The organism is Arthrobacter antibioticus (genome assembly GCF_030063205.1).
Lineage (GTDB): Bacteria > Actinomycetota > Actinomycetes > Actinomycetales > Micrococcaceae > Specibacter.
This window is the reverse complement of sequence record NZ_JASISQ010000005.1, coordinates 114916-172050: the sequence shown is the minus strand read 5'-3', so window position 1 is coordinate 172050 and position 57135 is coordinate 114916. Positions and strand designations below refer to the sequence as shown.

55 protein-coding genes, 1 tRNA gene and 2 pseudogenes (2 of these 58 cut by a window edge) are annotated in these 57135 nt (G+C 59.7%); 30 read left to right on the top strand and 28 right to left on the bottom strand.

What is annotated here, in order from left to right; all coding sequences use genetic code 11:
* Positions 1 to 215, bottom strand: a pseudogene (locus QMG40_RS12370) (DNA glycosylase AlkZ-like family protein); it reaches 764 nt to the left of the window's first position.
* Positions 216 to 296: 81 nt separating this feature from the next.
* Here QMG40_RS12370 and QMG40_RS12365 point away from each other — a divergent pair.
* From QMG40_RS12365 to QMG40_RS12340, 6 genes are all read left to right on the top strand, one after another.
* Positions 297 to 386, top strand: a tRNA-Ser gene (locus tag QMG40_RS12365).
* Positions 387 to 597: 211 nt separating this feature from the next.
* Complete coding sequence (locus tag QMG40_RS12360; RefSeq protein WP_283531359.1) at positions 598 to 1323, top strand: response regulator transcription factor; 726 nt, start codon at positions 598 to 600, stop codon at positions 1321 to 1323.
* Positions 1314 to 2855: a sensor histidine kinase gene (locus tag QMG40_RS12355; protein WP_283531358.1), complete on the top strand. Its 1542-nt coding sequence runs from the start codon at positions 1314 to 1316 to the stop codon at positions 2853 to 2855. Before QMG40_RS12360 ends, QMG40_RS12355 begins: the two co-directional genes overlap by 10 nt.
* Positions 2856 to 2882: 27 nt before the next feature.
* Entirely contained in the window at positions 2883 to 3584 is a 702-nt protein-coding gene (locus QMG40_RS12350) for a hypothetical protein (protein ID WP_283531357.1), read from the top strand.
* A 33-nt stretch (positions 3585 to 3617) separates the two neighbouring features.
* Positions 3618 to 4313: a YcnI family copper-binding membrane protein gene (locus QMG40_RS12345; protein WP_283531356.1), complete on the top strand. Its 696-nt coding sequence runs from the start codon at positions 3618 to 3620 to the stop codon at positions 4311 to 4313.
* Between the two features lie 211 nt (positions 4314 to 4524).
* On the top strand, positions 4525 to 5205 hold the full coding sequence (locus QMG40_RS12340) for a DUF4232 domain-containing protein (protein WP_283531355.1): 681 nt from the start codon (positions 4525 to 4527) through the stop codon (positions 5203 to 5205).
* A gap of 35 nt (positions 5206 to 5240) precedes the next feature.
* Here the strand turns inward: QMG40_RS12340 and QMG40_RS12335 are convergent, their stop codons facing one another.
* Positions 5241 to 5810: a hypothetical protein gene (locus QMG40_RS12335; RefSeq protein WP_283531354.1), complete on the bottom strand. Its 570-nt coding sequence runs from the start codon at positions 5808 to 5810 to the stop codon at positions 5241 to 5243.
* 173 nt (positions 5811 to 5983) lie between these two features.
* On the opposite strand from QMG40_RS12335, the gene QMG40_RS12330 reads away from it, so the two are divergent.
* From QMG40_RS12330 to QMG40_RS12320, 3 genes are all read left to right on the top strand, one after another.
* Complete coding sequence (locus tag QMG40_RS12330) at positions 5984 to 10879, top strand: Lhr family ATP-dependent helicase (protein ID WP_283531353.1); 4896 nt, start codon at positions 5984 to 5986, stop codon at positions 10877 to 10879.
* On the top strand, positions 10872 to 11702 hold the full coding sequence (locus tag QMG40_RS12325; RefSeq protein WP_283531352.1) for a DNA-formamidopyrimidine glycosylase family protein: 831 nt from the start codon (positions 10872 to 10874) through the stop codon (positions 11700 to 11702). Before QMG40_RS12330 ends, QMG40_RS12325 begins: the two co-directional genes overlap by 8 nt.
* A 66-nt stretch (positions 11703 to 11768) precedes the next feature.
* Entirely contained in the window at positions 11769 to 12695 is a 927-nt protein-coding gene (locus QMG40_RS12320) for a pseudouridine synthase (RefSeq protein ID WP_283531351.1), read from the top strand.
* Positions 12696 to 12702: 7 nt separating this feature from the next.
* Here QMG40_RS12320 and QMG40_RS12315 read toward each other — a convergent pair whose 3' ends face one another.
* From QMG40_RS12315 to QMG40_RS12255, 13 genes are all read right to left on the bottom strand, one after another.
* Positions 12703 to 13068 carry a hypothetical protein gene (locus QMG40_RS12315; protein ID WP_283531350.1) on the bottom strand — a complete coding sequence of 122 codons (366 nt, stop codon included), beginning with the start codon at positions 13066 to 13068 and terminating at the stop codon, positions 12703 to 12705.
* Entirely contained in the window at positions 13065 to 13658 is a 594-nt protein-coding gene (locus tag QMG40_RS12310) for an Asp23/Gls24 family envelope stress response protein (protein WP_283531349.1), read from the bottom strand. Before QMG40_RS12310 ends, QMG40_RS12315 begins: the two co-directional genes overlap by 4 nt.
* Positions 13655 to 14224: an RNA polymerase sigma factor gene (locus QMG40_RS12305; RefSeq protein WP_343319171.1), complete on the bottom strand. Its 570-nt coding sequence runs from the start codon at positions 14222 to 14224 to the stop codon at positions 13655 to 13657. The genes QMG40_RS12310 and QMG40_RS12305 overlap by 4 nt, the downstream gene beginning before the upstream one ends.
* 129 nt (positions 14225 to 14353) lie before the next feature.
* The gene (locus QMG40_RS12300; protein ID WP_283531348.1) at positions 14354 to 14611 is read right to left on the bottom strand and encodes a GlsB/YeaQ/YmgE family stress response membrane protein; all 258 of its coding nucleotides are present in this window, start codon (positions 14609 to 14611) and stop codon (positions 14354 to 14356) included.
* Between the two features lie 48 nt (positions 14612 to 14659).
* Positions 14660 to 14854, bottom strand: a complete 195-nt coding sequence (locus tag QMG40_RS12295) for a CsbD family protein (RefSeq protein ID WP_283531347.1) — start codon at positions 14852 to 14854, stop codon at positions 14660 to 14662.
* Between the two features lie 36 nt (positions 14855 to 14890).
* Positions 14891 to 15502, bottom strand: a complete 612-nt coding sequence (locus QMG40_RS12290) for a hypothetical protein (protein WP_283531346.1) — start codon at positions 15500 to 15502, stop codon at positions 14891 to 14893.
* Positions 15499 to 16113: an Asp23/Gls24 family envelope stress response protein gene (locus QMG40_RS12285; RefSeq protein WP_283531345.1), complete on the bottom strand. Its 615-nt coding sequence runs from the start codon at positions 16111 to 16113 to the stop codon at positions 15499 to 15501. Before QMG40_RS12285 ends, QMG40_RS12290 begins: the two co-directional genes overlap by 4 nt.
* Positions 16110 to 16544 carry a hypothetical protein gene (locus QMG40_RS12280; RefSeq protein ID WP_283531344.1) on the bottom strand — a complete coding sequence of 145 codons (435 nt, stop codon included), beginning with the start codon at positions 16542 to 16544 and terminating at the stop codon, positions 16110 to 16112. The genes QMG40_RS12285 and QMG40_RS12280 overlap by 4 nt, the downstream gene beginning before the upstream one ends.
* Positions 16541 to 16732 carry a DUF2273 domain-containing protein gene (locus tag QMG40_RS12275; RefSeq protein WP_283531343.1) on the bottom strand — a complete coding sequence of 64 codons (192 nt, stop codon included), beginning with the start codon at positions 16730 to 16732 and terminating at the stop codon, positions 16541 to 16543. Before QMG40_RS12275 ends, QMG40_RS12280 begins: the two co-directional genes overlap by 4 nt.
* The gene (locus QMG40_RS12270) at positions 16729 to 17217 is read right to left on the bottom strand and encodes an Asp23/Gls24 family envelope stress response protein (RefSeq protein WP_459253002.1); all 489 of its coding nucleotides are present in this window, start codon (positions 17215 to 17217) and stop codon (positions 16729 to 16731) included. Before QMG40_RS12270 ends, QMG40_RS12275 begins: the two co-directional genes overlap by 4 nt.
* A 141-nt stretch (positions 17218 to 17358) precedes the next feature.
* Positions 17359 to 17664 carry a hypothetical protein gene (locus QMG40_RS12265; RefSeq protein ID WP_283531342.1) on the bottom strand — a complete coding sequence of 102 codons (306 nt, stop codon included), beginning with the start codon at positions 17662 to 17664 and terminating at the stop codon, positions 17359 to 17361.
* Positions 17665 to 17780: 116 nt separating this feature from the next.
* Positions 17781 to 20600, bottom strand: coding sequence for a phosphoenolpyruvate carboxylase (gene ppc / locus QMG40_RS12260; protein ID WP_283531341.1), 2820 nt, complete (start codon positions 20598 to 20600; stop codon positions 17781 to 17783).
* A 160-nt stretch (positions 20601 to 20760) separates the two neighbouring features.
* On the bottom strand, positions 20761 to 21339 hold the full coding sequence (locus QMG40_RS12255) for an SRPBCC domain-containing protein (protein ID WP_283531340.1): 579 nt from the start codon (positions 21337 to 21339) through the stop codon (positions 20761 to 20763).
* Positions 21340 to 21444: 105 nt separating this feature from the next.
* Between QMG40_RS12255 and QMG40_RS12250 the strand changes: the two genes are divergently transcribed.
* Positions 21445 to 22251, top strand: a complete 807-nt coding sequence (locus tag QMG40_RS12250; RefSeq protein ID WP_283531339.1) for a DUF1684 domain-containing protein — start codon at positions 21445 to 21447, stop codon at positions 22249 to 22251.
* Positions 22252 to 22388: 137 nt separating this feature from the next.
* Here QMG40_RS12250 and QMG40_RS12245 read toward each other — a convergent pair whose 3' ends face one another.
* The 3 genes from QMG40_RS12245 to QMG40_RS12235 all read right to left on the bottom strand — a co-directional run bounded on the left by QMG40_RS12245 (position 22389) and on the right by QMG40_RS12235 (position 26132).
* Complete coding sequence (locus QMG40_RS12245) at positions 22389 to 24074, bottom strand: thiamine pyrophosphate-binding protein (RefSeq protein ID WP_283531338.1); 1686 nt, start codon at positions 24072 to 24074, stop codon at positions 22389 to 22391.
* Positions 24075 to 24150: 76 nt separating this feature from the next.
* Positions 24151 to 25356 carry an acyl-CoA dehydrogenase family protein gene (locus QMG40_RS12240; protein ID WP_283531337.1) on the bottom strand — a complete coding sequence of 402 codons (1206 nt, stop codon included), beginning with the start codon at positions 25354 to 25356 and terminating at the stop codon, positions 24151 to 24153.
* Positions 25353 to 26132: a 3-hydroxyacyl-CoA dehydrogenase gene (locus tag QMG40_RS12235; protein ID WP_283531336.1), complete on the bottom strand. Its 780-nt coding sequence runs from the start codon at positions 26130 to 26132 to the stop codon at positions 25353 to 25355. The genes QMG40_RS12240 and QMG40_RS12235 overlap by 4 nt, the downstream gene beginning before the upstream one ends.
* 168 nt (positions 26133 to 26300) lie before the next feature.
* Between QMG40_RS12235 and QMG40_RS12230 the strand changes: the two genes are divergently transcribed.
* Positions 26301 to 27377: a glycoside hydrolase family 76 protein gene (locus QMG40_RS12230; RefSeq protein ID WP_283531335.1), complete on the top strand. Its 1077-nt coding sequence runs from the start codon at positions 26301 to 26303 to the stop codon at positions 27375 to 27377.
* Here QMG40_RS12230 and QMG40_RS12225 read toward each other — a convergent pair.
* Entirely contained in the window at positions 27367 to 28629 is a 1263-nt protein-coding gene (locus QMG40_RS12225) for a trans-sulfuration enzyme family protein (RefSeq protein WP_283531334.1), read from the bottom strand. The two genes, QMG40_RS12230 and QMG40_RS12225, sit on opposite strands and share 11 nt — an antisense overlap.
* Before the next feature lie 113 nt (positions 28630 to 28742).
* On the opposite strand from QMG40_RS12225, the gene QMG40_RS12220 reads away from it, so the two are divergent.
* Complete coding sequence (locus QMG40_RS12220; RefSeq protein WP_283531333.1) at positions 28743 to 29237, top strand: Lrp/AsnC family transcriptional regulator; 495 nt, start codon at positions 28743 to 28745, stop codon at positions 29235 to 29237.
* On the opposite strand, the gene QMG40_RS12215 is transcribed toward QMG40_RS12220, so the two are convergent.
* Positions 29234 to 29830, bottom strand: a complete 597-nt coding sequence (locus QMG40_RS12215) for a YdeI/OmpD-associated family protein (RefSeq protein WP_283531332.1) — start codon at positions 29828 to 29830, stop codon at positions 29234 to 29236. The genes QMG40_RS12220 and QMG40_RS12215 overlap by 4 nt on opposite strands.
* A 71-nt stretch (positions 29831 to 29901) precedes the next feature.
* On the opposite strand from QMG40_RS12215, the gene QMG40_RS12210 reads away from it, so the two are divergent.
* From QMG40_RS12210 to tgt, 4 genes are all read left to right on the top strand, one after another.
* Complete coding sequence (locus QMG40_RS12210) at positions 29902 to 30561, top strand: VOC family protein (protein ID WP_283531330.1); 660 nt, start codon at positions 29902 to 29904, stop codon at positions 30559 to 30561.
* 67 nt (positions 30562 to 30628) lie between these two features.
* A complete protein-coding gene (locus QMG40_RS12205) occupies positions 30629 to 31168 on the top strand; it encodes an NUDIX hydrolase family protein (protein WP_283531329.1) in 540 nt (179 codons plus the stop codon).
* Positions 31169 to 31233: 65 nt separating this feature from the next.
* Complete coding sequence (locus tag QMG40_RS12200; protein WP_283531328.1) at positions 31234 to 31950, top strand: SRPBCC family protein; 717 nt, start codon at positions 31234 to 31236, stop codon at positions 31948 to 31950.
* Between the two features lie 89 nt (positions 31951 to 32039).
* Positions 32040 to 33401 (top strand): tRNA guanosine(34) transglycosylase Tgt, encoded by a 1362-nt coding sequence (tgt, locus tag QMG40_RS12195; protein ID WP_283531327.1) that lies wholly within the window; start codon positions 32040 to 32042, stop codon positions 33399 to 33401.
* A gap of 61 nt (positions 33402 to 33462) precedes the next feature.
* Here the strand turns inward: tgt and QMG40_RS12190 are convergent, their stop codons facing one another.
* The gene (locus QMG40_RS12190) at positions 33463 to 34188 is read right to left on the bottom strand and encodes a queuosine precursor transporter (protein ID WP_459253001.1); all 726 of its coding nucleotides are present in this window, start codon (positions 34186 to 34188) and stop codon (positions 33463 to 33465) included.
* A 180-nt stretch (positions 34189 to 34368) separates the two neighbouring features.
* On the bottom strand, positions 34369 to 34983 hold the full coding sequence (locus QMG40_RS12185) for a hypothetical protein (protein WP_283531325.1): 615 nt from the start codon (positions 34981 to 34983) through the stop codon (positions 34369 to 34371).
* Positions 34984 to 35155: 172 nt separating this feature from the next.
* On the opposite strand from QMG40_RS12185, the gene QMG40_RS12180 reads away from it, so the two are divergent.
* From QMG40_RS12180 to QMG40_RS12170, 3 genes are all read left to right on the top strand, one after another.
* Positions 35156 to 36331 (top strand): alpha/beta hydrolase, encoded by a 1176-nt coding sequence (locus QMG40_RS12180; RefSeq protein ID WP_283531324.1) that lies wholly within the window; start codon positions 35156 to 35158, stop codon positions 36329 to 36331.
* A gap of 146 nt (positions 36332 to 36477) precedes the next feature.
* Complete coding sequence (locus QMG40_RS12175; RefSeq protein ID WP_283531442.1) at positions 36478 to 37404, top strand: NADP-dependent oxidoreductase; 927 nt, start codon at positions 36478 to 36480, stop codon at positions 37402 to 37404.
* A gap of 134 nt (positions 37405 to 37538) precedes the next feature.
* Complete coding sequence (locus tag QMG40_RS12170) at positions 37539 to 38846, top strand: hypothetical protein (RefSeq protein WP_283531323.1); 1308 nt, start codon at positions 37539 to 37541, stop codon at positions 38844 to 38846.
* Positions 38847 to 38857: 11 nt separating this feature from the next.
* Here the strand turns inward: QMG40_RS12170 and QMG40_RS12165 are convergent, their stop codons facing one another.
* From QMG40_RS12165 to QMG40_RS12155, 3 genes are read right to left on the bottom strand one after another with little or no spacing between them, the layout of a single operon-like run.
* Positions 38858 to 39784, bottom strand: a complete 927-nt coding sequence (locus QMG40_RS12165; RefSeq protein ID WP_283531322.1) for a ketopantoate reductase family protein — start codon at positions 39782 to 39784, stop codon at positions 38858 to 38860.
* Positions 39781 to 40275, bottom strand: coding sequence for a DUF2127 domain-containing protein (locus QMG40_RS12160; RefSeq protein WP_283531321.1), 495 nt, complete (start codon positions 40273 to 40275; stop codon positions 39781 to 39783). The genes QMG40_RS12165 and QMG40_RS12160 overlap by 4 nt, the downstream gene beginning before the upstream one ends.
* Positions 40276 to 40313: 38 nt before the next feature.
* On the bottom strand, positions 40314 to 41264 hold the full coding sequence (locus QMG40_RS12155) for a LysR family transcriptional regulator (protein ID WP_283531320.1): 951 nt from the start codon (positions 41262 to 41264) through the stop codon (positions 40314 to 40316).
* A gap of 153 nt (positions 41265 to 41417) precedes the next feature.
* Here QMG40_RS12155 and QMG40_RS12150 point away from each other — a divergent pair, with 153 nt between their 5' ends.
* The 11 genes and pseudogenes from QMG40_RS12150 (at position 41418) to QMG40_RS12100 (ending at position 53989) form a co-directional block, all read left to right on the top strand.
* Entirely contained in the window at positions 41418 to 42809 is a 1392-nt protein-coding gene (locus tag QMG40_RS12150; protein WP_283531319.1) for an MFS transporter, read from the top strand.
* Between the two features lie 178 nt (positions 42810 to 42987).
* Entirely contained in the window at positions 42988 to 43716 is a 729-nt protein-coding gene (locus QMG40_RS12145) for an IclR family transcriptional regulator (RefSeq protein WP_283531318.1), read from the top strand.
* 195 nt (positions 43717 to 43911) lie between these two features.
* Positions 43912 to 45384 (top strand): fumarylacetoacetate hydrolase family protein, encoded by a 1473-nt coding sequence (locus QMG40_RS12140; RefSeq protein WP_283531317.1) that lies wholly within the window; start codon positions 43912 to 43914, stop codon positions 45382 to 45384.
* On the top strand, positions 45381 to 46061 hold the full coding sequence (locus tag QMG40_RS12135) for a GntR family transcriptional regulator (protein WP_283531441.1): 681 nt from the start codon (positions 45381 to 45383) through the stop codon (positions 46059 to 46061). The genes QMG40_RS12140 and QMG40_RS12135 overlap by 4 nt, the downstream gene beginning before the upstream one ends.
* Before the next feature lie 17 nt (positions 46062 to 46078).
* Entirely contained in the window at positions 46079 to 47584 is a 1506-nt protein-coding gene (gene hpaE, locus QMG40_RS12130; RefSeq protein ID WP_283531316.1) for a 5-carboxymethyl-2-hydroxymuconate semialdehyde dehydrogenase, read from the top strand.
* Between the two features lie 55 nt (positions 47585 to 47639).
* Complete coding sequence (gene hpaD, locus QMG40_RS12125) at positions 47640 to 48713, top strand: 3,4-dihydroxyphenylacetate 2,3-dioxygenase (RefSeq protein WP_283531314.1); 1074 nt, start codon at positions 47640 to 47642, stop codon at positions 48711 to 48713.
* A gap of 200 nt (positions 48714 to 48913) precedes the next feature.
* A complete protein-coding gene (gene hpaH, locus QMG40_RS12120; protein ID WP_283531313.1) occupies positions 48914 to 49699 on the top strand; it encodes a 2-oxo-hept-4-ene-1,7-dioate hydratase in 786 nt (261 codons plus the stop codon).
* Positions 49684 to 50493: an HpcH/HpaI aldolase family protein gene (locus QMG40_RS12115; RefSeq protein WP_283531312.1), complete on the top strand. Its 810-nt coding sequence runs from the start codon at positions 49684 to 49686 to the stop codon at positions 50491 to 50493. Before hpaH ends, QMG40_RS12115 begins: the two co-directional genes overlap by 16 nt.
* A gap of 143 nt (positions 50494 to 50636) precedes the next feature.
* A pseudogene (locus QMG40_RS12110) lies at positions 50637 to 50759 on the top strand (aldehyde dehydrogenase family protein); the annotation flags it as partial.
* Between the two features lie 134 nt (positions 50760 to 50893).
* Positions 50894 to 51184 carry an antibiotic biosynthesis monooxygenase family protein gene (locus tag QMG40_RS12105; protein ID WP_283531311.1) on the top strand — a complete coding sequence of 97 codons (291 nt, stop codon included), beginning with the start codon at positions 50894 to 50896 and terminating at the stop codon, positions 51182 to 51184.
* Positions 51185 to 51205: 21 nt separating this feature from the next.
* Positions 51206 to 53989: an AAA domain-containing protein gene (locus tag QMG40_RS12100; protein ID WP_283531310.1), complete on the top strand. Its 2784-nt coding sequence runs from the start codon at positions 51206 to 51208 to the stop codon at positions 53987 to 53989.
* 56 nt (positions 53990 to 54045) lie between these two features.
* Here QMG40_RS12100 and QMG40_RS12095 read toward each other — a convergent pair whose 3' ends face one another.
* The 3 genes from QMG40_RS12095 to QMG40_RS12085 all read right to left on the bottom strand — a co-directional run.
* Positions 54046 to 55938 (bottom strand): FAD-binding monooxygenase, encoded by a 1893-nt coding sequence (locus QMG40_RS12095; RefSeq protein ID WP_283531440.1) that lies wholly within the window; start codon positions 55936 to 55938, stop codon positions 54046 to 54048.
* A gap of 401 nt (positions 55939 to 56339) precedes the next feature.
* Positions 56340 to 56858 carry a GIY-YIG nuclease family protein gene (locus tag QMG40_RS12090; protein WP_283531309.1) on the bottom strand — a complete coding sequence of 173 codons (519 nt, stop codon included), beginning with the start codon at positions 56856 to 56858 and terminating at the stop codon, positions 56340 to 56342.
* Positions 56859 to 56923: 65 nt separating this feature from the next.
* Positions 56924 to 57135 carry the final stretch of a DMP19 family protein gene (locus QMG40_RS12085; protein ID WP_283531308.1) on the bottom strand. Its footprint extends 619 nt past the window's final position, so 212 of the gene's 831 nt are visible here — the last part of the coding sequence; the start codon falls outside the window, past its right edge; its stop codon occupies positions 56924 to 56926.

Sequence of the window (57135 nt, the reverse complement as noted above, 5' to 3'; positions counted from 1 at the left end):
GTGGGAAGTTCAAGAATGTTCAAGGCAGCGACGTCTGCATCCACGTGTTCGCGGCGGATGCCCGCGCGGGCGAACAGGCTCAGGTAGGGATTGGCCCCGCCCACGGACCGGGCCCACCCTGCGTGTGTAAGAACCGTCGCGGGACTACTTCCTGCAAGTGAACCGTCGAGGCCTTGTTTGCGCCAGCTCCAGGCACCCAGCGCTGCACTGTCCATAGGCCCATCTTGCACCATGTGCACCCACACCGGCAGTTCCATTTTTGTTGTTGGGCCATGTGCCGGTAAGGTTGACGCGTTGGTGACGTGTCCGAGCGGCCGAAGGTGCAACACTCGAAATGTTGTTTAGGTGAGAGCCTAACGTGGGTTCAAATCCCACCGTCACCGCCATTTGGCAAAACCCCTGCTTCCCTTTTTATAAGAGCAGCAGGGGTTTTGTTTTGCCTGAGGACAGGGTCATTGGCCGCTAACCCGTCATTGGCATAGGGGCAGCACCGCGGCGCTCCTATTTCCGACTCGCCAAGGAGAAACAGACCAGCAATACAGGGAACACTCGGGTACCACCCAGTGAACATCGGGTTGCGTGCCAGAGGATAGGGTCATGGAACTTTCAACTCCGCCCAAGCTCATCCGGGCCGATGGCGAACCTATCCGTGCCCTCGTTGTAGATGACGAACCCGAGCTGGCCGATCTCATGCGCCGCGGTCTGGAAATCACGGGCTGGGACGTGGCCACTGCACACGACGGCTTTGAGGCGCTGAAGATTGCCCGGGAATTTTTTCCCGACGTGCTGGTTCTTGATGTCATGATGCCCGGCATGGATGGGGTTGAACTGCTGAAAAGAATTCGCACCATCTACCCCGAGATACCGGCACTTTTCCTGACCGCAAAAGACGGAGTTGCCGATAAATTGACCGGTCTGGCGGCCGGTGGCGACGACTATGTCAGCAAGCCCTTCAGTATGAAAGAAGTTCTGCTCCGGCTACACAGGATTGTCCAACGATCCGGCATCACAGCCCCGCAATTCGCACTACTGACGGTGGGCGACTTGACCCTTAACAAGGACACTAAAGCTGTGCAACGTGCCGGCGTGGACATCGCCGTGACAACCACCGAATTTGAGCTGCTGAAGTTCCTGATGGAAAACCCACGCCATGTTCTAAGTAAGGCACGCATCCTTGACCGCGTGTGGAACTACGATTTTGGCGGCCAAAGCAACATTGTTGAGCTTTATATTTCCTACCTGCGCAAGAAGATCGACGTCAATCACGAACCCATGATCCACACTGTCAGGGGTTCCGGCTATGTGATCAAGCCATGTCCTTAGAAAACGCACCCACCAAGGCCAAATGGCTCCTCCAGCCTGCCTCCTGGCGCCTAAGTACCCGTCTAGTGGCTGTCATGATGGGACTGCTGACTGTCATTTGTGTTCTGGTTGGCATGGTCAGTTATGCAGCCCTGAGCATGACAGTAAACAGCCAGTTGGACTCCACCCTGACGCAGGCGGCCGTCCGCACAACCGCCTTTTATACAAGCTCAAGCACCAGCGGGGCACTGCCTGATCCGCTGAATGCCCGTGCCACCAGCGCCGGTCAGGTGAGCGCGGTCTTGAGCAACGGCGTCGTACATTATGCCGGAATTCTCTCCAGCTCAGGCACGCGGCAGCAGCTGACAAATGCCGACGCCAACATTCTCGCCGAGCTCTCAACCAACGGCGATTTCAGCAGCCGCACCCTGTCCATCGGGGAATACCGGCTGCAAGCCCAGGCAATCCCCAATGGCGACATCCTCATCACGGGCCTGCCTCTGGCCGCCACCGAGCAAACCCTGTCCACGCTGGTGCTCTCGATTGTGCTTGTGTCCGTGGCCGGGCTCATGGCGCTGGGGTGGGCTGGAACCGTCATCATCCGCCGCAACATGCGCCCACTGGGTCAGCTTTCGGAAACTGCCACGAAAATTTCAACGCTAAGGCTCGACGCCGGAGAGGTTGCCTTGGGCCCTAGGGTTCCCGATACGGCTGCCCACCCCGGCACTGAAGTGGGCAATGTGGGAAATGCGTTTAACGCCATGCTTGAGAATGTGTCCAACGCCTTGGAGGCACGGCAGCGCAGTGAAACGAAACTCCGGAGATTTGTGGCTGATGCCAGCCATGAATTACGCACACCGTTGACGGCAATCCGCGGCTATGCGGAGCTATTGTCAATGACCGAACCCCTCAGTGCGGAGGGACAAACAGCGTTGGGCCGGGTGCAGGACCAGTCGGTGCGAATGAGCCGTCTCGTGGAGGACCTGCTAACGCTTGCCCGGCTGGATGAGGCGCAACAGTCAACCAACGGTATGGGCACCCCCACAAAAACCATGGGCGTCCCCACCACTGTCAATTTGAGCCCCCTTGTCATGGAGGCCGTGCGTGACGTTCAAGTCTCCACCCCCAGCCACCACTGGAGCATTGCCGTGCCCAATGAGCCGATGGAAGTCATGGGCGGGGACACCGAACTGCGCCAGGTCCTGCTGAATCTGCTCTCCAACGCCGCCAAACACACTCCGCCAGGAACGGCCGTTCACACCTCTCTGTCCCGGGATCCGCACGGTTGCGCCCTGCTAGAGGTCAGTGATAACGGCCCCGGTATCGATCCGGCATTTCAAAAGATCATCTTTGACAGGTTTTCGCGGGCTGACAAGGCACGCACGGGCACAACGGGCAGCACCGGGTTGGGTTTGAGTATTGTGCAGGCCATTTTGCGCGCTCACCGCGGGACAGTGGAGGTTTCCAGCGTCCCTAATAACACGGTATTTACTGTGCGGCTCCCACCGATCACGCCCCCGGTGGTCAATCAAAGCTTTTCTTCTATAAGCTAGGACAGTTAGCCAATCGAAAGGAGCAGTGTGACGCACTCTCCTTTCAGATTGCTGCGAACCACTGTGGTGGGTGCCACCGTGTTCGGGTTAGCTGCTGGCGCTCATATCGTAGCCGGTGGCGCACTGCCAGGGCCGGCGGTCCTGGCCGCTATTTTGGCGCTGCATATCCTCTGCTCAACTGTGGCCACTAAATTTCGACTAACGCCCCTTGCCATGATTGCTTTGCTGGCCAGTAGCCAAATTGTCTTGCACCAGGGGTTTGAAACACTTTCCCACAGCTTCAAGCCGGGCACCGCTGCCGGAAGTGGCTCAGCTGAGTCGCACGCCATGAGCCACCATGGAATGTCTGCGCAGGAGCACGCGGCTGCCATGATGCCCCAGGCGCCACCGCTGAGTCCCCAGGGCCTCGAGCAGATCGGTCATGCAGGGGACATGTCCGGCTGGATGCTGGCCGCACACGTTGGCGCAACACTGGCTGCTGCCCTCATTCTTGCCTACGGCGAGACCGTCCTTTGGTCCCTCGCAAACTGGTTGCGACCGCTGTACCGGCGTGCCGACGTCGTCCTGGATTTACCCGTACAGACTGCGCGCCCAACTATTGTCCCGCGCATGCTGCCGCGCCTTCCCTGGCGAAACGTTCCCCCTGATACGCAACGCGGCCCGCCTGCGTCCGTGGCACTTTTCGCTTCCCACCCTTCGAGTTCATTGCGGGGTGGCCATCTCCTGTAAATTTGCGCTTCTGCGCGTTCGAAAGGTTTCACCATGCGTTTTTCCCGTACCCTCAAGTCCACCGTTGCCCTAGGCGCCACCGCCGGAATGATGATGCTCGGCTTGGGTGCCGCGTCCGCGCACGTCTCCGCCACCCCCTCCGAGACAGCGGCCGGGGCATACTCGCTGGTCACTTTCGCTGTAGGCCACGGTTGCGACGGCTCACCCACCACGGCAATCACCATCAGCCTGCCGGAGGAGCTCACCGATGCCACCCCCACCGTGAACCCCAACTGGACCATCAGTAAATCCATGCAAAAGTTGGACACCCCGATCACGTTGCCCAATGGCAGCAAGGTCAGCGAGCGCACCGGGTCCATCACCTACACGGCCAAGACCCCGTTGATAGACCACGAGCGCGACACCTTCACGCTGTCCCTAAAATTGCCCGAAACCGTTGGAACCACTCTGCATTTCCCCACCCTGCAGAAGTGCGAGAAAGGGCAGACCGACTGGAAGGAAATTCCTGCAGCGGGCGCCGATCATGACTCCGTGGATTCCCCTGCCCCGGAAGTGACCGTTACGGCAGCTGTTGCGGGCGATGGGCACGGCGTCCAGGCTGATGCGGCACAGATGACTGAAGCGAACGACGCCGGATCCTCCTGGCCGGCATGGCTAGGCTTGGGCGCCGGCCTGGCTGGGTTGATTCTGGGTGGCTTGGCATTCCTGCGTACCACCCGCAAGGCATAACCGTTTCCTGAGCGTGCGGGCCTGCGGGCCTGCGGGCCGCTTAGCTTTTAGCGTGCTTTGAACCGGCAACGCTCCCTCACTGCTGCTGCTGCTGCTGCTGCTGAAGGAGCGTTGCCGAAAACACAGCATGTAGTGAGCGAGCGTTGAGGTTGGGGGAGTTCTGACGGCGGGGTTAGTTGACTCAGGAAACAATGGGCGTAAAAGTGGACTCATGAATACTGCGCAGCGAACCCCGGCCAAACTACCCCGCCTAGGACAGATGTTCGCACTGGCGGCCATCGTAGGTCTGGGAGCATCGTTGGCCGCATGTTCCCCGCAGGAGTCCACGGCGCCCACCGCTGGCGCCAGCAGCTCAAGCAGCACCTCGGCCCCTTCGTCCTCTTCGTCCCCGCAGAGCCCAACATCGGCTGTGACCACGCCTAGCGCACTGCCAACCCCAACGTCAGCGGCCCCGACCCCACCGCCCAACGCTCAGGCCCTGTGCACAGCCGCATCCTTGAAAGGTGCGCTGGATGATTCCGGCGGCGGGGCAGCAGGCAGTATTTTCATGAAGCTGATAGTGACAAACAGCTCCACGACAAGCTGCATCCTCGATGGCTACCCGGGGGTCTCCATGGTCCCGGCGGGCACCATAGACTACGTCGGGGCTCCTGCGGAGCGTGATCCGGCGGCCCCCTCCAACGGTCCCATCACCTTGGCACCGGGACAAAGTTCAGCCGCGGTGCTGCGCTATACGCAGGCAGGCAACTACCAAAATTGTCAGAGGGTGCAGGCTGAGGCAATTCTTGTCTACCCACCCAGCGCCACGGATAGTTTAGAGATCCCACACCCATTGACAGCCTGCACCAATGCAGGCATCAAGCTCCTGAGAATCGGGGCGTTCCAGCCCTAGGTAGCAGACACAGGCTCACTATTGGGGCTGGCGTGTTACGGCTTCAGCGCCTCGTCGCGGTCAAACTCTTCAAAGGAGCCGATGAACCCGGGGTCGCTATCTTGGGCCTGTCGCCGCTGGCCGTGACGGAGCACATGTAACCTGTTGGCGGCGAGCACCAGCACCCCGGTGGTCAACAGGTGCATGGCCCCACCCCACACGTCGGCGTGAATCACTGCTGTCAGAAATCCGGCCAGGGTCACCGCGGCACCAACAGTCACAAGTAGACGCAGCCGCTCAAATTTGCCGTACACAATGAGAGCAGCTCCTACCACCAGCCACGGTCCGGCGCCGTTGAGGAACGGTATGAGAGCACTGAGAAGGATACCTGCGCCTGTGCCACCGGCCAGATAAAAGTAGTGGTTTCGTGGGGCAAGCCACCACGAGGGGTTTCGCCACAGCCAGAGGGCACTTAACCCGCCGACAACCAGGAATGCCACGACGAAAAAGCGCGCATCTGCACCATTGCCGCGTTCGGCCACCATGCTGATGGCACCACCTGCTAAGAAGACGAATGCCAAACCAAGCAGTGGCGCCCAGTTATTCCCAATGTGCCGTGTCTGCACTACCCCCGGCCCCCAAACGATCCCATGTTTCAGGAGAACCCTCCGGCCATATGTTCTCTACCGAATAGGCCTCGACAACCCTTGCCGCTCCTACCGATAGATTACCGCCTGATGCTGACACTGACGCATTGGAAACGGTGTCGCCCTCACCACTTCGCCATAATGTCAGTGGGATGCGGCATGATGGAGCCGTGCAAGGAACAACGCCAGCAGCTGCCATGAAACAATTCGCCGCCCCCACCCGCGAGTGGTTCCTTGGCGCGTTTGGTTCCCCCACGCCGTCTCAAGTGGGTGCTTGGGCCGCGATTGCTGGCGGAGCCCACTCCTTGGTGGTTGCACCCACAGGTTCCGGAAAAACACTGGCCGCCTTCCTCTGGGCACTCGATGGGCTCATCGCAAAAACAGATCCCCCACAGGAAACTTCAACAGCGGCCGGCCCCGAAAAAAATACAAGTAAAAAAATAGGCACCCGGGTGCTTTACATTTCCCCGCTCAAGGCTCTGGGTGTGGACGTGGAACGAAACCTCCGGGCACCCCTGATCGGCATCACACAAACAGCTGCCCAGCTCGGTCTGGCGACCCCGCAGGTCAGCGTGGGTGTGCGTTCCGGAGATACCCCCACCAATGAACGGCGCCGCCTGCTCAGCCATCCACCAGATATCTTGATCACCACCCCGGAATCCCTGTATCTGATGCTGACCTCCAAGGCGCGAGAATCTCTCACGGATGTGCACACAGTCATCATTGACGAGGTCCATGCGGTGGCCGGAACCAAACGTGGAGCGCATTTGGCGCTCTCCCTGGAACGTCTTGATGCGCTATTGAAAACCCCCGCTCAACGCATTGGTCTGTCAGCAACAGTTGAGCCGCATTCAACGGTGGCCCGTTTCCTGGGCGGCAATGCCCCGGTTGAAATAGTGGCTCCGCCCAGCACCAAAAACTGGGATCTAACTGTGACCGTGCCGGTCGCGGACATGACCGAACTTCCCGCACTGGCCTCCACCAACGAGCGTGGCCCTGCCTCCGGTCTGGCACCCAACGCCTCGATTTGGCCCCATGTTGAGGAAAAGATCGTGGACGCCGTGTTGGCGAAGAAGTCCACCATAATCTTCGCCAACTCCCGCCGATTAGCTGAGCGGCTCACGGGCCGTCTCAACGAGATATACGCCGAACGATCAGAACTGGCGGCCCTCGACGCTGCCGCCGCACTGAAAGTTGCGCAGACGGCGGACGGTGAGGTGTCCGACGTCGAACCCTCCTCAGCGCACGCCTGGCGGAAAGCGGAGTCCCCGGCAAGGCTCCCCGCCGAGATGATGGCGCAGGCCGGAGCCGTGGCGGGGGCGCCGCCGGTGCTGGCTAAGGCGCACCACGGTTCGGTGTCCAAAGAGCAACGGGCGCTGATCGAGGATGATCTTAAATCTGGGCGGCTGCGCGCCGTGGTGGCCACATCAAGTCTGGAATTGGGCATCGATATGGGTGCCGTGGACTTGGTAATTCAGGTGGAGTCACCGCCATCTGTGGCTAATGGACTCCAACGAGTGGGCCGTGCCGGGCACCAGGTGGGAGAAATATCGCAGGGGCTGCTGTTCCCTAAACACCGCGCCGATCTGCTGCACTCCGCCGTGACAGTAGAACGGATGCTGGCTAACAAAATTGAGCCACTGTCCATCCCGGCCAACCCGCTGGACATTCTGGCCCAACAAACTGTGGCCGCTACCGCCCTGGAAGCTGTGGATGTGGATGAGTGGTTTGAGACTGTCCGCCGCAGTGCACCCTTTTTGGCACTGCCACGTTCGGCTTTTGAGGCCACCTTGGACTTGTTGGCGGGGCGCTACCCCTCAGATGAGTTTGCTGAGCTACGCCCGCGCATCATTTGGGACCGCGCGGCCGGAACCATTGTGGGCCGGCCAGGTGCACAACGTCTGGCGGTAATATCCGGGGGTACCATTCCTGACCGCGGCCTATTTGGCGTGTTCATCATTGGTTCTGAGGAATCAGGTGGCGCCAATAAGGGTGGGCGCCGCGTGGGCGAACTGGATGAGGAGATGGTGTACGAATCCAGGGTGGGGGATGTGTTTGCTCTGGGCGCCACGAGCTGGAAAATTGAGGACATCACCTTTGACAGGGTGTTGGTCTCTCCCGCGTTTGGCCAACCGGGCAAGCTGCCCTTCTGGAAGGGCGATTCCCTTGGCCGTCCCGTAGATTTGGGGCGGGCACTGGGCGCCTTCATTCGCGAAGTCAGCGCAGCTCCCCGCAAGAAAGCACTTGCCCGGTGTGCGGCCACCGGACTTGATCAGTGGGCAGCTAACAACCTGCTCAGCTATTTGGATGACCAGAAAGCCTCCACCACGCAAGTCCCGGATGACAAAACACTCATGGTGGAACGCTTCCATGATGAACTCGGCGATTGGCGCGTGGTGCTCCACAGCCCCTTTGGCATGCCTGTGCATGCACCGTGGGCACTAGCCGTGGCAGCCCGTCTGCATGAACGCTATGGGCTGGACGGCTCGGCCATGGCCTCCGATGACGGTATTGTGCTGCGCGTTCCGCTCATGGATGACGAACCTCCGGGCGCTGATTTGTTCCTCTTCGACCCAGCTGAACTTGACGGCATTGTGACAGCAGAGGTGGGCGGCTCAGCACTGTTTGCGAGCCGTTTTCGCGAATGCGCCGCCCGCGCGTTGTTGTTGCCGCGCCAGAATCCCGGTAAACGATCCCCCTTGTGGCAGCAGCGCCAGCGCTCGGCTCAGCTGTTGGATGTGGCCCGGAAATACCCCACATTCCCCATCGTGTTGGAAACGGTGCGCGAATGCTTGCAGGACGTCTACGATCTGCCCGCGTTGAAGGAGATTGCCGCATCGATTGAGCGCCGCGAGCTGCGCATTGTGGAAACCACCACCAGCGAGCCCTCCCCATTTGCCCGTTCGCTGCTCTTTGGCTATGTGGCGAGCTTCCTGTATGAAGGGGACTCCCCGCTGGCTGAACGCCGGGCAGCCGCGCTGTCCTTGGACCCGGCGCTTCTGGATGAGCTGTTGGGCCGGGCCGAACTGCGCGAGCTGCTGGATCCCGATGTCATCGCCACTACCGAGGCCCAGCTACAGCGCCTCGCTCCCGATCGCCGCGCGCGCGGGATCGAGGGGGTTGCTGACCTGTTGCGTTTGCTGGGCCCTCTCACAGTGGCAGAAGTTGCCGCCCGTCTGGTACCCACGGTCAGCGCGGATCCCTCGGGGCCGGAGCCCTCCTTGGTAACGGAGGACGCCGCTGACCCGCCCGCAGTTGTTGGCTCCCCTGAACATGGGGTTGAATCGCATCTGGTCCAGGTGGGTGCGTTTCTAAGCACATTGGCTGGCGCCAACCGGGCACTGCAAGTCAATATGGCTGGTGAGCCACGCTTCGCAGCCATTGAGGACGCCGCGCGCCTGCGCGACGCGCTGGGAATTCCGCTGCCCATGGGTGTCCCGCTTGCCTTTATTGAACCGGTGGCCGATCCACTCGGTGACTTATTGGGACGCTATGCACGCACCCACGGCCCATTCACGGCACCCGAGGCTGCTGCCAGGTTGGGGCTCGGAGTGGCCGTGGTCCTTTCAGGGTTAGCTCGGCTCTCCGCAGACAGACGTGTGACAGAGGGCGAATTTTTGCCTCAACGCGCCGAAAACGGTGCTTCGGAGTGGTGCGACGTTCAGGTGCTGCGCCAATTGCGCAGCCGCTCGCTGGCGGCACTGCGTGCTGAGGTAGAACCGGTTGATGCCGCTACGTTTGGCCGCTTCCTGCCCGCGTGGCAGCACGTTACAGCCGCATCCAGCTCAACGGCGCTGCGCGGCTTGGATGGTGTATTGACGGTGGTGGATCAGTTGGCGGGTGTGCCGATTCCCGCATCCGCATGGGAACCACTGGTATTGGCTTCCCGGGTGGCCAACTACTCCCCTGCCATGCTGGATGAGCTTATGGCAACGGGGGAAGTGGTGGTTTCCGGGTCCGGGGCACTGGGGTCAAACGATGGTTGGCTCAGCTTGCACATTGCGGACTCAGCCGATCTGACGCTGCAACCATCCACTGATTTCACCGCAACCGAGTTCCAGGAACGTGTCCTGGCCGCGTTAGGCAATGGCGGTGCGTATTTCTTTCACCAGTTGCGTGAGATGACAGCTGAGGGCCCCGATCATCCTCCCTCCGATTCCGAGCTGACCAACGCTTTATGGGAACTACTCTGGGCCGGGAGGGTCAGCAACGATACATTTTCGCCCATCCGAGCGTTACTGGCCGGTGGACACACGGCACACAAACAAAAAACGCCCCCGTCACGGCTGCGTCCGGCACGCGCCGGGCGCTATGGCCGTTTGCCGGGCCGGAGCCTCAGCTCGCAACGCGGGGCGCCTCCCGTGGGAGCTGGGCGTTGGAGCTTGTTATCAGGTGCATCCAGTGCAGAAGATGCCACCTCCACCACGCAGGCCACACTGCGCAGCCACGCCTTGGCCGAATTATTTCTGGATAGGTACGGGGTCATCACGCGGGGCTCCGTCATGAACGTTGGAATCCCTGGTGGGTTCGGGCTCATGTACAAGGTGTTGGCTCGATTGGAAGAAAGCGGCAAGTGCCGCCGCGGCTACTTCATTGAGCATCTGGGTGCCGCACAATTTGCGGTCTCAGCCACAGTTGATCGCTTGCGCACCTTTAGCGAGGACGCCGCTTTGGCGGTGAAGGCTCCTACGGCCCTGGCTCTGGCGGCCACCGACCCCGCCAACCCCTACGGCGCAGCGCTGCCATGGCCACCTTTGGATTCTGGGCATCGGCCGGGGCGCAAGGCTGGTGCTTTAGTGGTTCTGGTTGATGGTGCCTTGATCCTCTACGTGGAACGCGGTGGGCGTACGTTGCTGTGCTTTAGTGAAGATGATTCTGCCATTGCCTTGGCCGCCAAAGCACTGGTACAGGTGGTTAAGCGTGGCGCAATTGATAAAATGGCCATTGAAAAAGTCAATGGTGGCGACATTCTTGGCACTGCGCTGGCCCATTCCTTATTAGAGTCCGGGGCATATAGCTCCCCGCGTGGAGTGCGGATCCGTGCCTGAGGGAGACACGGTCTGGCGTCAGGCCCGCGATCTGCGCGCAGTGCTTCAGGGCCAGGAGCTTGCCTCTTGCGATTTCAGAGTCCCTGCGTTTGCAACGTTGGATTTCACCGGCCTGACTGTCACCGCGGTTCAGTCGCGCGGCAAGCACCTTTTGATGTACGTGGGCCCGCACGTCATCCATTCGCATCTTTCCATGGAAGGGCATTGGGACATTTATCCACGTGCCACCCCGGGCCGGGCATCACGCTGGCGACGCCCTGCCTTCACTGCACGGGTGGTTCTGCAAACCCAATTAGTCACGGCTGTGGGATTCTCCTTGGGAACGCTGGAAGTGGTGGCCGCGGCGCAAGTTTTGGACGTCGTGGGACATCTTGGCCCAGACTTGTTGGGCCCCGATTGGGATGCCGCCCAAGCCTTGCAGCGACTACGTGCCGATCCAGGCCGAGCCGTGGGGCTGGCGCTACTTGACCAACGGAACCTTGCCGGGATTGGCAACGTTTATCGCAACGATTTGTGCTTCTTAGGTGGGGTACACCCTGCCATGCCCATCGGCGAAGTGGCAGGGTTGCCTCGCATGGTAGACCTCGCCAAACGCTTGCTTGAGGCTAATAAGGACAGGTCCTCCCGGTCAACCACAGGTGGGCCTGCGCGCGGCGAGGCGGCTGCGTGGGTGTACGGGCTGGCCGGAAAACCATGCAAGCGGTGCGGGAGCCTTATCCGCTATGCCACCCTCGCCGATCCTCTCTTTCCAACCCACGGCGCTCGGGATATCTATTGGTGCCCGCACTGCCAAGGAGGTCCGCCGGCGAGTACCCACGGTTAGGGTTTACCCAGCGTGACCGCGGCGGTGGTCTGCACGCCGCCGATCCCTCGGTACTCTTGAATGGTGATGAAATCTCCGCTCCCGGTACGCAATGGCGTCAACGCGACCCGCGTGCGAGTGCCCGCTGAGGGGCCCTGGAAAACAGCCATGGAATTTGTGCTGGACAAATTCGGGCATGTGGACCCTGCCGGCATCGTCAGTAGATTTGAACGCGGCGAAGTTATGGCGTTGGGTGGGGAAATCCTCACACCCGCGACCCCGTTGGACCAGCACATGTTCATTTGGTACTACCGCGAACTGCCGGTGGAAAAACGGCTACCCGTGGAACTCTCAGTCCTGCATCAGGATGAAAACCTTGTGGTTGTGGACAAGCCTCATTTTCTGCCCACCACACCTGGCGGCATGTACGTTCAGGAGTCGGCCCTTGTCCGCCTGCGCGTATTCCTTGACCTACCGGAACTGGTGCCCATGCACCGCTTGGACAGGATGACTGCCGGGGTGTTGTTATTTTCAGCTAACCCTGACACGCGTGGAAAATACCAAACATTATTTGAAAGACGTCAGATACAAAAAACGTACCGCGCCGTGGCACCGGTCCGCGACGATCTGGAGCTGCCCTTAGTGGTGCGGAGTCACATGATTAAATCGCGCACGTATTTGTTGGCTCAAGAAATCGAAGGTGAGCCCAACGCTGAAACCCGGATCGGGTTGTTGGACAGCCGTACGGACCAGACAACCGGTGACCACCTAGGGCTCTACGATCTGAACCCGCACACAGGAAAAACCCATCAACTGCGCGTGCACATGGCCTCCCAGGGCCTAGGAATCTTGAACGATTCGTTTTACCCAATCCTGCACGAGCAGGCACCGGATGATTTCACTAAACCACTGCAGCTACTAGCGCGCAGTATTTCCTTTACTGACCCGCTGACTCGTGAGGCAGTGAGCTACTCCTCTAAACTGGAACTTTCAGCGTTTCCAGGTCACAACTAAGCGGTGGCTAGACTCCGATTGCGGCGATCTGAACAAGTACCCGAACCTCAAAATCTGGCCTACGCGGGGCTACAAATGTGCGAATCCCAGTAGCAACACTGCGAGCCAACTGCGGTGCCGGCACAGACCCATCGGTGCCTACACGCACCTTCACTGTCAGGACCGGCGCTGTCAGGACCGGTCTCATGCCTTCGCTGCCAGGGTCAGCGGTCTCGGAGCACGCCACGAAGGTCGTCGCCGCAGCAGTTTCCGCGGGTAATAGGAGTCCACCCAACGTTTTCACCGCTGTTCGCCACGTCGGATCCACTGCATAGACAACAGCAACGCCATCCATGTCCAAGACCCGCTGGTGAACATCATCTTCAAGGCTCATGGCTGTTCTTTCCTATCCGCATCGCCAGCAGTCTGAAATCTCGGCCGCACATCAGTGAACGTCACGTGCACAGCCACCACATTCAGCTCCGTTTCAGCTAGCAGTTCTGCGAACACTGCCTCCCGCAATTTCTCGGCAAGCGACGGCAACGGGTACCCGTACCTCGCTGAAACACCTATGTGAAATTCAATGGGTGCTCCGACGGTCTCGGCGTCGCCATCTATCCGGCAGCGACCAATCAACACCCCGCCCACAGAGTCACCCACGGAGCGGACCATTGCAATGACAGCACCCTCGGATTCTGTCAGCTGGTCTAAAGGACCGCCAGCAATCGGGATTGAGCGCCCCGCGCTCGTTTCTAGCCTCAGGTTGGCCAGAATGCCATCAAGCCAGATGGTGTCATCGGCTGCTGCTGACGCCGCGTCGTCGTCCATGAGATCCATGGCTACAGACCTGAGGCTTCTCAGTCCTGCAAGTCTTGCCTGGCATTGTGGGCAGTGCTCAATATGTTCGGCATCAGCGCAAACACCCGTGTCGAGGTAGTCGCTGAGGTCTTCGATGCGCCGATCGCAATCTCGCGTTGGGTTCATCGCCAGTCCTCCATGTCCTTCACAAGCGTTGTTCGTGCTCTGGCCAACCGGCCGCGCACGCTGGTTGCGCTGATACCCAGCGTCTCGGCAATTTCCTCATATGATTGACCACCGATTTCCTTCAAGACCCAGCATCGTCGCTGTTCTTCCGGTAGACGGGCAAGCGCCTGATTCAATGCAAGACGCGCGGACCCAGCCAACGCGGCTTGCTCCGGCGTGGGTTTTTTATCTGCCGCGTGCCCCTGCTCATCCAAGTTGCCATGTACTTTACGCCGCCTGCCAGAATCGACAGCACGGTGGGCCACTATCCGCATCATCCACGCTTTTACTGACGCCGGATCCTTGAGGTCCCGGATATCTTTCCATGCTGTGATGAGCGCTTCTTGTACAACGTCGTCGGCATCGTCATAGGTTCGGGTTAGACGCCGGGCGTATGCTCGCATCAGTGGGGCATGTCTATGGGCCAGCGCCTCAAAGGCAGCAACATCACCGTCACCGGAACGCTCTGCCAAAAAATCATCGGGGGCATCAGCAAGTGCGTGCGCCATTTCCTGCAGTCGTTTCACCGTCTTGGGCCCTTTCATCATTTCCAGCCGTCCAAGGTGCTTGGCTGTGAGCCTATACGTTTTCGCGGGCAGCTAACGCTATGCGTTAGCTGCCCGCGAAACTTGAAACTATTTGTAAGCTACCTGAGGCTACTTACGGCCGCGGATGGCGCCGTAGATTGCGGCAACAACCAGGCCACCACCAATGGACAACAGCCACGTCTTAATATTGAAGAACGTGCCGAGGTCAACATTGAAAATAAGCGATCCGAGCCAGCCACCAACGATGGCGCCAACCACTCCCAAAATGATGCTTGTGATCCAGCCGCCTCCGACTTTGCCAGGCATGACTGCCTTAACGATTGCGCCGACGATCAAACCAAGAATAATAAATCCGAAGAAACCCATATGTACCCCTTATATTAAGTGCGAATGCTTGTAATGCAGATGATTAGACTACTTGTTGAGACCGTTTTTGAACTCCGTGGCGGCGTCTTTGACCTTTTCCCCGGCCTGTTTGGCTTCGGCGCTTACTTGGTCTGCACGGCCTTCATGCTCAAGTTTCTGGTTATCCAACAGCTTGCCTGCTTGCTCTTTTACGGAGCCAAGCCCCTTTTCGGCGCTATTACTGATTTTATCGCCCAGTCCCATGTTTTCTCTTTCGTTAGGTTTCGTTGTTGTTTTTTCTCATGCCACGCGTTCTGTACGGGCAAATTTGCTACGTGTGCCTGCTTTGATGCGGATCAGCACAGGCAATTGAATTCCCAACAGTTCATCCAAGCCCACCACTAGATGTTCCACGGCGGCGCGCACCTCAGCCGGAGAGGCACCTTTCCGGGCTTGGAGCACTATTTTCAGCCCAGTATCACTGCCGATACCTCTGGTTTTCCAGGATTGCACCGAACTGGCGAGGATCTGGTTGTTTTCTGCCAGTGCCGCCTTGATCGCTTGAGCGGCAACAGCAATATCTACTGTGGTATTTCCGGTCGGGCTTTCCGCCTTGGCCAGCTCATTGCTGCGGCCAGTGCCTTGTGAGGCAAGCCAGCTCACTAACAGCACTGCAACCACAATGAGCAGGACCAGCACAGCGATAGTCCACCAACTGATCTCTGCCCCTGAAATCCGGGCCGCATCCAGCCGTTCCTGGATGCGGCTCCAGAGGTTAGTCCCGGCCGAAGTCAAGCTTTGGGCGAATCCCCTGCTGACTCCAGCCAGTATTGCGAGGGTTCCCGCGCCAGCTAATATCAAACCAAAAATGGCCAATATTGTGCGGTTCAGCCCACGGTTGGTGCTGTTCATATGCCCACCTCCTGCTTAGTACCGGACGTCTGCTTATGCCCGGGTTTGACAGTGATAGCAACAGGATTATGCAATCCGTAAGCAGCTACCTCGCGTTCCACGGCTTCTTGAACAGCATCCGTATCTACACTCAGACCGGTGCTTGGATGCAATGAAACCTCGATGCGCTTTCGGCTCACACTTGTCGCTACCTGTTCAGGTGTCAGGCGGGCAACTGTGCGTGCAGTACGCGATACGGCTGCGGCCAGCACTTCATGCTCAACCACCACTGCTGCACGTGAACTCTCCATAATGTGCCGCGGCTTCGTACCAGGCAAGAGTGCCGCTGCCACAATAGCAAGCCCCACCAACACCATGCCTGCACCGATCGCGATGAGCGCCTCAGGGATTGTGGCTGTTGCCACTGATGCCGTACGCTCAGCCAGCTCGGAAGGGGAAATCAGCAGAGCTGTGTTCGCCGTCAACGCGAGCAGCAGTTCAATGGCCAGCCATATCACCGCCAGCAACAGGGCGACGGCTACGATGATGGACAAGGCTGCCCGGCTGGACCGGGTTTCGCGCAGATTGAGTCTTTTGATTACTCGCGGCTCAGTTGCCTGCATGTTTCTCATTGGACCCTCCCTGTGGTTATTGGTTTCCCGTCATGAATCCCGGTGAACCGGATGTCCACTCGGCCAACGGTTGTTCCAGCCAGAGCGTGGAGGCGTTTTCTCACAACGTCCCTGACTGCAGCTGCACGCTCAAACACAGTGCCGCCGTCGGACTCCAAGTTCATGCGCACATCATCACTTGGTGAGTCCAGGTAGAAATCCTGCCCTTGGGCGCGCAGTACCAAAGGCACGGCCAGCGAGACGCTTACTTGTCCCTGCTCATCGTGGATTTTGGCGCTGATATCCCGTGCCGGGACATTGAGGGCGTCGGCGGCGATCGCTGCCACTAGCTGGTGCATCGTGTTGGCTGAAATGTTGGTGTACCCGGCACGCATATTTGGCTGGTGCTGCCGGTGTGCTTCCAGATCAGCCCCCCGCGTGCCGGTACTCATGATGAGGTGCGCTTGCCGCGGAGAGCGTCAAAAACGCTGCGCAGATCCAGCCTGCCGTCAACACTTCTGCCGATGAGCGCACCAACCGCCATGAACAGGGCCACCAACAGCATGGCCCAGAATCCAAAAACAAGGGCCGTAATGGCCAACGTAGCGGCTATGGCCGTGCCGGCCACGGTGGCGCTCATGAGACGCGGGCTTCTCGCGGCCCAGTCTGGCTCTCATCGTGGCGTGCGGCCGCGACGGTCTTCTCGTCATTTTCTTCCGAAGCGATGTGGATATCGGTGATGGAGACGTTAACCTCGGTCACCTCCATACCTACCACGTCTTCCACTGCGGCGTAGATGGCGTCACGGACGTCGTCGGCAACCTTTTGAAGTGGGTGCGGGTACTCCACAACAAGAGTAATATCAACCGCCACCTGTGTCTGGCCAACTTCAACGCTCACGCCCTGGGTCAAATCCTTCTGACCCACAGCTTCGCGGAGGCTGCCCAGTGCACGTGCGGCTCCGCCACCGAGTGCGTAAACACCCGGAATGTCCTGTGCAGCAATACCGGCAACTTTGGCGACAACACCGTCAGCCACCGTGGTGGTGCCACGGCTGGTGACCGACTGTTTGCCCGGTGCGGGGGTACCTGTTGCTGGGTTCTTAATCTGAGGCTGAGTAGTCAAAATAATCACTCCCGAAGTTCTGCTTAGATACATCTTCAAGCTCAGCACCATTTTGGCGCCTACACAGATAAGGCGTATCGAGCGGGAGAATCCTCACGGTTAAATCCATGTGATTCACATCACACTTGTTTTTCCGGCTTCCTAGAGCGCAAGCCACTTGCCTGTGGAGCGGCGGAAGGTGCGCAAAACACCCGTGGTGGCCACCGTATTCACACCATGCGCCATCGATACCGCAGCGTTGCGCGCAAACTGGTTCTCGGCGTCGTACTCGCTGGCCTCAACCATGAAACGAACGGTAATGCGCGGCACCCCGGCCACAATGTCCAGCTGGTTGGCCTCAACAACGTGGGCGGAACCAACCGCAGCAACAGCCACATCCATAACTTCTTTAGGATCGTGACCGGGACGCAGGCCGGTAATTTGGATGGTGGCACGAAATGAAGGCATCTAACCAGCCTAAACGAAGCCGCCCACACCAAAAAAGCCGCCGTTTGCGGATTAAGCCACCCGGCGCCGGGTGGCTTAATCCGCAAACGGCGGCTTTTTCCATAGGGGAGCGTTGTTTAGCCGGTGTTACGCAAGCCGGCAGCCACACCGTTGATGGTGATCAGCATGGCTCGCTGTAGACGCTCATCCACATCAGACTTGGTAATATCCGCCTCACGGACGCGGCGCAGCAGCTCAACTTGGAGATAGGAGATGGGGTCAAGATACTGATCGCGGACATTTAGTGAACGTTTGAGCAGGGGCTGGTTGTCCAGCAGCTCAGTCTCCCCTGTCAGCAGCTGTAGCTCCGCGACAGTGAGGTCAAACTCGGCGCGGATGGTGGCAAAGAGGTGCTGCAGCGGAACAGGTACAAGGGTGCGAACGTAGTGCGCGGCAATGTCCATATCCGTCTTGGCCAGCGTCATTTCCACATTGGAGATAGTGGAGGAGAAGAAGTGCCAGTGATCCAGCATTTCCTTCAGCTCAGCACCGCGGCCAGCTTCACGTGCTGCGCGCAGACCCGAGCCAACACCGAACCAACCCGGCACAATCTGACGTGACTGAGTCCACCCAAATACCCACGGGATGGCGCGCAGGCCTCCAAGCCCGGACCCGGAATCCGGGCGTTTGGACGGCCGTGAACCAATGTTCAAACTTCCGAGTTGCTCCACCGGGGTGGACGCCAGAAAGTAGGCCGGCAGGTCCTCGTGGTCAATCAATGTGCGGTAGGTACCAAAAGCGGCGTCGGACATGACTTCCATAATGTCTCCGAAGCGGCCCAGATCATCCTCTGAGTGACGCGGTGCCTGGTGCAAGGCGGAGCCCTGCATGACAGCAGCCAGGGAAAGTTCCAGGTTTTCCCGGGCAAGTTCGGGCAGGGAGTACTTATCGGAGATGACCTCGCCCTGCTCGGTGAACTTGATGGCGCCTTCAAGGACGCCATTGGGCTGGGCCATGATGGCGTCATAGGTGGGTCCGCCACCGCGGCCAACGGAGCCGCCACGGCCGTGGAACATGCGCACGTTCACGCCGTGCTTGAGCGCTACGTCGCGGAGTTTGCGCTGAGTCTTGTGGATCTCCCACTGTGAAGTCAGCACGCCGGATTCCTTGTTGGAATCTGAGTATCCAAGCATGATCTCCTGGACGTCCCCGCGCAGGCGAACAAGTTCGCGGTACGCCGGATCGGAGAGCAGCTGGTCCACAATTTCAGCAGATGCGCGCAGCTCATCCACCGTTTCCAACAGCGGTGCGAAACCAATTTTGGCGTAACGGTTTTCGCCGGTGAGCTGGACCAACCCGGCTTCGCGAGCCAGTACCGCGGGGGCCAACACGTCGTCAGCGCCGCGAGTCATGGAGATAATGTACGTTTCAATGACGTCGGGGCCGTACGTGCGCAAGGCCCGCCGCACAACACGGAAGACGTCGTAGGTTCCGTTTGCCGCGCCGTCGAGCTTAATCGGGTGCCCTGAAAGCGGACGCTGACTGGCAAGTTCGCGGCTCAGAACCGCCATACGCTCGGCACGATCAAACTCTGCGTAGGGCTTGTTTAGCTCACCAACCCTGTCAATGAGCTGGCCGACGGCGTCGTGGTGGTAGTCGGCATGCTCACGGATATCCAAGGTTGCCAAGTGCAAACCGAAGGAGGCAATGGCCCGGCGCACTGAAGCCAGTGCCCCGTCCGCCACCAAAGCTGCAGAGTTATTGCGCAGCGAAACTTCCAGCAGCTCCAAATCCGCGATGAGTTCCGAAGTGGCGCTATAGTCGCGGCCGGGCTCATGGTAGGCGTCAGCGGCCACACGCTTTTGCGTGTTGTGCAGTTTGGCCTTGATGCAGGTGAGTTTCAGACGGTACGGCTCATCCGCATTGAGCTCTAGGACGCGCGGATCAATATGGGGCAGGTTCGCCAAATCCACAGCGATCGAATCGGTCAGCGCCGCATCGGCGCCATAGAGGGCGCTTGAGTTGGAGAGAACGCTCAACAGCTCATCGATGAGCACCAGCGAGATTTTCACCGCGTTCTGGTTCTGCAACACCAAAACCTCGCGTGTCACCTCCGGAGTGACATTGGGGTTGCCATCGCGGTCGCCACCAATCCACGAACCGAAACGCAGTGGGGCGGCGTCCACGGGCAGTGCAACTCCGTGCTCTCCCAACAAGTCGCTGAGCTCGGTCAGCACCTCCGGCATGGCGTCAGTGAGAATATTGCGCAGGTAGTAAATGGCGTTGCGGGCCTCATCCATAGGGGTGGGGCGAACTTTCCGCAACTCATCCGTCTGCCACATTTGGTCGATGATTTCGGCCAGTTTACGGTCCTGGCGGGCACGGGCTGTGCTGCCTTCTTCTGATTCGGTGGCAAGGATGTCAGAGAGCTTGCGGATCTTATCCAGCACTGAACGCCGCGATGCTTCCGTGGGGTGGGCGGTGAAGATGGGCCGCACGTCCAGTTCGTTGACAACCTTCTGCAGCGTTTCGGCACCCGCTTTTTCAGCAATTTCGGTGACGGCCTTGGCCAGCCAGCCGTCCTTTTCGCTACGGCTGCGCAGACTCCGAACACGGTGAACCTGCTCCGCAGCGTTGGCCAGGTGGAAGTAAAACGCAAAGGCCCGAACCAGGTCTGTTGCCTGCTCCAGCGGTAGGGAGGAGAGGACCTCACGGACCTGCTCCGCGACGTCGTTTGCGCTCCAGGGGCCCGTGCCGGATTCCCCACGCGCAGCCTCTTTGGATTCCTTTGTCAGCAGGCGAACCTGCTCCACCATCGCCAACAGTTCGGGGCCATGCTGGCGAACCAGGGATTCACCCAGCAAAGTGCTCACGCGGCGGACATCGCGGCGAAGGTCAGTGTCCGGCTCGGCACCCTGTGCGGTGCCCTGCGGGTTTGGTTGCAAATCTGAGCTCATGAGTCAGCGTCCTTACGGTCTATGATTCTGGGGTGCTCGTATGCGGCGTTGAATACGTTGGGACCCAAGAATAGGGCCGCTTGGATACTACGTGGGGTTCGTTGAACGATGCCAGTCTGTCTCAGATAGTGAGGATCTGCGCGACAGAGACTCTGCGCGCTCAGACTGCGGTGTATAGGGCGTGAACGCGTTCCCAGCACGGGTAAAAGTCATCCCACCAGTGCTGCCAGTGAATACTTTTGCCATCCAGTGCTTCCTGCAGATGGTCAAGGTGGACGTGCCAGCCGGCCAGCGACATCAACGCTATTTCAACGGGAACTTCCACAGCATTGCTAAACACCAGCTGCGTGCCCTGCTCGGTGTCAGTCAGCTCCAGCCGGATACGCCCGTGCATGGAATTGGAGATTTCAAGTACTCGCGGCTCATCAGCTTCAATAACGCGCCCGTACCACCAGTCGGTCTCAATGCCGTGTCCTTCATCTTTGACATTGAGCCATTTCAAATCAAAGGATGAACCGGTTTTGATACTGCCCCGAACCTTCGCCCACCACATAATGGTTTTCTCCGGGTCCGTGAACATGGACCACAGTACCTCAGGGGCAACCTGATAGTGCCGCACCAACGTTAGCTGCGTGCGCTCATCCTCCAACGCGGTGGCGGCACCGAGCGGAAAACGTGTCATGTCCTTGTTCAACGAAGCGTTCGTTGAGTCTGTGGGGTTCGTTGAATCTGTTGCCATGGCCCCATTCTTTCACCCCGGATGCCCCCGTGCCGCCGGAATATCGCTGCCGGCGCAGTCGTTGTGCCTAGAGTGGAGAACCCACACTGTTTCGATAGGAGCGCCATGAGTATAAACACCGCAGAACTCGATCGCCTTACCCAGCGGTGGGAACGCTTCCGCACCGGCCGCGACAACTCGCTCGCCGTGCAGCACGGCTGGCTCACGCTCACCTCGCTACAGTGGCTTCCCCAGGTTCCCTCCCCGCTCTTGGGCGTACCCGGCCTGTGGAGTTATTCAGGCACGACGGCGTCACTGACCGCCAGCGCGGACGATCACCTTACGCTGGCGAAAAGCGGAGAGCCAGTGGTTGGCACCATCACGGTTGAACTAGTTGACGAGCAATCAGTGATGTGGGTTGCTGCCGGAACCGTGGTTGTTGAACTGGGTATGCGCGCCAACCGTTATATGATCCGAACCCGCGACTCGCAGGCACCCTTGATGCAAAACTTCACCGGCGTCCCGGTGTTTGATTACAACCATGACTTTGTTCTCAGCGGCAACTTCGAGCGCTACGCCCAGCCCCGGGGTGAAACTATCAAAACGGCCAACCCGCAAGTCCCCGGACAGGCAGTGCTGGTGGGGGACGTCTGCTTTGAATTGGGCGGCAGCCGGTATAGTTTGGCGGCCGAGGAAGGTGATCTTGGCTCTCTTCTGGTGAACTTTCACGATGCCAGCAACAACGTTTCAACAGCGCCGTGGCGCAGAGTTGAACTGACCAAGCCGCGTCCTGACGGCACGGTTGTGGTGGATTTCAACCGTGCCATCAACTACCCCAGTGCTTTTAGCGACTTTGGTACGTGCCCCTCGCCCTCAGCCGGGAACACTTTGCCGGTGGCAATCGAAGCCGGAGAGCGCAACCCGCGGAAATAACTCTCACGCCGTCGGCTCGGATTTGATGGCTCTTGGTCGTCGCGGCACTCCTGCTGTCTTGAAACTTGCCCGTAGCCGACCCCTTCAATTGATGGGGCTCATACATGTCTCCATCTTCCTCCCACGAAGCTGTGACCTTAGGACTTTTTGCCAGCGTTGATCGATGCGCTCATGAATTCGGCCACGATCTTTTGCGAGATGGACACATCTAGGACGAACACCCCTTCATCATGCGTGTCCAACCATTCACGAAGGACTTCAAGCTCAGCCAGTGTGCCGATCTTGGCTCCTTCGGCTCCGAACGCGCGCCCCACGGCGGCGAAGTCGACTTCATCGATGAGCATCGCGGCAGGGTCAAGGCCTTTGGACGCGTATTGATGCAGCTCGGCGCCGTAGGCGGCGTCGTTCAACACCACGATCACGCCTCGGCGGGTTACGCGGAGGAAAGTTTCGAAGTCTGCCAATCCCATGAGTCCGCCGCCATCACCGGTGACAAAAACGGTGGTGCGGTCCGGGCGGGCTGCGGAGACTCCCGCCGCGGAACCGAAGCCGAGCCCAATGGACTGAAAGGCAGTGCCCACCAGGATCATGGCCTGCGGGTCCGGTACGGAGAGGTACATCGGGGCCCAGCCGATGAAATGGCCCCCGTCCATGACCAGCGAGCGCTCCGTGGGCAGGATGTCCTCGAGGGCAGCGACAACCGCTCGGGGGTTCAGGCGGCCGTCGACGCCGAACTCGGCCGGGTTCTCCACCGGTGCAGCAGAACGGAAGGACTCGGTGGCAACCTCCGGCACCTGCGAGCGCCAGCCGCTGGATTCTTCCACAACCGGCAAGCGCTCGACGAGGGCACTCAAGGCTGGCTCAAGGTCTGCCCGCAAGTAATCGGTCACCTGCGCATGGACCATCCCGGACTCTGGTTCGTTGTCGATACGGATGACCGTGGTGGCAGAAGCCAATAAAGTGCCGTAGCGGGACTGGAAGGCGTTCAGTGATGCCCCCACCACCAGCACCACATCAGCTTGCTGGGCCAGTTCCAGCCGGTGGTCGCGGGTGAAGCCTCCGGCGATGCCGAGGTTCCACGCGGAATCGATGATGTTGGTGGCCATGACTGAGGTCATGAACAGGGCTCCGAGCCGGTCCCCCAGTTCACGAAGCGGCGCCTGCGCACCAGCCAGCAACACGCCCCGCCCGGCCAGGACAAGGGGTCGTTTGGCGCCGCGCAACAACGCGGCCACCTCATCGAGTTCAGCAGCGCCAGCGGTCCAGGCCGCCTTCTCAGGAAGCGACGCCAGGGTGACCTGTTCGCTCAGCTGCGCCGTGGCGAGGTCATAAGGAATAGCCAGTACCACCGGCTGCACGCTCTGTATTGCCAGATCGAATGCCCTGTGCGTCATTGCTGCGGCGTTCTCCGGTCCGGCCACCAGCGTTGTCACCCCCACGGCAGCGGATGCCGCGCTCTGGTCCACGTCGAAGGCCCTTCGCCCTGTTGTGGGGGCATCTCCGGTCACCAACACCAACGGGATGCGGGCCAGCCGTGCTTCTGCGAGAGCGGTGTAGGCGTTGGTGAACCCGGCCCCGTACGTTGTTGTCGCGGCACCCACCTTGCCGGTGGCACGGTGGTAGGAGTCCGCCATCGCCACCGTGGCAGCCTCATGACGGGCAGAGGTGAAGGGAAACCCCGCGGAGGTGAGGTGGCTGATCAGGTGGGCGTTTCCGTTTCCCAACAGCCCAAAGAGGTGCCCTGTCCGCTCTGCGATGACGTCGGCCACTGCTGTGGAGACGCTTGCGGCGGGGGTGGAGGCTGCGTTCACAGTGGTGCTCATGGCGTTCCTTCTTTCATGGAAAATCTTCGCCCGCTCCAACAGCGGGCGGCACTCGATGGCAGGTGGGGTTGCAGCCCTAGACGATCGCCGAGACCCCTGTGATTGCGCGGCCGGCAATGAGCGTGTTGATCTCGTGGGAACCTTCGTAGGTGTAAATCGCTTCGGCATCTGCGAAAATCTTGGCCATACCGTAATCGCTGACAATGCCGTTGCCACCCAGTATTGACCGGCCAAGCCCTACGGTTTCGCGCATAGCAGCCGTGGTGTGCGCTTTTGCCAGCGCTACTTGTGCCATGGATGGAAGCAAGGGTCCATCCGTAGCCCCCGCCGTGTCTTGCAGCCCCGCAATACGCACCATCATTGCCATGGACGAGGTGGCGTTTCCCAGCATTGTCACTAATTGTGACTGGATCATCTGGAACGCTGCAATGGGCCGGCCAAACTGTTCCCGCTCCAGGGCATACGCTCGGGCAACATCAAAAGCGGCCAATTGCTGTCCCACCGCCTGCCATGCCACTGAGACGCGTGAGCCCAGCAGCAGCCGGTTGGTGTCTTCGAAGGAATCAACAGTAGAAATACGATCGCATTCCTCAACCCGCACATCAGTCAAAGTGATATGCGCGTTTTGGACTGTTCGTAGCGCAATCTTGTTCTCGATCTTTACCCGAGAAACTCCTGGTGCGGTGGCGTCCAAGAAGAAGCCACGAACTTTTCCTGTTTCAGTTTCTTTGGCCCACAACAGCATCCTGTCGCAGAACGTCCCATTGCCAATCCAGCGCTTGGCGCCGTTCAACACCCAGTGCGTGCCGTCGTCGTCGGTAACTTGCGAAGCCGTGGTCGCCATTCCGCCGGCCACGTCGCTGCCGTGATCCGGTTCGGTCAGCGCAAAAGCGCCGGTGCTGCGCAACGAGAGGGCATCTGGCAGCAGCCGCTCCCTTTGCTCCATGGAACCGAAGTCAATGAGCGCTTGCACAAATAGGTCGTGGTGGACAAGGAAAAAAGTTGCCAGCGAAGTGTCCACTCGCGTCATTTCGGCCACCACCAAACCGGTGAACAAATGGCTATAGCCGCGCCGGTCCGGCGTGGCCAGATCCAGTGCCGCGATCTTGGGCAAAATGTGCGCCGGGAACTCGGCCTCATTCCACCAATCGATGCAGTAAGGGGCAACCTCTTTAGCGAGAAATTCGCGCAGCTGCGCCAACTTTGTCTTTTCTGCAGCGCTCAGCAGCGCTTCAAAATCGTAAAAGTCGGCTTCGGGAATCGTGCTGTGGATTTTGCTCACTTCGGCGACATCCGGATGGCGCCGTCAAGCCTGATGGTCTCACCATTGAGCATGGCGTTGGCAACAACGTGCTCAACGAGAGCCGCATATTCGGCGGGTTTTCCCAACCGTGAAGGGTGCGGGACTTGCTGGCCCAGCGAATCCTGCGCGGCTTGCGGGAGGCCGGCCAGCATAGGCGTTTCAAAAATACCCGGCGCAATGCTCACCACGCGCACCAATGACCGTGCCAGCTCGCGGGCCAACGGCAGGGTCATTGCTGCCACGGCACCCTTGGATGCGGCGTAGGCAGGCTGGCCAATCTGTCCGTCAAATGCGGCGACGGAGGCAGTGTTGACGATGACACCGCGCTCGGGACCAAATTCACCGGCCAACGGTTCAGCCGCAGCCATGGCCTCGGCGCAAAGCCTGACAACGTTAAACGTCCCAATCAGGTTGATCTGCACTACTCGGCTGAACTGCTCTAGCGGAAGCACTCCGTCCCGTCCCAGAACCTTCCCGGGAGTGGCAACACCGGCGCAGTTCACCACTATCCGCAGCGTGCCCAGCTCCGCGGCGGCCGCAACTGCTGTGCGCACCTGGTCTTCGCGGGTTACATCGGCGGGAACAAAAATGGCTCGATCTCCAAGCTCTGCTGCCAGATCGGCGCCGCTTGAGTTTGGCAGATCAACAAGTACCACGGCAGCCCCGGCAGCATGTAGGCGCTTAGCCGTTGCCGCGCCAAGACCTGATGCACCGCCTGTAATCAGTGCGACGGTGCCATTGTTTGAAATTTCCATGGTTCCTCCTCGTTGAGGTTTGACCCGGTACCGGGCGTGGAAGTTGCGTTAATGAATACTAACCGAAATCTGCTGTTCGGCGCAGAACAGCTGAAGGAGCGTTCAAAAAAAGCCGACCTGAAGTGAGCGAGCGTTTGATGACGGTACCGCGCCAGTACGCTTGGTTCCATGACAGGGAACTTCAACCACGCCGCTGGGCTTCCCCTGCCTGGGGAATGGGCGGCACTGGCAGCGCACGCGGCAGCCGATGTGAATGCACGCTTCGGCCATCCTTTGATGGGCCTGCCCGGAACCTGGATTGGCGCGTTGACCTCCGCAGCGAGGCAAGACCCACACCTCAAACCCAGCACGTGTCTACTACGCCAAACCCCATGGTCCGAATGGCACTACTGGTGGCAGGCACAATATCTGGACGCCATTGTTGACACCGGTTTTTTGACGTTGAATGCTGGCAACAGAGCTGCCGCCAAGGGTGAACTTCACCGCGGGCAACAATTGCTGCGCGGAATCATGATCAGAAACTTCGGCCGTTTCCCCAACTATTTCTATGACGACATGGCGTGGTTGGCCCTCGCTGCGCACCGGCTCAACGAACTCTCACTGCGCCTGACAGCCCGCCCTTCTCGGCTCGCTATTTACGCAATAAAGTCCCTGACTAAGCAACTTCACAACGCCCACGACACAGTCCTTGGCGGAGGCATTTACTGGTCCCGCAAGCGAGATTTCAAAAATACGCCTGCCAACGGTCCCGCCGCCCTCCATTTTATCCGCGCGCGGGAGCAAGACCTGGCCGAGTCCATCCTTGACTGGCTGCGCCATGAGCTCTTTGATCCGGTAACAGGGCTGTATGTTGACGGCATTCACCCCTCCGCCACTGGTCGCGACGTTGAACACACCATCTACACCTATAACCAGGGTCCCGTGTTGGCTGTCCTCTTGGAGCTTGGGCGTCCACAACATTTGGCACGGGCAGCAAACCTGGTTGACTGTATCCGAGACCAGCTCAGCACCCCGGGCCAGGGCCTGCGCCTGGAACCAGGCGGTGATGGCAGCCTCTTTACCGGCATACTCTGCCGCTACCTGGCCCTTGCCGCGCGGGAGGAAAGGCTTCCGGCGCTGACCCGTGAAACGGCGTCGAACCTTATCCAAGAGACCGCGGCTAAAGTTCGTGGGCAGACCCCTCTGCAGCTTTCCGCGGCAGTCCAACGCTGGAGCATACTCTCAGCCGCTGCCGCTAGTGAATAGCTGCGCCAACCTTGTGATCAGCACGCTGGTCACCGCCGGCGGAAACCGGGGCCAGTGCCTGCTCTAGATCCTTGATCAGGTCCTCAACGCACTCGAGCCCAATAGAGAGACGCACCAGGTTGGGCAAGGGACGCGCCTCGGGTGCAACCGGCCTGTGAGTGAGCGCGGCCGGGTGCTGAATAAGGGAGTCGACGCCGCCCAGCGAGACAGCATGCGTGAACATGCGCACTCCCGAGGTGAGTCGCATGGCCGCCTCAAAACCGCCGGTCAGGCTGATCGAGACCATGGCACCGGTTCCGTGCATCTGGCGCTCCAACAAGCCCAGCGGGTCACCATCGTTACCCGGGTAATGGACTTTCTCCACGCCTGGATGGCTGTGGAGCCACTCGGCGATCCGGAAGGCACTTTCCTGCTGTCCACGCATCCGGACTGGAAGCGTGGCAAGTCCCCGGTGCAGCAGGTAAGCGCCCAGGGGATGCAAGATGGCCCCGGTGATGGCCCGAACACGGCGTAGTGATTGGGCCGTTTGCTCACTACAGGCAATGACACCACCCACTGCGTCGCCATGTCCACCAATATATTTTGTTGCGCTGTGCAGCGACATGGAAGCACCAAGAGTGATGGGATTTTGCAACACTGGCGTGGCAAAGGTGTTATCGACAAGGACGGGAACGCTCCCGGCTTGCGCCACGATATTTCTAATATCAACAAGCTCAAGAGTCGGGTTGGCAGGTGTTTCCAGCACAATCAGGACGGTTTCCTCCCGTACGGCGCCGGCCACGTCATTTTCCGCACAGAACGTGGCATCTACGCCCAACAATCCGGAAGCCAGGAGATGGTCGGTGCCACCGTACAGTGGGCGCACGGCAACCACGTGGGGGCGAAGTGTTGGATTCGCAGTCACCTTAGGGCTGTCTTTAGCGGCCAGAATGGCGGCTGTCATTGCTGCCATGCCCGAGGCAAAGGCAACTGCGGCTTCAGCCTTTTCCATCTGCGCAAGTCCAGATTCGAACCGGGCAACAGTGGGGTTCCATAGGCGGGCGTACACCGCACCTCCCTCGGGCAAAGGGTGTCCGCCAAGCGCCATGGATTCGTAGGAATCGCCTCCATGCTCAATATCCGGCAGTGGGTAGGTGGTGGATAAATCTAAGGGGAGGGCGTGAACGCCCAATTCCTGCAGATCCTCCCGACCCCCATGCACAGCCACCGAGTCAGGATTCATGGACACATTGCTGCGATGTTCAGTAGTCATAGCCCAAGAATGAACGAATAAACAAAAGATAGCTAGATAATTAGGTGAATGGCTAATAAACTTAGCTAAATCCGCGTTTTTCAACAAGAAGTATGGATGTAACGGAGACCACATTGCCGAAAACGCAACTGCCGCCAGATCGCCTCGCCAGCCTCGACCCCATAGACTTGGCAATTTTGCGGGCCCTGGTTGCGGACAGTACTTTGACGAATAAGGCTATTGCCTCCCGGCTTGGTCTTGCCGAGTCAACCTGCGCTTACCGCATGCGTATGATGCGTGATGCCGGGGCGCTCCTGGGTAGTCGCGTCACACTGAACCTGTCCATGTTGGGGTTTCCAATCCAGGCCATCATCAAGGTGCGTTTGGGAAGCCACGACGCTGAGCACGTCAACACGCTCTACACCAAGCTCACCAAAGTCCCAGGAGTCATCCAAGCTTTCCATGTCGCAGGGGAAGATGACTTCCACCTGCATGTGGCTGTTGAAAGTCCACAGGCTCTGCGCGACATGGTCCTCAAACACATCACGGTCAACCGGGTAGTGCGGCAAACTGAGACCCAGTTAATCTTCGAGGCCCGCGATGGCGTAGGAGTGCTGGGCAATAGTTAGCGCTCTTGAGGTTTACGCTTCTGCGGATACGGAGTTTGACCCGCCTGAAGTTTCTGCACAAAACCAGCAACTTTCGCAGCCCTAACGGCAGGAGTCTTAACGGAGGTAACCCGGTGAATCAGCGCGTAGCGATTAACTGCTGTGAGCACCTCGAACATGGCTTGTGCTTGTGGATTAGCACCGATCGCTGTGGCCAGATCATCGGGCACTTCGGCGGTGCTTTGGCCCGCATAGGCGGCTTCCCAGCGGCCATCGGCCTTTGCTGCGTCGGCGGCAGCCTTCCCTGCTGGCTGCATCCGTCCCTCACTAACAAGCCGCTCATGGTGTCCAGTATTGATCTTGGACCACTTGCTGCTTCGGGTTCTGGCCGTGAACCGCCGCACGTGACTGCCGGCATCACGTTTTCCAATAACCCCATCAATCCACCCAAAGCACAGGGCCACATCTAGGGCATCAGCATAATCTAGCGCTGTGACGGTGCCGCCCTTCTTGTGCAGTACTAGACGAACCCCGGAACTCGTTAGGTGGTTTGCTGCGAGCCACGCGCGCCACGCCTCAGCATTGGGCAGGAGCAGTTCGGGAAGTTCATCCATGCCCCAACAGTAACCCTGGAGCTCGCTAAACAGTTGATACTTTAGGGAGCCAACTGCTTTTAGGAGAATTCATGCTGCGTGTCCGTCCGCTTGTCCACACAAACTATTTTCACGAATATGTAGCACTCCTTACGGCACTTGGTATGGACTGTGTGCAAACCCAGGACGACGGCGGTTGGCAAGTGTTCGACTCCGGCAACGGCAAAGTGGCAGTGCGCCGAGCCTGTGCCGATTCGCTCCCCGGGACCAGCGTGCACTTGGGTTTTGAGTTAAGGGATGCAGAAATTTTCATTCAGCGCACCCTGGCCGATGGAACCACCGCTGAACTGGCCCCAGACGCTGGAGCCGCCCGGGTCACGGCTCCGGATGGTTTTAGTTTTCTGGCACATCCTTCAAACGATCTCAGCCTGGCTCATCCACAGGCGCGCCTAGCCGTGGCGACCGTGTGGCGCACTTTGCAACCTGAGATGGCCAATACTGTCTTGGCAAACATTGGCGCAAAGCACGTGCGTGACAGTACCGGGGGCGGGGCCGTGTTTCGTATGAAAAATGGAGGCTTGGTAACTACGACGGCGGGAGATCTCACCGGCGTCGAACTTGGTTTTACGTACAACGGCGGGCTGGCTGAGCTGGGCAAAAAGTTGACCGGTGTTGCGGTGACGGTTGGTCTTGATGGGGACGCCCTGTGCGTAACAATGTCCGACGGCGTGTCCCTCACCATCACTTCGTGACGGCAATTCTTAGAGATTTGCGTGTGCGGAAGCAGCACACAAGGTAAAGATGAGGTAGAACTTAGATATGAGCGTTCGTACACCTGATCCGTATTCCGGCTGGCTCTCCGAAGAGGACCTGCACGAAGCCCGTAACCGCCTCCCCATGGTCTATGTGGAGGCAGTACCTGTCAGACTCGATCCACTGGGCTATGTCAACGAGATTGGTTTGCTGTTGCAGGCCGACGAGCAGGGTTCCATGGTGCGCACCCTGGTATCCGGGCGGGTGCTGTACCGCGAGACTATTCGCGCGGCCTTGATCCGGCACATTGAAAAGGACCTGGGACCGTTAGCGTTCCCACAGCTCCCGGTGAGCCCTGTGCCCTTCACGGTGGCCGAATACCTTCCTTCTCCGTCGCAGACAGGTTTCACCGACGAACGCCAGCACGCTGTTGCCCTGGTCTACGTCATCCCTGTGACAGGTGACTGTGAACCGCGCCAAGACGCGCTGGAGCTGACGTGGATGACCCCCGAGGAAGTCCTTAGCCCCGGTGTGCAGGCAGAATTTTTTGGTGGCCGCGGCGCGCTTGTGCGCCAGGCCATCTCCTACGCAGGCCTTGGACGCTAAGCCGGAGTCTGTCTTATTCCGTTCAGCTCTAGCAGATCCTCAATTTCACGCGTAGATTACCTTCCATGGCGACCTCCCAGCTCTCTGTCCTGATCAACGCCGACGCCGAACAGCTGTGGCACATGCTCCGTGAGCCGAACAGGATTGCCCAGTGGCATGGCTGGGAGATGGAGAGCTTGGATGATGAAATCCAGGAGATCTACTATTCCAATGCCATCGAAGGTCCCAATCACCTGCGTCTAGAAGTGAACATGGGCGATACTTTCACGCTAGAACCGCGGCCAGATGGAACCTTGGTGACATTGTCGCGCGGGAAGCCGATGGGCGAATGGGTCGCCTATGACGCCGATATCACCGAGGGCTGGTCCATGTTTTTGCAACAGCTCAGGTTCGCCCTGGAACGCCATCCCCAAACTTCACGGCGCACCGCTTACATTGACGGCACCAGCGCCACCCACAGTAATTTGTGGGATGTATTGGGCATTGACACTGGCTGGCTGCCAGAAGTTGGCGAACCCTATGAGCTGAGCTTGAATACCGGCGCAAAGCTCTCAGGCAAGGTCTGGTATCGAAGCGAAACACAGCTTGGACTCACTGTGGCAAGTTACGCACAGCATGGCGACGGTCTACTGATTCTGAACTCTCAGCGACCACTGGCCGGTGTGCGCGAACACCCCGGAGCCCAGATCATCGCCAGTACTTACGGTTTGGGTGCAGCCGAGTTTGATGCAATCAGCTCCCAATGGGATGAGTTCATGGAGGCTCACTACCCGGAGAAGTAACGTGGAGTGCTCTGCGCAGGTGCATCGAGCAGATCCGCTGGGGTTCAGCGGCGTTTATGGCGACGGGCAAGGACTGGCAAAATAGGATCATGCCTTCCCCAGAAAATCTCACTGACCTTCTTGCAAGCACGCCCGTCGCGGTCCCCGGCCAGACACCCACACCCACCTCCGGTCAGCCCGCCTCACAAAGCGAATTCAGTTTTAGGCTCGCCACACGGCTAAGTGAAAGCTGTGCCCCTACTGCGGCGGCCATTGCAGAGAATGGCGGGGCATTCCAGGGCCGTACGGGCGTTATTACCACCCCGCACGGAACCATCAGAACACCGGCATTCATCGCCGTCGGCACCAAAGCCACAGTCAAAGCGGTGCTACCAGAAGCAATGGAGGAGCTGGGCGCACAGGCGTTGCTGTCCAACGCTTACCACCTGTATTTACAACCTGGTGCAGACGTCCTGGACGCCGCTGGCGGGCTGGGACAGTTCATGAATTGGCAAGGCCCAACGTTCACTGACAGTGGCGGATTCCAGGTCATGAGCCTGGGTTCGGGCTTCAAAAAGGTCATCAATATGGATGCCGTGGCGTCCTCACCGCACGCAGGCGCGGATGATTCAGTAGCCGTGGGCAAGGAGCGTCTGGCTCATATTGACGACGACGGTGTCTGGTTCAAGTCACATTTGAATGGCGATATGCACCGATTCACCCCAGAGGTCTCCATGGCTGTACAGCACCAAATCGGGGCCGACATCATGTTTGCCTTTGATGAGCTGACTACTTTGCTGAACTCTCGCGGCTACCAGGAAATGTCCCTAGAACGCACCCGGCTGTGGGCACTGCGTTGCATTGCTGAGCACTTCCGGCTCAATCAAGAGCGTACGGGCAAGCCCTACCAGGCACTTTTCGGCGTCATCCAGGGTGCACAATACGAGGATCTGCGCCGCAAAGCCTCGCATGATCTGGGCGAGATGAACTTTGACGGGTATGGGATCGGCGGGGCATTGGAGAAGGAGAACTTGGGCACCATTGTGCGCTGGTGCTCCGAAGAATTACCTGAGAACAAGCCGCGCCATCTGCTGGGCATCTCCGAACCCGATGACATCTTTACCGCCATCGAAAATGGCGCGGACACCTTCGACTGTGTCTCCCCCACACGAGTTGCCCGCACTTCTGCTTTTTACACCCCGGATGGTCGTTTCAACCTTTCCGGCGCCCGCTATAAACGCGACTTCGCTCCCCTCTCAAAGGAGTGCGACTGCTACACCTGTGAGCACTACACACGCGCCTACATTCACCATTTATTCAAGGCCAAAGAGATGGTTTCGGCCACGCTGGTTTCCATCCACAATGAGCGTTTCGTGGTGAAAATGGTCGACGACGCCCGGCTCGCCATTGAGGATGGCACCTTCTTCGACTTCAAGGCTGAGACCCTACGCCGCTACTACCCCAAACGGTAGAGCCGGCGCACCGCCGTCGGGCCCTTAAAGATGGCGGCGCACCGCGTCGGGCGCGCCCTGCTTAGAGGGCCACCGAATAGGACGGCTCTCGGCGCTTGAACCAGCCGATGCAGATCGTAGTGACAGGGATGAGGGCGTACTGCACCCCGACTTTGTAAAGGAAGCCCACAAGTACGTAATTGGCAAACATCCCAACCCCCACAATGCCAATCACGGGTGCGGCGATGGCGCAGAAGATCAACGTGTCAATGAACTCGCCAACTCCGCTGGAGCCCATGAGACGGGCCCACAGTTTCCGTTCACCGTGGCGTGCTTTTAGGCGCACCATGATGAAAGAGTTGATGGTTTGACCGGCCAAAAACGCCAGTAGGCTCGCCAGTACTATTTGCGGGACGGGGCCCAAAGCGTCTTCTAAGGCGTGTTGTTTAGTGACGCCGTAGTCGTCAGTAAACCCAGGTAACGCAATGATCACCCAGTAACACAGGGATGCGAAAACTGAGAGTGCAAACGTAGTTAAAATGGCTTTACGCGCCACCTTGAACCCGTAAATTTCGCTGATCACATCCCCCAAAATGTAGGCAAAGGGAAAGAGGAAGAAGCCGCCGTCGGTCACTATCGGGCCAAAGAGCACCCCTTTGGAGGCGCCAATGTTGGAGAGGATGACGATCACCGCCATGCAGGCCAGCAGAATACCGAAATAGGGGCTCCCTACGGAAGCAAAGGCGGGGGCGGCTCTCACGCCATTCTTAAGAGGGGTTGCCGAAGCATTGCTTTGCAGCGGGGACATAGTAGAGTCTCAAATTTCTTTAGCTAAGTGGTTCGCTCATACCCGCATAGTCAATGGAGCGTCTGCGGGCCGGCTGTATTATCACTGGGCCCGTCTGCACCCGGGCCATCCCCTATTCTGCCACGAACCCCACGGGTACGGCACACAGTCGGTGCAGCTCCGGCGGGAACCCCGGGGCAGCTATTTAGTGAAAGTGAGAATCTCCGCCGCCTTGGTCCACCCGTCAACGGATAAAAATCGTTCTCCTTGTTCTTCATTGGCAATCAGGTAGAGGGTGTCAACGCCGTGGGTGAAGGCTTCTTCGCCGAGCCCGGCGACCATGGCCTGTTCAAAAACGTGAACAAATTCCTGCGCTTGCTCATCCACTACCAACAGGGCCAGGACCCCCACGTCTTCTCCAAGACTGAGGCGGCCGCTGGCAACGGGCCGGTCAAAAAGGGCCACCTCAACCAGGTCATAGTTTTCCATTGGCGCAGCTGCGAGGTTGCCATCAGGTGGTAGTTGCGGCACAAGGTCAAGACTGTCTGTCTGTGCGCAGAGCAGAATCTGGTGCGACCCAGCATGGAGCCCTTGGGATTGGGCGAATTGAGTAGCTCCGGCCGGATCTTCTGTCACAAGAATCAGCTCAGATGCGGAGTCCATTTGTGCGCTCTGGGCAGAGCCGCCCGGTCCTGGCCAAACCATCGCGTGCTGGGTGCCTATGGTGAGAACTGCGTCCTCCACCACGGACTCTAGATCCTGCACTGCGGCCCATGCTTGAGCCCAATCGTGAAATGTATCCTGCCAGATGGCCATTTTCTCACCCTTTTTCAGCGTGCCAGTCTCCCGCACGGAACCGTACGGTCACCGGAGTTGGCCGCACGAGTGCGCCCCTCAAGCATAAGCACAGATGCAAGGGGGCACAGATAATCACAGCCAAGAAGCAGTGCGGCAAGCGCGGATCGGCTGCACCCGCTAGCATCATGCCATGATCTCTTGGCAGCAGGACGTCCTTGGCCCGAATTTCCAACAGCTCACCCTGGACCTGCCTTCGGGTTCCCCGGCAACGCTGGTGAAGTATGTGGCAGATGCGCCTGCGTGGCCATCCTCGCCGCTTACCGGGGCGGACATTCTGTACGTACACGGCTGGTCAGATTATTTTTTCCAGTATGAACTGGCCGAGTTCTGGCACCGAGCCGGCGCAAATTTCTACGCCCTGGACCTACACAACTATGGCCGTAGTTTGCGTCCTGGCATGGTGCCCGGACAAGTCTCCTCACTGACCGATTACGACGCCGACATTGCCTCCGCACTGGACGCCATGGGGCGTAGCGGGGTCAGCGAAGGGGTGATGCCTTTGCCAACCGATGCACAAGCCCAAGACCAGCAATCATTTGAACTCGATTTTTTAAACGAAGCTCGCCATCGACTCAGTGCCGCCTTTGACGCGCTCGTTGGCCGGGAGCGGGTGGAAGAAACTCAGGAAATATCCAAAGAACGTCCACTAGTTCTCCTGGGTCATTCAACGGGAGGGCTGACACTGAGTCTGTGGGCCGCTCGGCACCCCGGCGCGGCGGCGGCCGTGGTACTTAACAGTCCTTGGCTTGAGTTTCAGGCCAGTGAAGTAGGCAGAGCCATGGTTGCACCCCTCATCGAGGCCCGGGCAAGGTTCCGCCCCCTTGTTCCGTTGCCAGGTGTCGACCCGGGTTTCTATACCCGAGCAGTATCAAAAAAGTACGACGGCGAGTGGGAGTATGAATCCGACTGGCGCCCCGATCGTGGGTTTCCTTTGGCACCTTCATTTTTGAACGCCGTGTTCCAAGGACAAGCGCAGGTGGCACGCGGCTTGGGCCTGCGGGTGCCTGTGCTTGTGATGCTCTCGGATAAGAGCTACCTGCAGCCAAAGTGGTCATCAAACGCGTTGGCGGCAGACGTTGTACTGAACGTTGACGCCGTCGCCAAGCGAGCCTTTGACCTAGGCTCCAATGTGACCTTGCACAGGATTACAGGCGCGTTCCATGATGTGTTTCTCTCGCCATCGAAGATCCGTGCGCAGGCTTACGCTGGCATGGGTAGCTGGGTGGAGGCAGCCTTGGATACAGTTGCGCACAATCGCTGGCTCGAGCGGGCAGAACGGAAAGTACGTGCAGATGGCGAGTTATAATTCATCTCACTTTACCCGTGCGCCGCGGGGAGCGTGCCCTGAGAACGTGCCCTGAGAACGTGCCCTGAGAAGAGGGAATCTTTCAATCGCTTTGATAGTTGGAACTGGTGGAGTCAACGAAAGGAATCAGCACCATGAGTTCATCAATGAAAGCTATGACCTACGCCCAATACGGTGGCATCGAGGTTTTGGAGCAAACTGAACAGCCCACACCCAAGGTTTCCCCCGGCTCTGTGTTGATCCGGGTCAAGGCCGCAGGGGTGAATCCTGTGGATTGGAAGGTCATGTCTGGCGGACTCGATGCCATGATGGACGTTACGTTCCCTGTAACGGCGGGCTGGGATGTTGCCGGAGTGGTGGAGGCCGTTGGCTTTGATACTCCGGAGTTTCACGTGGGTGAGGAAGTTTATTCAAATGGCCGCCGCGACACGGTCCAGGGTGGCACCTTCGCGGAGTTTGTTGCCCTGCCGGCAGTGATGGTGGCGCACAAGCCTGCATCACTTTCTTGGGAACAGGCAGCGGCACTGCCTCTCACAGGTCTGACTGCCCAGCGCACTCTCGATGTTTTGGGCCTGGAATCTGGTCAGACGTTACTGATCCACAACGGCTCGGGAAGCGTGGGCCGCACCGCGATACAGCTGGCAAGCTTGGCAGGTGTGCGGGTCATCGCCACGGCATCTGCCAAAAACCATGAGCGTCTGCGCGAGTTGGGGGCCGAACCTGTTCAGTACGGGGACGGTCTGGCGGATCGTGTCCGCGCGCTGGTTCCTGACGGAGTCAATGCCGTGGCAGATTTCAACGGCGGCGTTCTTGCCGACACCCTTGCGTTGCTCAAGCATGGCGGTAAGCACGCCTCCATTGCCGACTGGTCAGTTCTTGAGCACGGCGGCGAGTACATTTGGGTTCGCCCTGATGCCCAGGAATTGAAACGCCTCAGCCAGCTGGTCCAGGACGGGAAGCTCAGCGTGGATGTGGCACAGACTTTTCCCATGCAGGAAGCCGCCAAGGCCTTCGAATCAAGTATGTCCGGCCACGGCGCCGGCAAAATTGTTCTGACAGAGTTCACTAACTAGTAGATTTCGCTGCATTTTTTGTCTACGCGGTGGACGCTCCCTCCACGGTTCAAGGAGCGTCCACGCAGTGAAGTGAGAAAGGCTCGGTGCGGCTACGGTTAAAGGATCCCGCCCCGCTCACTGCAAGGAATCCTGTGGCCAAGAAGCCAACCATCACCAAGAAGTCCCGTTTCGGTAATCCTGTCAAAGCTGCCGCTGACGCTGCTGAACGCGCAAACGTTCTTTCCCTAGCTGACGTACGGCTGGATCGGGCTATGGAGGCTCTGTCCCCGGGGTTCGTTTTATGGCTTGAAGCCCAAGGGCGCAGTGAAGAGAGCGTAGACATCGCCTTGATGATTCTTGACGACTTTTTCGACATGTACCGTCTGCTTGAGCCAGCGACCAATGCAATGGCTCTTGTTCCGGAGGCGGTACAGGAAGTCCTGGAAGTCTCCGCCGATGTCAATCCGCAGGCAACCTTTGCGGTGCGCAGCGGTGTCCGTGACTATGTTGATTATTTACTGGCAGCCTCGCTCTGGACTGGGACATTACAGGATGTTTCAGCGCTCCAGGAAGTGCTCAAGCAACCCGATTGGCCCGGTTGGAACCCTGACGCGCAGCTGAAACTGGACGCTCTGGCGCCCAACCACGACGTCACTGGAACCGGCTCCGACTCCGACTCCGACCACAGTGACTTTGATCCGGCCGCTAGCGAGTTCCTTGACGTTTATATTCCTGAGCTGAGCGCCGAACTCTTGCGCGCGGCAGTGGCGGATTCGCCACTGTGGCAGAACATGGTGTGCCTGCTCATTTGGGTTGGGGATGGTAGAGCAGTCACCGGCAAGGGTTCACTGCAAAAAAAGGACCATGCAGAAGCTGCTGCAACACTGGTTCACACAGGTGCCAGCACTCTTGAGGCGGCCTTCCATTCCTCCGCGTCAGAGGGCGAACTTGAGGCAGAGACCATCAATAGGCTCAAACTGTATTGGCATCTGCTTAGCAGCTCCGGATTGATTCAGTTCAAGTCCGCGCGCGTGAAACTCTCCCCCCGCGCCAAGGAATATTTAGCCACCCCTGAACCCATGGTTGAGGAGTTCCGGGATGCGCTGAGCCGCTTCATTTTCATTTCAACTCTGACCGGGTCCGAGCCCGGCTACTACGAGCCTTGGAACATCGATATGTCATCATTCCTTACCCGGTGCGCGTCCGTTTCACAGCCTGAATCTGCGTTCCTTGCCGCTGCCCTAGAAGCCCCTGACACCGCCGATCCTGAGGTTTTCATTTTGGCCAAAAACGTTGCAAGCTGGGCTGCTGAGGGCCTCGTTACAGTTGGCGAGCACCTCAGCGTTCCGCCTGCTTTTCGGCCGGATCTGGTTGAAGTCCTCCATGCTGATTTCAATATCAAGGCGGTTGGACCAGGGGCTGACACCAATGTGGCAACACTGCTTACCCACACCCGATAGTTGTTAGCTGCTCAGCCCTTGCGGAGCACTGCTATATCGTGAACGCGCAGCTGCATTAGCGCTAGGTCAAGCAGCGGTGTGGCTACCTCGTAGGTGGCTGCTCTGCGGGCAAAGTCACCGATGATGTGTTCGCCTTCATGGGCCAGCCCTGCTGTAACGTCGCGGTAAAGCGAAGATGTGAATGTGGAGCCGGGCTGGGTCAGGAAAGCTAATGAGTTCGCGTTCTCCTCTTCCGGCACAGGGAATCCGGCGGCGGCGGACACGCCGGCAACCTCCGCCAGGACAGAGGCCACGAATACGTCCCCGCCCTGAACCGCGGCGATGTCACCCACGGACCCACGCATCAAGCACGTCACAACGCCTGCTGCGGTGATGAAGGCCCATTTGTGCCACATGGCACTCAAGCCGTTGGGCACGGCTAGTGAGTCATACCCAGACACAGAGATCTCGGCTAGAACTGCCTGAATACGGGAGGTAAATTCTCCACGTTGCTCACCAACAGTCCACCGGGCCAGTGGGTTCAGGATTTCTATATCCCCATCGCTATTGATGGTGGAGACCAGGTGAATGACCGAGCCAAGCACTTTTTCGGTACCAAAGGCTGCCCCGAGGGCATCCATGTGCGCCATTCCGTTCAGAAAAGGAATAATGAGCGTCTGGGCTCCCACTGCGGGGGCCATATCGGCAATGGCCTGCTTTAGTCCCGTCGCCTTGACAGTAAGAATGACGACGTCGAAGGTCTTATCCAGCGTCTGCGCCGTGAGGAGTTTGGGTTCGATCCGGCTCACGTGCCCCGTGTCAGCAATACGCAGTCCACGTGCTTGTAAAAATTCGGCCCGTTTTTCGCGCACCAAAAAACTCACGTCACGCCCTGCCCGGGCAAGACAGGCACCAAAGTACCCGCCTGTGGCACCGGCTCCCACAACAAGAATTTTCACGTCTGTCCCTCCAGCTTTCGTCGTCGGTGCCGTCCGTATTCATGGCCTGTCAGCACAACGATCAGGATATCGAACACTGTCAGCGCAACCAGCCCCACCGACGGTGTCAGCGTCAATTGGTAGAGCTGGTAAAGGATGAAAACCACCAGAACTGCGATCATCCAGGGGTACGCCCACAGCTTGTTCATCAGCAGTGCCAGCACGAGTACCACCTTCACGAGGCCATGGACCAGCAAGTAAAGTGCGGTAAATAGGACCACATGGTCGCTGAGCCCTAAGGCTCCGCGCAGGATGTGGTTGGCCAGAAAATCGTTGGGGTCCTCGGATAGTTCAGGCTGGGTAATAAGGACGGCAATGTCATGGATTTTCGCTGGTGCAATGAACAGTAGGAGAGAGCCACCTAGAAGTTCAAGGACGCCGTCAAGGCCTTTGAGGATAATGCCAATGGCAAAGAACTTGTCCCACCAGTCGGTCATCCGCAGCATCCGCATTGCCCCTCCAACCCTTTTCTGACTGGAGCCTAGCACCGTCAGCCTGTTGGAGTCTGGGCGGCAATCGGCCCCGCTGCTCCGAACGTTTCAATGGCGAAATCGAGCAGGGCCTTTGCCCTGGGGCTCAGTCGGAAGTCTTCTGGCCAAATGCCCGCCATGCTCGTCTGGCTGCTCGGCGGTGACAAGGGGCGGATAGCCATGGGGAGCCCTTCCAAGCTGACCGGGGCGCAGTTTGGTCGCGACATCAGCAGTGAATATCCCAGGCCACGGGCCACCAGCGCCTGAACCAGGATGACCTGCGGCATATGCGCCACGATGGTGGGTCGCAGCCCACGTTCCGCGAAGGCCCGGTGAGTATTCGCTGTGCTGGGGCTGGAGTCGTACATGATCAGGGGCTCCGCTACCAGTTCAGCCAAGTCCACGGATCCTTGCCCTGCCAGCGGATGGTCCATTGGCAGCACCGCCTGCAGCTCGGTCTCATAGATGATCCGCCGCTGAAAACCAGGTGGCAGCTCCATGTCGTAGACAATGGCTAGGTCCATCCGGCCGCTCTCCAGCGCCGGCAGCAACTCGTCGTGTGTGCCCACCACCACCTCCACCGTGACCCCTGGATGGAGCTTGGGAAAACCATCCAGGATGGCTGGCAGTACGCTAGCGGCAAAACTGGCAAAGCAGCCCAATTTCACCGGTCCCTTAAGTTCACCTGTTTCTCCGCTCATCTCCACCAACAGATCCCCTGCGTCCTTCAGCAATCCCCTTGCCCGAACCGCAAAGTGCTCCCCTGCCGGAGTCAGTTGCAGCCCGCGGGACTTGCGGCGGATGCACAATTGCTCACCCACGGAGCTTTCCAACCGTGTGATGGCCTGGGAAAGTGCTGATTCCGAGAAGTGCAGGGACACTGCCGCCTCGCTCAGTGTAGGGAAGTCTGAGAGGGCCACAAATAGCTCCAACTGGCGGAAAGTGAACTTAACCAAAGCAACTTCTTTCATAAAACCGAATATGTATTGCTATTTTTATAAGTTTACTCATTGTTGAAGAAGTGTGACACTAGTTACATCCAGACTGATTCCGCCACGTTGCCGCATCACTGCCTCAGCCAGGGTCGAACAGTTCCCCCGGAGCAAAGTCAAGGACACGAACCCATGAGCATCCCTTCCGTCGTTGACACGCGACGCACGCAGCGTCGCGTGGCTATGGCTACCCTTATCGGCACCACCGTCGAGTGGTACGACTACTTTATCTACGCCACAGCCGCCGGCCTGGTGTTTGCGCACCTATTCTTCGAGCCCGCCGGACCCCAGATCGGCCTGCTGCTCTCCTTCGCCTCGGTAGGAATCAGCTTCTTGTTCCGCCCACTCGGCGCCTTCCTGGCAGGCCACTATGGCGACAGGATTGGCCGCCGGGCCATGCTGGTGCTGACGCTGCTGCTGATGGGCGGTTGCACCACGCTGATCGGCCTGCTGCCCACCTATGCGACGGCTGGCGTGCTGGCACCCATACTGCTGCTGATCCTTCGCATCCTGCAGGGCGTCTCCGCTGGCGGGGAATGGGGAGGCGCAGTTTTGATGGCCGTCGAGCACGCCCCTAGCGACAAGCGCGGGCGGGCAGGTTCCTTCCCTCAGCTCGGCGTACCGCTGGGTCTGCTCATGGCTTCAGGTGTCATGGCCTTGATGACCGGTGTGATTGCCCCGGGCGACGCCTTCATTCAGTGGGGTTGGCGCGTGCCGTTCCTACTCAGTGTTGTGCTGATCGGAGTGGGCTACTTTGTGCGCCGCGCAGTGGAGGAAAGCCCGGTGTTCCTGGAAATCGCCGAAAAGAAGCAGCAGCCCAAGGTGCCCATCGTGGAACTCTTCCGCAAGCACTGGCGCCTGGTGATCTTGGCAGCGTTGATCTTCGCCGGCAACAACGCCTCCGGCTACATGGCGACCGGTGGTTTCATTCCCAGTTACGCCACAAACCCGGACGGCAACGTGGGACTGGAGAAGACACCCGTGCTGCTCGCCATGACCTTCGCGGCGGCCACTTGGCTCATCTTCACCGCACTGGCCGGCGGCATGGCTGACAAGATAGGGCGCAAAAACACCTACCTGATCGGCTTCACAGCCCAGGCACTAACTGTCTTCCCGCTGTTCCTGCTCATCAATACCGGTGAACTCTGGGCGTTGTTCCTTGCCTTGTTCCTGTTCACGTTCGGCCTGGGCCTGACCTACGGCCCGCAAGCAGCCTGGTACAGCGAGATCTTCCCGGCATCTGTGCGCTTCTCCGGCGTTTCAATCTCCTACGCGATCGGGGCCATTATTGGCGGCGCCTTTGCCCCCATGATCGCCCAAGCGCTTCTGCAAGCCACCGGCACCAGCCTGGCCATTTCCGCCTACCTGCTGCTGATGACGCTTCTTGGCCTAGCGGCGGTGATCATGCTCAAGGACCGTCCCGGGATCAACCTGAGCATCACCAACCAGGCGGAGCAGGAAGTTGGTGCCACCATCTTCGACAAGCGTCAGCCGGCAGTGGGCGCAGCCAGCGCGCAGGCCTGACTCCCTTCGAGAGCGAAACACTCTCCCGTGAAAGTAGAACGACGGCGGCACCCACCTTGCGTAGGTGTCGCCGTCGTCCGTTTTGCTGATTCAAGAAGCCTTGCAGGAAGTTCTATAATTGAACTTCCGTCCCAAATAAGGAACGGCTGTTTCGGCGGTGACTGAAAAGGATGATGACGTGAGCACAGACGCAGTTGAGGGTTCCACGGAGAAGGCACCTGCCCATTCGCAAACCCTGTCCCGCGGCATCCGTGCCCTGGAAATCCTGGCCGCAGCCCCCGCCCCCATGACCATTGCCGAGCTCTCCGCCGCCTTGGGCGTGCACCGCTCCGTCGCCTACCGCATCCTGCGCACGCTTGAAGATCACGCACTGCTCACTCGGGATGATGCCGGCCGCGTCCAGGCCGGCCCCGGACTGGCCGCCCTTGCCCGCGGCGTTTCCCGCGACCTGCAAACTGCTGCCCTTCCGGAACTGACGGAGCTGGCCAATGAACTGTCCATGACGGCCTTCATAGCAGTGTGGGACCACCGTGATTCCGTCACGCTGCTGACAGTGGAGCCTAGGCGCTCCGGCGCCACGTTGGCCCAGCGCCCTGGCACGCGCCATTCCTTCAGCTCGGGTGCACCAGGCATCGCTATTCAGTCGGCCATCAGCGAGGACGCCTGGGCGCGTCTGGCACCAGGTCTGCCATACCGGCCAGAAGCACGCGCCGCCCGCACGGCCGGGTATGCCACCAGCCATGACGAAGTGCTCCCGGGAGTCTCCGCGATCGCCGCACCCATCCGTATTCCCGGTGGCATGCCCGCCTCCATCTGCGTGGTTTTTCTGGGAACTGACAGCAATCAGGCCACTGTTGGTGCGCGGTTGGCTGCCAGCGCACGGGCCATCGAAGCGCAACTGCAGTAGTCCCCCAACCTGCCGCAAGCGCTGCTGCCATTCCAACCAAGGGCAACGTGCCCTGTGACGCACACTCTTGGCTAAATAGTTTCCCACCACCCCTTGACGTGATCGGGATAACACGATTACGCTGATCGTATACGATTTCGTACTTGATATGCGGGCCGGAAAGATCGTCCCCGCAACAGATCCCAGGAGAGTTTCGTGGAACAAGTCACCGCAGACACGCTCAAGCAGGCCGGCAAGGTCATCGCCGTCCACCTTGCCTACAAGTCGCGGGCCGACCAGCGCGGGCGCACCCCCGCCAAACCGTCCTACTTCCTGAAGGCATCCTCGTCGCTGAGCCTCAGCGGCTCGCACATCGAGCGCCCGGCAGGCTGCGAACTGCTCGCCTACGAGGGCGAGATCGCCCTCGTCATCGGCACGGCGGCACGCCGCGTCAGCCTCGAAGACGCTTGGTCCCACGTCAGCCACATCACGGCCAGCAACGATCTTGGCGTTTACGACCTCAAGTACGCGGACAAGGGCTCCAACGTCCGTTCCAAGTCAGGAGACGGGTTCACCCCGTTCGGCCCGGGCCTCATTCCGGCAGCAGGGCTCAATCCGGCCGCCCTGCGCGTGCGCACCTGGGTCAATGGCGAACTTGTCCAGGATGACACCACCGCAGGATTGATCTTCTCCTTCAGCCAGATCGTGGCGGACCTGTCCCAGCTCATGACGCTGGAGCCCGGCGATGTGATTCTCACCGGCACCCCGGCGGGATCCTCCGTTGCTGGCCCTGGCGACGTGATCGAGGTCGAGGTGGACGCCCCGGAGGCAGGGCTGTCCACGGGACACTTGAGCACCACCGTCGCCCAAGGCACCATCGAGATGGCAGACTTCGGCAACGGCCCCAAGACCACCGATGCCGACCGCGCGGACGCTTGGGGTTCCCCCGAAGCGGCCGGTTTGGCACCGAAGGGCCTCAGCGCCGAACTCAAGCGCAAGCTGACAAGCGTTGGTACCGCCACCCTCAGCGCCCAGCTGCGCAAGCGCGGGCTGAACAACGTCAGCATCGACGGGTTGAAGTCCACCCGCCCCGAACTGCGCATCGCCGGCATGGCCCGCACCCTGCGTTACGTGCCCAACCGTGAGGACTTGTTCAAGTCACACGGCGGCGGCTACAACGCCCAAAAGCGCATCATTAACACCTTGAACGACGGCGACGTGCTCGTCATGGAAGCCCGGGGCGAGCCCGGCACGGGCACCGTCGGGGACATCCTGGCCCTGCGTGCACAGATCAACGGAGCCGTGGCGATCGTGACCGACGGCGGCGTCCGCGACGTTGACGCCGTGGCAGCACTGGAGATGCCCACGTTCTTCACCGGAGCACACCCCGCCGTTTTGGGCCGCAAACACATTCCGTGGGACACCGATCTGACCATCTCCTGCGGCGGCGCCACGGTCCAGCCCGGCGACATCATTGTCGGGGACTCGGACGGCGTGCTGGTGATCCCGCCGTCGTTGGCACAAGAAGTCGCCGATGACGCCATCGTCCAGGAACACGAGGAAACGTTCATCGCGCAAATGGTCGCCGAAGGCAACAGCGTGGAGGGCCTGTACCCGATGAATGCCGCTTGGCGAGCAAAGTTCTCCGAGTGGGCCACCACGCACCCCAATCCGGCTGCACAGCCGTGATCACCGCGTCAGTCGGCGCACCTGCCGGCAGCAAGTCCGAGCAGGCCTACGCTGCCATCAAGGACAAGATCCTGGCCGGGAAATACACCCCCGGCTACCGGCTGGTGCTGGCCAAGCTCGCCAGCGATCTGGGATTCTCCGTGGTCCCCGTCCGCGAAGCCATCCGCCGGCTGGAGGCGGAAAGTTACATCACGTTTGAACGCAACATTGGCGCCACGGTGGCAGGGATAGACCCCACGGAATACCTGTACACCATGCAGACCCTGAGCATTGTAGAAGGCGCCGCCACGGCACTTTCCGCGCCCATGATCTCAGCAGCTGACATTGCCCGTGCCCGCGCAGTGAACACAAAAATGCGCGAGTGCTTAGCAGATTTCGACCCGATTCTGTTCACGGCGCTGAACCTGGACTTCCACAGCATCCTGTTTGAGAACTGCCCCAACCCGCACATCCTGGACCTTGTCCACCGCGGCTGGAACCGGCTGCAGGCGCTGCGTTCCTCCACGTTCAGCTACGTCCCTGGCCGGGCACAGCAGTCCGTGGCCGAACATGAAGCACTGCTGTCTTTGATCGAAAGCGGTGCCGGGCCCGACGCCGTCGAACATGCCGCCCGCGCTCACCGCACCGCCACTCTTGACGCCTACCTGGCGCGCACCAACCACCTAACCCAGCACTGAAGAAAAGGACCAACTCAATGGCTGATCACTACGTCCCGGAAAACCTTCCCACCCGCATTCAGCACTACATTGACGGAAAGTTCGTCGATTCCGTCAACGGTGCAACGTTTGACGTCCTGAACCCCGTCTCGAACACCAACTACGCCACCGCTGCCGCTGGCCAGAAGGAAGACATCGACCTGGCCGTGGCCGCCGCAACCAGGGCCTTCAACGACGGGCCGTGGCCGCGCATGAAGCCGCGCGAGCGTTCACGCATCCTGAACAAGATCGCCGACGCCGTGGAAGCCCAGGAAGCTCGTTTGGCCGAGCTGGAGAGCTTTGACTCCGGCCTGCCCATCACCCAGGCACGCGGCCAGGCCATGCGCGCCGCAGAGAACTTCCGCTTCTTTGCCGACTTGATCGTGGCCCAGTTCGACGACGCCATGAAGGTCCCCGGCTCCCAGATCAACTATGTGAACCGCAAGCCGATCGGTGTTGCCGGGCTCATCACCCCCTGGAACACGCCGTTCATGCTCGAATCCTGGAAGCTGGCCCCCTCACTGGCTTCCGGTTGCACCGTGGTGCTCAAGCCGGCTGAGTTCACCCCGCTCTCCGCCTCACTGTGGGCCGGAATCTTCGACGAAGCCGGACTCCCCCAGGGTGTGTTCAACCTGGTCAACGGCCTCGGCGAAGAAGCAGGAGACGCACTCGTCAAGCACCCCGACGTCCCGCTGATCTCCTTCACCGGCGAAACCACCACCGGCCAAACCATCTTCCGCAACGCCGCCACGAACTTGAAAGGCCTGTCCATGGAACTGGGCGGCAAGAGCCCGTGCGTGGTGTTTGCCGACGCTGACTTCGACGCCGCGATCGACTCCGCACTGTTCGGCGTTTTCTCCCTTAACGGCGAGCGCTGCACGGCTGGCTCACGCATTCTGGTGGAGCGTTCCATCTACGACGAATTCTGTGAAAAATACGCCGCACGTGCCAAGAACATCGTGGTCGGTGACCCGCACGACCCCAAGACCGAGGTGGGCGCCCTGGTCCACCCCGAGCACTACAACAAGGTCATGTCTTACGTTGACATTGGCAAGTCAGAGGGCCGACTGCTGGCTGGCGGCGGGCGCCCAGAGGGGCTGGAGCACGGCAACTACGTGGCCCCCACCGTCTTTGCCGATGTGAAACCCGAGGCACGGATCTTCCAGGAGGAAATCTTCGGCCCCGTTGTCGCCATCACCCCCTTCGACACCGACGAAGAGGCCCTGGAGTTGGCCAACGGCGTCAAGTACGGGCTCGCCGCCTACATTTGGACGCAGAACCTGACCCGTGCCCACAACTTCGCCCAGAACGTCGAGGCCGGCATGGTCTGGCTGAACAGTCACAACGTGCGTGATCTGCGTACCCCGTTCGGCGGGGTCAAGGCATCAGGATTGGGTCATGAGGGCGGCTTCCGCTCCATCGACTTCTACACCGATCAGCAGGCCGTGCACATCACGCTCGGTGCTGTCCACACCCCAAAATTCGGTGCCTCCGCCAGCGAATAAGCACCTCCCACCAGCATCTCGCATCAGGCATCCCCCACTCAACGAGGAGTAAATCATGACCAACTTTGTCCCAACCCCCACCGCCCCGGCACCGGATATTGTCCGCTGCGCTTACATGGAACTCGTGGTCACCGACCTGGCCAAGTCCCGCGAGTTCTACGTGGACGTGCTGGGTCTGCACGTCACTGAAGAAGACGAGAACACCATCTACTTGCGCTCCCTGGAGGAGTTCATCCACCACAACCTGGTGTTGCGCAAGGGCCCCCTCGCCGCCGTCGCCGCTTTCGCCTACCGGGTGAAGTCCCCTGCCGAGGTAGACGCCGCCGAAACCTATTACAAGGAGATGGGCTGCCGCACCGAGCGCCGCAAGGACGGCTTCACCAAGGGCATTGGCGACTCCGTCCGCGTTGAGGACCCACTGGGCTTCCCCTACGAGTTCTTCTACGAGACCGAACATGTGGAGCGCCTCACCCAACGCTATGACCTGTACTCCGCCGGCGAACTGGTCCGGCTGGACCACTTCAACCAGGTCACCCCCGATGTGCCGCGCGGGCGCAAGTACTTAGAGGACCTGGGCTTCCGCGTCTCCGAGGACATCAAGGACTCCGACGGCGTCACCTACGCCGCCTGGATGCACCGCAAGCAGACCGTCCATGACACGGCCCTGACGGGCGGCGACGGACCCCGCATGCACCACGTTGCCTTCGCCACGCATGAGAAGCACAACATCATCCAGATCTGCGACAAGATGGGTGCGCTGCGCATTTCCGACCGGATCGAACGCGGCCCCGGCCGCCACGGCGTCTCCAACGCGTTCTACCTGTACATCCTTGACCCGGATGACCACCGTGTGGAGATCTACACTCAGGACTACTACACCGGTGACCCGGACAACCCCACCATCACATGGGATGTCCATGACAACCAGCGCCGCGACTGGTGGGGCAACGCCGTGGTCCCATCCTGGTACACCGAAGCCTCCCTGGTCCTGGACCTGGACGGCAATCCGCAGCCGGTCATCAAGCGCACCGACACTTCCGAAATGGCCGTCACGGTGGGCGCTGACGGCTTCTCTTACACCCGCGAACCGGGCGAGGAACGCGGGTTCAAGTTGGGCACCCAGCTCTAACAAACAAATACCTTTGCCGGTCAGGCGATGGCCCCCGCCCGTCCCCGGAAGCTCCCAACGCTCGCAAGCTCGCGGTGGTCCCCTCGCTTCCGGGGGCCCCCCGCGGACGCCCGATAGATTCCGGTGCCATGCCTCACCCGGCTCCCGTCGATCGACTCACTACACTCGGGTTCAGCCCTTCAAACGTTAGGAGATACACCATGCTCGATGATGCAACTATTGCCGGCATTGCCGACGAACTTGTGGAGGCCGGTACAAGCCGGGTCCCGGTACCCCGGTTGACCCAGCGCTACCCGGAGATGACGGTGGAGGATTCCTACCGTGTCCAAAGGTTGTGGCGCGAACGCGGCGAGGCTGCCGGGCGCGTGCTGGGCGGGCACAAGATTGGCCTGACGTCCAAGGCCATGCAGTACGCCACCGGCATCACCGAACCGGACTACGGGGTCATTTTCAAGGACATGATCCTGGAGAACGGCTGCACCGTGGAGTGGTCACAATATTCGCACCCGCGCGTTGAGGTGGAGCTGGCGTTCCTGCTCAAGGAAGACGTGGAGGGGCCCAACGTCACGATCTTTGACGTGCTGCGTGCCACTGAATACGTGGTGCCTGCCCTGGAGATCCTGGATTCCCGGATTGAGATGGAGGGCCGGACCATTGTGGACACCATCAGTGACAACGCCGCCATGGGCGCCATGGTGGTGGGTGGCATCCCGGTGCGGCCCGACGACGTGGACCTGCGCTGGGTAGCCGCCATCCTGTACAAAAACCAGGCTGTTGAGGAAACAGGCGTCGCGGCCGGCGTGCTGAACCATCCGGCCCAGGGTGTGTCGTGGCTGGCCAACAAGATCGCCCCGCACGGGGACGGGCTCAAAGCGGGCGAGCTCATCCTCGCCGGCTCCTTCACGCGGCCCATGTGGGTCAATGCCGGGGACACCGTTTTTGCCGACTACGGAAAGCTGGGGACCATCACATGCCGCTTCGAGTGAGCCTTACCCCGTCTTTCAAGGACGCTCTGGCAGCAGCCGGCCGGCCGCTGGCGGGCATGTGGGTGTGCTCCGGCAGCCCGCTCGTGGCGGAAATTTGCGCCGGTGCCGGCCTTGATTGGCTGTTGGTGGACGCCGAGCACAGCCCCAACGGGCTCGAGGGCATCCTGGCTCAACTCCAGGCCGTCAGCGGGTATCCGGTCACGGCCGTGGTGCGTCCGCCCGTCAATGACACCGTGATCATCAAGCAGTATCTGGATTTGGGCGCCCAGTCGCTGCTGATCCCCATGGTCCACACGGCCGACGACGCCCGGGCTGCGGTTGCCGCTACCCGCTACCCCCCGCAAGGTGTGCGCGGTGTCGGCTCGGCCCTGGCCCGTTCGGCACGGTGGAACCGCGTCCCGGACTATCTGGCTCGGGCATCGGACACCGTCACCGTCTTGGTCCAGATCGAGTCCTCCGAGGCCGTGGGGAATATCGAGTCGATCATGGCCGTGGACGGGGTCGACGCCGTGTTCATCGGCCCATCCGATCTCGCAGCTTCGATGGGGGTGCTGGGGCAGCAGGAACACCCTGACGTGGTGGCCGCCGTGGAACATTGCATCACCCTGGCCAAGGCGGCCGGAAAGCCGGTTGGCGTGAATGCCTTCGGCGAAGCCACTGCCAGCCGATATTTGGATGCCGGGGTGGATTTCATCCTCACCGGCGCCGATGTAGCCCTGCTGGCCCGCGGCAGCGAAGCCCTGGCCAGCAAATACGTACCGGCCGTCGACTCCGGCCCGGCCACGAGCTACTAATCTCCACACCCGCTCGCAAGCTCGCGGCGGGTCCCTCGGGCGCGTGGGCCCAAAAGGGGTTTTTACGACAACCAGCAATTGGCCGCGAAGCGGAACTGCTCGCCTCCGTCCCCACTGGCTTACTCATCAGCAGGCAATGGCGCAACGCCGCCTTGATCTCCAACGCTTCCGCGCCCTTTGGTGGCGTCAAGCACTCGGGCCGGGGCCGGGAGAGCGGCAGCGAGGGCATCGCGGAATACACCACCACCCCGGCCGCCTACGCATGAGCCAACAACATACAGTTCAAAAAAGGTTATGTAAGAGTCAGCCAAAGAAGCCTCCGGCGTGTATGCCGAGGGTCTTATTGCGGTAGCGTGGAAAGTCAAGGCGCCCGGTGAATCCGGGCCCGGAAGGAGCACAAGTGTCCATCGTTGTCATTAACGCCCTCAAGGTTCCCGTTGAGGCAGGATCCGAACTGGAAGCGCGATTCGCTGCGCGCAAGCACTCGGTGGACGGCTCCCCGGGTTTCGAGGGTTTCAAACTGCTGCGCCCCGTCTCCGGTGAGGACCGCTACTTCGTCTACACGCAGTGGGCCACGCGAGAAGACTTCGAGAACTGGCGTGCCCTGCGGGCCGGTCACGACCACGCCGCCCAATCCCCCGTTGCAAGCGGCATGGACTTGCTGGAGTTTGAGGTTGTGGACCTAGGTTAAGCCAGCCAAGGAGCCCATGCCGTGATTGACCCGCGTAGCCAAGCCATCTTGATCTATTCCCGCGACGGGACGTTGTTCCAGGACAAAACCCAAAACGTTCTAGCGTACCGAGTGGACCGGTCCCGTACTTACGTCACGATGCAGGTCGGGGGTGGGGAAAAAGAGTACGGTTACGGCTCCGAGCGGGTCGTTATCTTGCACAATCCAAAAGTGGTCCCGCTCACCACCGGTACCCGGGTCCAAATTCACGGAGCCATGCGGAGCACTGCAACCGAAGCGCGGCGCTTCCAAGGTCCGCGCGGGCCGTGGTGGCGGATCTTCTTCGTCAGCGCTGGAGAGGACGTCTACCAGAACTACGCTGCAGAAGAGGTCAGTTTCCACCAGGATGCAGCGCAGTCATCCCGTGCATCAGGTGTCCTGGACTATTGGCGCCGCATCGTGTCCGGGCTGGACGCGCAGGATCCGCTCCGGTTTCCCTTCGGGAAGCTTGGGTTTGTGGACGCGGAGAGCGCCTTGGCCGCATACGTCAACGCCGTGCCCATCGAACGCTCCACCATCACCCAGCCCCTGATCTTCCCGTTCTCAGCAAACCTCAGCCAGCGCGAGGCCGTCACGACGTGCCTCAGTCACCCCATCTCGGTGATCGATGGGCCTCCCGGCACCGGGAAAACTCAAACCATTTTGAACCTCATCGCCAATATCATTGCCACCCCCGGCGCTACTGTCGGCATTGTGTCATTCAATAACTCAGCCGTGGACAATGTCCGCGAAAAACTCGAGGAGGAAGGGTTCGGCTATGTGGTCGCCGGGTTGGGCAGCCGTGAAAAAAAGGTGGAGTTCTTCGCCCGGCAATCCTCGAGAAATGAGAAAGTCAGCGGCTTGATCGAGAGTTCGGTGACGGCACTGCCGCCCGAGGAACAGCTCAGCAACGTCGACGAACGTCTGCAACTTTTGCAGCAGATGGAGTTGCAGTTGGCCCAGTTGCGGCAGGAGCACGATGCCTACCTGCTCGAACAGCGCCATTTCAGCAAGTACCTGCAGCGCCACGAGCCAGCCGAACTGGAAAATCTCCCGCTGCTGCATTCATCGTCGGGAACAATCTTGGACTATCTGGCCGAGACCGCACAGTGGCGTGCAGGCGAGAATCCGCTCCGACGCTGGGCGCGAGCGATCAGGGGATACTTCCGATACGGTCCCACTGGGAAACTTGACCCCACCGACACGGACACGCTGCTGCACCTTCAGCGCGCCTACTACGACAACAAGATCAGCGAGCTGCAACGCGAGATCAAAAAGTTGGAACAAACCCTAGAGCAGGCCAGCAGTGCCCAGCTTGCCAAGGAACACCGGCAACTCTCAATTCAGGCGCTGCGTGCCGGACTCCAGCAGCGGTACGGCCAGTCCATGCCGAAAAAATACGCGCTGGAGACATACAAACAGGATTTTTCTGCGTTCACACATGACTACCCTGTAATCCTCAGCACCTGCCACTCACTGGGGCTCAGTCTCCCTGACGGATATCTGCTGGATTACCTAATCATCGACGAGTCCTCCCAGGTGAACCTGCTAGCCGCCGGATTGGTACTAAAAAGTGCCCGAAACGTGATCGTCGTGGGCGATCTGCACCAACTGCAGCACATTGCCCATAAGGCTGCAGGCGATGCTGCGAGCCCGGCACCAGCACCCGCCTACGACTACCAGCGACACAACATCCTGTCCTCCGTAATTGCACTTCACGGCGAAGCCCTTCCCCGGACAATGCTACGAGAACACTACCGCTGCGATCCGGCCATCATCGGTTTCTGCAACAAGAAGTATTATGACGGGCAGCTCGTGCCTTTCACAGCTCACAGACCTGAAATGCGCCCCCTGCGGATCGTGCGCACCGCCGCAGGGAATCACATGCGGGAACACCTCGACGGTGGCCGGTCCAATCAACGAGAGATCGACGTAGTCGTTCAGGAAGTCATCGAAGGGCAGTTCGCTGACACTGACAAGAAAACTATCGGCATTGCAACGCCCTATCGGATCCAGGCTGGCAAATTCACAGAACAACTTACAAGCATCCAGGCGGACACGGTCCACAAGTTCCAAGGCCGCGAAAAGGAAGTGGTCATTATGAGCACAGTCCTGGATGAGACGGCTCTAGGCCGGAAAGGCGTAGCCTTCGTCGACGACCCCCATTTGATCAATGTAGCCGTATCGCGGGCCTCGAAGCAGTTCGTACTTGTCACTAATCACGGCATGCTTCCCAAGAGCCGCAACCTGCGGGACCTCATTGACTACATCCAATACCAAGATCCGGACCAGGAAGTGCTCGAGAGCAACATCGTGTCCGTTTTTGACCTGCTGTACAAAGAATACTCACCACGCCTGGCACCGCTGGCAGCTCGGTTGAAGCACAGGACGGAATTCGCCTCCGAGAACATTATCTGGACGTTGCTCCATGAAATCCTTCAGGAGCGAGCGTACGTCGATTTCACGGTGGTGGATCAGGTCGTTCTGCACAACCTGCTTCCAGATCTCACAAAACTCACTCCCGAGCAGGCAGCGTACCTCAGGCACCGCACAACAACTCTGGACTTTGTGGTTTACAACCGAATCACCAACCGGCCAGCCTTCGCAATTGAAGTCGACGGGTTCGCCTTCCATGAAAACGATCCCATCCAGCTGGCGCGGGACGCTCACAAGGATGCGATCTGCGCCGTGTACCACATCCCCCTTCTACGACTGGCCACCACTGGCAGCGGGGAGGAAAACATCCTCCGCGGGTGGTTGGACGCCAAGGCGCTGGGCGGGGCGTGATGCAGGATGCCCGAGCACCTCTTCACAGCTTTTGCCCTTAACGAAACACCGCCCTGCTAAACGCGCTGGCCCGAATGGATCTGCGCGAAGAATGTGCCCAACTCGGCAGTGGCGGTCAACGGCAGGATGTTGGCCACGTACTGGTCCGGGCGCACCACGACGACGGCACCGGTGCGGTCAATCTCGCGCACATCAAAGATGTCGTTGCCGGGGATGATCCCATAGGCCTTCTCGTAATCGGTGAGCTGGAATGGTCCCACGAGCGGTTTGAACGCAGCTGGAACGGCGTTGATGTCGAGGTCTTCATGTTTGTGCTGGTAGATGACCTTCACATCAAACCAGGCATCGGCGTCGAGCCCTGCCGGTGTTACCGCAAGGGGTGAATCCGGCGCCGTGGAGAGCCATTGCGCCAGGGCGTCGGTCGGTGAGCCGGTTCCTGGCAGGGCCGGGTCGGCAAAGACGTAGATGCGCCAACGGCCATCTGCTGTGGCGTGGTGGCCAAGGTGAATCGCGTTCGTGTCACAGATGCGTGAAGCGTATGTGGATTTAAAGCGCTTGCCCACCGGGAAACCGACGGCAAGATGTTGGTGCACGGAATCAGCGGTAATCAGCGACGGCGCATATTCGGTCATGAACCCAGCCGGAAATTCGGCCGTGCGCACGTAGTAGTCCTCCAACTCCGCTGGATCCTGGAACTCCTCGGGCTTCTTGGCCATCAGCGCTGACCATTCCTTATCGAAGTCGATGAGGTTCTTGGCCACCACCTGACGCTCAGCCGAGTATGTGGACAGCAGGGTCTCGGGGCTGCGCCCGTCGAGGACGTGAGCGAGTTTCCACCCGAGGTTGAAGCCGTCCTGCATGGAGACGTTCATGCCCTGACCGGCCTTGGCACTGTGCGTGTGGCAGCCGTCTCCGGTGATGAAGACACGCGGGGTGCGCCTCCCTATGTCCTCCAAGAGGACGTCATCAAAGCGGTCCGTCAGGCGGTGTCCCACCTCGTACACGCTGTTCCACGCAACGTGGCGCACGTCCAGGGTGTAGGGGTGGAGGATTTCGTTGGCCTTGGAGATGATCGCCTCCATGCTGGTGTTGCGCACGGCACCGTTGTCATCTTCGGGCACAACCCCGAGGTCCACGTACATACGGAACAGGTAGCCTCCTTCGCGCGGGATCAGAAGGATGCTTCCGCCAGTGTGGGACTGGATGGCGCATTTGGTCCGGATGTCCGGAAAGTCCGTGCTGGCCAAAATGTCCATGACGCCCCATGCGTGGTTGGACTTGTCTCCTGCCATGGTGGCACCGATCGACGCGCGGACCTTGCTGCGGGCCCCGTCGCAGCCGACGACGTACTTGGCGTGCACCACCTGAACGGATCCTTCGTTCGGGCCGGCGCTGCGGACGAGGGTAACCTTGACGGGGTACTCGCCCTCATCGGCAACCTCAAGCGTTTGGAAGTCCCAGCCGTAGTCGGGTGTCAGGCGGGCGGGTGAGTTTTGTGCAACTTCGGCAAAGTAGTCAAGCACGCGGGCCTGGTTCACTATCAGGTGCGGGAATTCGCTGATCCCTGTTGCATCGTCTACAGCGCGGCCACCCCGCACAATGCGTGTGGCATCCTTCGTGTCCGGGCGCCAGAACGCCATCTCCGTGATGTGGTACGCCTCGGCGATGATCCGCTCGGCAAAGCCAAAAGCCTGGAACGTTTCCACACTGCGAGCCTGAATGCCGTCCGCCTGGCCAATCTCCAGACGGCCTCCCCGGCGCTCCACGATCCGCGTGGTGATGTCGGGGAACTGGGAAAGCTGGGCGGCGGTGAGCATGCCGGCCGGACCCGATCCGACAATCAAAACATCCACTTGCTCGGGCAGCTCTTCAGGGCGGTCGATCCCGGTCCCTGTTGCCTCGTGAATGCGCGGGTCACCGGAAACGTATCCGTGGTGGTGGAATTGCACAGGGTTCTCCTCGTTGCACTGGGGCGGCTCATTCACCACCACCCTCAAGATGTTCACTATTTGAACACAACGTTCTAATAGCGCACACTAAGCATAATTGTGTGCGACAGATCACGCAACCCTGCCACATGAAGATTCCGGAGGTGATGGCCTTGTTTGGGGTGATCAACGTGCTGGCCATTGGGATGGGCGTGATCGCCGACCACTATCCGAGACACACCATGGCTGAGGATGTGCTGCGTGGGCGGCCGCCGTCTCCAGAAGCTGCGGAACACCCGTCTTCAGTGCGGCACCGAACGTTTCATCCTCGGCGCGGGCCCCTTGCTGGACCGGCTGCTTGCCGGTACCTGCCAGCATTCGGGAGATTGGCGCCAGGGTCAAGAGATTCAGGGTCAAGAGGTTCAGCCCTTGTCGCGAAGGGCCCCCCGTTGTCCGGCGCTAGCAACGGCTGAAACGTGCAACTGAACCGGGGTGCTGCCATCACGATTCAAGGGTGGGCACAGCTCCACGCGCATAGCATCCTCAAGACTGGCGAGGCGCTCCAAGTCCTCAACAACGCAGAATGACATCCCCAGGTTACCCACCATCCAATTACTCAGGACCTCTTCGTCAGCATCTGTCAGCCGTGGGTGCGCTGACTTTCCATGCCATTGCGCCTGCAGTCCCAGAAGCGCCGCCAACGAACGGCGAAAAGTGGACTTAGATGTCTGCACATTGTGGTGCCGGGCACGGCTGCGCAAGTTCGTGGCTCGTCCCACATATATCAGGTCTCCACGTTTGAGCGGGCTCAATTCAGCAGGCCAGCTCATACCCTTCGGCATGGCACCGGTGAGATAACACTTGTAGATGCCGGGAGCAAAGGGCATAGCCGCCCACGCATTTTTGATGGCGGTTGTGTGCGTGAATTTGAGATCTTCCATCCGTTGACTTTATTACATCGCGACGGCTTTCCCTTTTTTCGAAAAAATCCCCTTGCGTGCCAGCCTTAGGCGAGGTCTGCCGGGTCAAACTCAACAGTTGCAAGGGTCTGCCTCGTTGCAGGATCAATCATGACAGCCTCGATGTCGTCGTCGAGCATAATAAAATCGCCCTTGTTAGTCCTGAAGTGCCAGGCTAAAACGGTGTCGCCGTTGCGGGCGTAGTGAGGATCTCCCATGATGATCTTCTCCAAGGTGTGGCCTGCCAGCTCACAAAGTT

What these genes read in the sequence shown, in the direction of transcription:
- hpaD (WP_283531314.1), top strand. Translation starts at nt 47,640, where the DNA reads ATGACCAACTTTGTCCCAACCCCCACCGCCCCGGCACCGGATATTGTC.
- QMG40_RS12180 (WP_283531324.1), top strand. Translation starts at nt 35,156, where the DNA reads ATGATCTCTTGGCAGCAGGACGTCCTTGGCCCGAATTTCCAACAGCTC.
- hpaH (WP_283531313.1), top strand. Translation starts at nt 48,914, where the DNA reads ATGCTCGATGATGCAACTATTGCCGGCATTGCCGACGAACTTGTGGAG.
- QMG40_RS12265 (WP_283531342.1), bottom strand. Translation starts at nt 17,664, where the DNA reads ATGCCTTCATTTCGTGCCACCATCCAAATTACCGGCCTGCGTCCCGGT.
- QMG40_RS12175 (WP_283531442.1), top strand. Translation starts at nt 36,478, where the DNA reads ATGAAAGCTATGACCTACGCCCAATACGGTGGCATCGAGGTTTTGGAG.
- QMG40_RS12250 (WP_283531339.1), top strand. Translation starts at nt 21,445, where the DNA reads ATGAGTATAAACACCGCAGAACTCGATCGCCTTACCCAGCGGTGGGAA.
- QMG40_RS12210 (WP_283531330.1), top strand. Translation starts at nt 29,902, where the DNA reads ATGCTGCGTGTCCGTCCGCTTGTCCACACAAACTATTTTCACGAATAT.
- QMG40_RS12275 (WP_283531343.1), bottom strand. Translation starts at nt 16,732, where the DNA reads ATGAGCGCCACCGTGGCCGGCACGGCCATAGCCGCTACGTTGGCCATT.
- QMG40_RS12300 (WP_283531348.1), bottom strand. Translation starts at nt 14,611, where the DNA reads ATGGGTTTCTTCGGATTTATTATTCTTGGTTTGATCGTCGGCGCAATC.
- QMG40_RS12205 (WP_283531329.1), top strand. Translation starts at nt 30,629, where the DNA reads ATGAGCGTTCGTACACCTGATCCGTATTCCGGCTGGCTCTCCGAAGAG.
- QMG40_RS12345 (WP_283531356.1), top strand. Translation starts at nt 3,618, where the DNA reads ATGCGTTTTTCCCGTACCCTCAAGTCCACCGTTGCCCTAGGCGCCACC.
- QMG40_RS12330 (WP_283531353.1), top strand. Translation starts at nt 5,984, where the DNA reads ATGCGGCATGATGGAGCCGTGCAAGGAACAACGCCAGCAGCTGCCATG.
- QMG40_RS12295 (WP_283531347.1), bottom strand. Translation starts at nt 14,854, where the DNA reads ATGGGACTGGGCGATAAAATCAGTAATAGCGCCGAAAAGGGGCTTGGC.
- QMG40_RS12310 (WP_283531349.1), bottom strand. Translation starts at nt 13,658, where the DNA reads ATGAACCCAACGCGAGATTGCGATCGGCGCATCGAAGACCTCAGCGAC.
- QMG40_RS12190 (WP_459253001.1), bottom strand. Translation starts at nt 34,188, where the DNA reads ATGTCCCCGCTGCAAAGCAATGCTTCGGCAACCCCTCTTAAGAATGGC.
- QMG40_RS12225 (WP_283531334.1), bottom strand. Translation starts at nt 28,629, where the DNA reads ATGACTACTGAACATCGCAGCAATGTGTCCATGAATCCTGACTCGGTG.
- QMG40_RS12200 (WP_283531328.1), top strand. Translation starts at nt 31,234, where the DNA reads ATGGCGACCTCCCAGCTCTCTGTCCTGATCAACGCCGACGCCGAACAG.
- QMG40_RS12315 (WP_283531350.1), bottom strand. Translation starts at nt 13,068, where the DNA reads ATGAGCCTTGAAGATGATGTTCACCAGCGGGTCTTGGACATGGATGGC.
- QMG40_RS12235 (WP_283531336.1), bottom strand. Translation starts at nt 26,132, where the DNA reads ATGGAAATTTCAAACAATGGCACCGTCGCACTGATTACAGGCGGTGCA.
- QMG40_RS12230 (WP_283531335.1), top strand. Translation starts at nt 26,301, where the DNA reads ATGACAGGGAACTTCAACCACGCCGCTGGGCTTCCCCTGCCTGGGGAA.
- QMG40_RS12355 (WP_283531358.1), top strand. Translation starts at nt 1,314, where the DNA reads ATGTCCTTAGAAAACGCACCCACCAAGGCCAAATGGCTCCTCCAGCCT.
- ppc (WP_283531341.1), bottom strand. Translation starts at nt 20,600, where the DNA reads ATGAGCTCAGATTTGCAACCAAACCCGCAGGGCACCGCACAGGGTGCC.
- QMG40_RS12115 (WP_283531312.1), top strand. Translation starts at nt 49,684, where the DNA reads ATGCCGCTTCGAGTGAGCCTTACCCCGTCTTTCAAGGACGCTCTGGCA.
- QMG40_RS12285 (WP_283531345.1), bottom strand. Translation starts at nt 16,113, where the DNA reads ATGAGAAACATGCAGGCAACTGAGCCGCGAGTAATCAAAAGACTCAAT.
- tgt (WP_283531327.1), top strand. Translation starts at nt 32,040, where the DNA reads ATGCCTTCCCCAGAAAATCTCACTGACCTTCTTGCAAGCACGCCCGTC.
- hpaE (WP_283531316.1), top strand. Translation starts at nt 46,079, where the DNA reads ATGGCTGATCACTACGTCCCGGAAAACCTTCCCACCCGCATTCAGCAC.
- QMG40_RS12155 (WP_283531320.1), bottom strand. Translation starts at nt 41,264, where the DNA reads ATGAAAGAAGTTGCTTTGGTTAAGTTCACTTTCCGCCAGTTGGAGCTA.
- QMG40_RS12360 (WP_283531359.1), top strand. Translation starts at nt 598, where the DNA reads ATGGAACTTTCAACTCCGCCCAAGCTCATCCGGGCCGATGGCGAACCT.
- QMG40_RS12255 (WP_283531340.1), bottom strand. Translation starts at nt 21,339, where the DNA reads ATGGCAACAGATTCAACGAACCCCACAGACTCAACGAACGCTTCGTTG.
- QMG40_RS12340 (WP_283531355.1), top strand. Translation starts at nt 4,525, where the DNA reads ATGAATACTGCGCAGCGAACCCCGGCCAAACTACCCCGCCTAGGACAG.
- QMG40_RS12320 (WP_283531351.1), top strand. Translation starts at nt 11,769, where the DNA reads ATGAAATCTCCGCTCCCGGTACGCAATGGCGTCAACGCGACCCGCGTG.
- QMG40_RS12215 (WP_283531332.1), bottom strand. Translation starts at nt 29,830, where the DNA reads ATGGATGAACTTCCCGAACTGCTCCTGCCCAATGCTGAGGCGTGGCGC.
- QMG40_RS12185 (WP_283531325.1), bottom strand. Translation starts at nt 34,983, where the DNA reads ATGGCCATCTGGCAGGATACATTTCACGATTGGGCTCAAGCATGGGCC.
- QMG40_RS12150 (WP_283531319.1), top strand. Translation starts at nt 41,418, where the DNA reads ATGAGCATCCCTTCCGTCGTTGACACGCGACGCACGCAGCGTCGCGTG.
- QMG40_RS12245 (WP_283531338.1), bottom strand. Translation starts at nt 24,074, where the DNA reads ATGAGCACCACTGTGAACGCAGCCTCCACCCCCGCCGCAAGCGTCTCC.
- QMG40_RS12090 (WP_283531309.1), bottom strand. Translation starts at nt 56,858, where the DNA reads ATGGAAGATCTCAAATTCACGCACACAACCGCCATCAAAAATGCGTGG.
- QMG40_RS12290 (WP_283531346.1), bottom strand. Translation starts at nt 15,502, where the DNA reads ATGAACAGCACCAACCGTGGGCTGAACCGCACAATATTGGCCATTTTT.
- QMG40_RS12160 (WP_283531321.1), bottom strand. Translation starts at nt 40,275, where the DNA reads ATGCGGATGCTGCGGATGACCGACTGGTGGGACAAGTTCTTTGCCATT.
- QMG40_RS12280 (WP_283531344.1), bottom strand. Translation starts at nt 16,544, where the DNA reads ATGAGTACCGGCACGCGGGGGGCTGATCTGGAAGCACACCGGCAGCAC.